Origin of the sequence: Prevotella sp. MGM1, from assembly GCF_002933775.1 — a bacterium.
In the GTDB taxonomy this organism is placed as follows: Bacteria; Bacteroidota; Bacteroidia; order Bacteroidales; family Bacteroidaceae; genus Prevotella.
This window is the reverse complement of record NZ_BEWV01000204.1, coordinates 1-57,671: the sequence shown is the minus strand read 5'-3', so window position 1 is coordinate 57,671 and position 57,671 is coordinate 1. Positions and strand designations below refer to the sequence as shown.

Annotated in this window: 52 protein-coding genes; 51 read left to right on the top strand and 1 reads right to left on the bottom strand. The window is 46.5% G+C overall.

Translation table 11 applies throughout. The annotated features are described in order from the left end of the window. Nucleotides 1–90: 90 nt before the first annotated feature. The 51 genes from MoGM_RS13370 (at nt 91) to MoGM_RS08835 (ending at nt 56,630) form a co-directional block, all read left to right on the top strand. Nucleotides 91–447: an HNH endonuclease gene (locus tag MoGM_RS13370; protein WP_104369769.1), complete on the top strand. Its 357-nt coding sequence runs from the start codon at nt 91–93 to the stop codon at nt 445–447. Between the two features lie 134 nt (nt 448–581). Continuing rightward, nucleotides 582–827 carry a hypothetical protein gene (locus MoGM_RS09095; RefSeq protein ID WP_104369768.1) on the top strand — a complete coding sequence of 82 codons (246 nt, stop codon included), beginning with the start codon at nt 582–584 and terminating at the stop codon, nt 825–827. A 384-nt stretch (nt 828–1,211) separates the two neighbouring features. Next, nucleotides 1,212–2,360: a DNA (cytosine-5-)-methyltransferase gene (dcm, locus tag MoGM_RS09090; RefSeq protein WP_104369767.1), complete on the top strand. Its 1,149-nt coding sequence runs from the start codon at nt 1,212–1,214 to the stop codon at nt 2,358–2,360. A 252-nt stretch (nt 2,361–2,612) separates the two neighbouring features. Next, nucleotides 2,613–2,822 (top strand): hypothetical protein, encoded by a 210-nt coding sequence (locus MoGM_RS13080; RefSeq protein WP_158249592.1) that lies wholly within the window; start codon nt 2,613–2,615, stop codon nt 2,820–2,822. Between the two features lie 766 nt (nt 2,823–3,588). Beyond that, nucleotides 3,589–4,626, top strand: a complete 1,038-nt coding sequence (locus tag MoGM_RS09080) for a DUF6712 family protein (RefSeq protein WP_104369765.1) — start codon at nt 3,589–3,591, stop codon at nt 4,624–4,626. Then, nucleotides 4,619–7,153: a hypothetical protein gene (locus MoGM_RS09075; RefSeq protein WP_146078708.1), complete on the top strand. Its 2,535-nt coding sequence runs from the start codon at nt 4,619–4,621 to the stop codon at nt 7,151–7,153. The genes MoGM_RS09080 and MoGM_RS09075 overlap by 8 nt, the downstream gene beginning before the upstream one ends. Before the next feature lie 123 nt (nt 7,154–7,276). Further along, nucleotides 7,277–13,060 (top strand): phage tail tape measure protein, encoded by a 5,784-nt coding sequence (locus MoGM_RS09070; protein ID WP_104369763.1) that lies wholly within the window; start codon nt 7,277–7,279, stop codon nt 13,058–13,060. A gap of 31 nt (nt 13,061–13,091) precedes the next feature. Next, on the top strand, nt 13,092–14,204 hold the full coding sequence (locus tag MoGM_RS09065; RefSeq protein WP_104369762.1) for a hypothetical protein: 1,113 nt from the start codon (nt 13,092–13,094) through the stop codon (nt 14,202–14,204). Beyond that, the gene (locus MoGM_RS09060) at nt 14,201–14,617 is read left to right on the top strand and encodes a hypothetical protein (RefSeq protein WP_104369761.1); all 417 of its coding nucleotides are present in this window, start codon (nt 14,201–14,203) and stop codon (nt 14,615–14,617) included. The genes MoGM_RS09065 and MoGM_RS09060 overlap by 4 nt, the downstream gene beginning before the upstream one ends. A 20-nt stretch (nt 14,618–14,637) precedes the next feature. Next, nucleotides 14,638–14,907 (top strand): acyl carrier protein, encoded by a 270-nt coding sequence (locus tag MoGM_RS09055; RefSeq protein WP_104369760.1) that lies wholly within the window; start codon nt 14,638–14,640, stop codon nt 14,905–14,907. Further along, nucleotides 14,892–16,121, top strand: coding sequence for a beta-ketoacyl synthase (locus MoGM_RS09050; RefSeq protein ID WP_104369759.1), 1,230 nt, complete (start codon nt 14,892–14,894; stop codon nt 16,119–16,121). Before MoGM_RS09055 ends, MoGM_RS09050 begins: the two co-directional genes overlap by 16 nt. Nucleotides 16,122–17,544: 1,423 nt before the next feature. Next, the gene (locus MoGM_RS09040; RefSeq protein WP_104369757.1) at nt 17,545–17,880 is read left to right on the top strand and encodes a hypothetical protein; all 336 of its coding nucleotides are present in this window, start codon (nt 17,545–17,547) and stop codon (nt 17,878–17,880) included. 12 nt (nt 17,881–17,892) lie between these two features. Continuing rightward, on the top strand, nt 17,893–18,903 hold the full coding sequence (locus MoGM_RS09035; protein WP_104369756.1) for a PriCT-2 domain-containing protein: 1,011 nt from the start codon (nt 17,893–17,895) through the stop codon (nt 18,901–18,903). 284 nt (nt 18,904–19,187) lie between these two features. Continuing rightward, nucleotides 19,188–20,072 (top strand): FAD-dependent thymidylate synthase, encoded by an 885-nt coding sequence (locus MoGM_RS09025; RefSeq protein ID WP_104369754.1) that lies wholly within the window; start codon nt 19,188–19,190, stop codon nt 20,070–20,072. A 12-nt stretch (nt 20,073–20,084) separates the two neighbouring features. Then, nucleotides 20,085–20,654: a hypothetical protein gene (locus tag MoGM_RS09020; RefSeq protein ID WP_104369753.1), complete on the top strand. Its 570-nt coding sequence runs from the start codon at nt 20,085–20,087 to the stop codon at nt 20,652–20,654. Continuing rightward, nucleotides 20,614–21,309: a hypothetical protein gene (locus tag MoGM_RS09015; protein ID WP_158249591.1), complete on the top strand. Its 696-nt coding sequence runs from the start codon at nt 20,614–20,616 to the stop codon at nt 21,307–21,309. The genes MoGM_RS09020 and MoGM_RS09015 overlap by 41 nt, the downstream gene beginning before the upstream one ends. Nucleotides 21,310–21,320: 11 nt before the next feature. Beyond that, complete coding sequence (locus MoGM_RS09010; protein ID WP_104369751.1) at nt 21,321–21,845, top strand: hypothetical protein; 525 nt, start codon at nt 21,321–21,323, stop codon at nt 21,843–21,845. Between the two features lie 40 nt (nt 21,846–21,885). Beyond that, complete coding sequence (locus MoGM_RS09005; RefSeq protein ID WP_146078706.1) at nt 21,886–22,155, top strand: hypothetical protein; 270 nt, start codon at nt 21,886–21,888, stop codon at nt 22,153–22,155. Next, on the top strand, nt 22,152–23,246 hold the full coding sequence (locus tag MoGM_RS09000) for a hypothetical protein (protein WP_146078705.1): 1,095 nt from the start codon (nt 22,152–22,154) through the stop codon (nt 23,244–23,246). Before MoGM_RS09005 ends, MoGM_RS09000 begins: the two co-directional genes overlap by 4 nt. Beyond that, nucleotides 23,152–23,700 carry a hypothetical protein gene (locus MoGM_RS08995; protein ID WP_146078704.1) on the top strand — a complete coding sequence of 183 codons (549 nt, stop codon included), beginning with the start codon at nt 23,152–23,154 and terminating at the stop codon, nt 23,698–23,700. Before MoGM_RS09000 ends, MoGM_RS08995 begins: the two co-directional genes overlap by 95 nt. Continuing rightward, the gene (locus tag MoGM_RS08990) at nt 23,687–24,235 is read left to right on the top strand and encodes an SAM-dependent methyltransferase (RefSeq protein ID WP_233210236.1); all 549 of its coding nucleotides are present in this window, start codon (nt 23,687–23,689) and stop codon (nt 24,233–24,235) included. The genes MoGM_RS08995 and MoGM_RS08990 overlap by 14 nt, the downstream gene beginning before the upstream one ends. A 9-nt stretch (nt 24,236–24,244) precedes the next feature. Beyond that, nucleotides 24,245–24,571, top strand: a complete 327-nt coding sequence (locus tag MoGM_RS08985) for a DUF4406 domain-containing protein (protein ID WP_104369747.1) — start codon at nt 24,245–24,247, stop codon at nt 24,569–24,571. Nucleotides 24,572–24,828: 257 nt separating this feature from the next. After that, entirely contained in the window at nt 24,829–25,569 is a 741-nt protein-coding gene (locus MoGM_RS08975) for a hypothetical protein (protein ID WP_104369745.1), read from the top strand. Between the two features lie 276 nt (nt 25,570–25,845). Then, nucleotides 25,846–26,220: a hypothetical protein gene (locus MoGM_RS08970; protein WP_146078703.1), complete on the top strand. Its 375-nt coding sequence runs from the start codon at nt 25,846–25,848 to the stop codon at nt 26,218–26,220. 305 nt (nt 26,221–26,525) lie between these two features. Continuing rightward, nucleotides 26,526–28,082, top strand: a complete 1,557-nt coding sequence (locus tag MoGM_RS08965) for a hypothetical protein (protein WP_104369743.1) — start codon at nt 26,526–26,528, stop codon at nt 28,080–28,082. Between the two features lie 33 nt (nt 28,083–28,115). Then, on the top strand, nt 28,116–29,402 hold the full coding sequence (locus MoGM_RS08960; protein WP_104369742.1) for a hypothetical protein: 1,287 nt from the start codon (nt 28,116–28,118) through the stop codon (nt 29,400–29,402). An 81-nt stretch (nt 29,403–29,483) separates the two neighbouring features. Then, entirely contained in the window at nt 29,484–30,041 is a 558-nt protein-coding gene (locus MoGM_RS08955) for a hypothetical protein (RefSeq protein WP_104369741.1), read from the top strand. Between the two features lie 188 nt (nt 30,042–30,229). Beyond that, nucleotides 30,230–31,384, top strand: a complete 1,155-nt coding sequence (locus MoGM_RS08950) for a hypothetical protein (RefSeq protein ID WP_146078702.1) — start codon at nt 30,230–30,232, stop codon at nt 31,382–31,384. A gap of 41 nt (nt 31,385–31,425) precedes the next feature. Next, nucleotides 31,426–32,148, top strand: a complete 723-nt coding sequence (locus tag MoGM_RS08945; protein ID WP_104369739.1) for a hypothetical protein — start codon at nt 31,426–31,428, stop codon at nt 32,146–32,148. Continuing rightward, the gene (locus MoGM_RS08940) at nt 32,096–34,123 is read left to right on the top strand and encodes a hypothetical protein (RefSeq protein WP_158249590.1); all 2,028 of its coding nucleotides are present in this window, start codon (nt 32,096–32,098) and stop codon (nt 34,121–34,123) included. Before MoGM_RS08945 ends, MoGM_RS08940 begins: the two co-directional genes overlap by 53 nt. A gap of 148 nt (nt 34,124–34,271) precedes the next feature. Next, nucleotides 34,272–34,727 (top strand): hypothetical protein, encoded by a 456-nt coding sequence (locus tag MoGM_RS08935; protein ID WP_104369737.1) that lies wholly within the window; start codon nt 34,272–34,274, stop codon nt 34,725–34,727. Between the two features lie 51 nt (nt 34,728–34,778). Further along, nucleotides 34,779–35,141, top strand: coding sequence for a hypothetical protein (locus MoGM_RS08930; protein ID WP_146078701.1), 363 nt, complete (start codon nt 34,779–34,781; stop codon nt 35,139–35,141). Further along, the gene (locus MoGM_RS08925) at nt 35,141–36,319 is read left to right on the top strand and encodes a hypothetical protein (RefSeq protein WP_104369735.1); all 1,179 of its coding nucleotides are present in this window, start codon (nt 35,141–35,143) and stop codon (nt 36,317–36,319) included. The genes MoGM_RS08930 and MoGM_RS08925 overlap by 1 nt, the downstream gene beginning before the upstream one ends. 36 nt (nt 36,320–36,355) lie before the next feature. Continuing rightward, nucleotides 36,356–38,239, top strand: a complete 1,884-nt coding sequence (locus tag MoGM_RS08920) for a hypothetical protein (RefSeq protein ID WP_104369734.1) — start codon at nt 36,356–36,358, stop codon at nt 38,237–38,239. A gap of 763 nt (nt 38,240–39,002) precedes the next feature. Further along, nucleotides 39,003–40,016, top strand: coding sequence for a reverse transcriptase domain-containing protein (locus MoGM_RS08915; RefSeq protein WP_104369733.1), 1,014 nt, complete (start codon nt 39,003–39,005; stop codon nt 40,014–40,016). 16 nt (nt 40,017–40,032) lie between these two features. Next, nucleotides 40,033–40,320, top strand: a complete 288-nt coding sequence (locus tag MoGM_RS08910) for a hypothetical protein (protein WP_104369732.1) — start codon at nt 40,033–40,035, stop codon at nt 40,318–40,320. A 20-nt stretch (nt 40,321–40,340) separates the two neighbouring features. Then, nucleotides 40,341–40,697 carry a hypothetical protein gene (locus MoGM_RS08905; RefSeq protein WP_104369731.1) on the top strand — a complete coding sequence of 119 codons (357 nt, stop codon included), beginning with the start codon at nt 40,341–40,343 and terminating at the stop codon, nt 40,695–40,697. Nucleotides 40,698–40,700: 3 nt separating this feature from the next. Next, nucleotides 40,701–41,789, top strand: a complete 1,089-nt coding sequence (locus MoGM_RS08900) for a hypothetical protein (RefSeq protein WP_104369730.1) — start codon at nt 40,701–40,703, stop codon at nt 41,787–41,789. A 114-nt stretch (nt 41,790–41,903) separates the two neighbouring features. Continuing rightward, nucleotides 41,904–46,217, top strand: coding sequence for a hypothetical protein (locus tag MoGM_RS08895; protein ID WP_104369729.1), 4,314 nt, complete (start codon nt 41,904–41,906; stop codon nt 46,215–46,217). A 17-nt stretch (nt 46,218–46,234) separates the two neighbouring features. Further along, nucleotides 46,235–46,939 (top strand): N-acetylmuramoyl-L-alanine amidase, encoded by a 705-nt coding sequence (locus MoGM_RS08890; protein ID WP_104369728.1) that lies wholly within the window; start codon nt 46,235–46,237, stop codon nt 46,937–46,939. A gap of 68 nt (nt 46,940–47,007) precedes the next feature. Further along, on the top strand, nt 47,008–48,861 hold the full coding sequence (locus MoGM_RS08885) for a hypothetical protein (RefSeq protein WP_104369727.1): 1,854 nt from the start codon (nt 47,008–47,010) through the stop codon (nt 48,859–48,861). A 2-nt stretch (nt 48,862–48,863) separates the two neighbouring features. Continuing rightward, on the top strand, nt 48,864–49,925 hold the full coding sequence (locus MoGM_RS08880) for a hypothetical protein (protein ID WP_104369726.1): 1,062 nt from the start codon (nt 48,864–48,866) through the stop codon (nt 49,923–49,925). 102 nt (nt 49,926–50,027) lie between these two features. Then, nucleotides 50,028–50,450 (top strand): phage holin family protein, encoded by a 423-nt coding sequence (locus MoGM_RS08875; RefSeq protein WP_158249589.1) that lies wholly within the window; start codon nt 50,028–50,030, stop codon nt 50,448–50,450. Beyond that, the gene (locus tag MoGM_RS08870) at nt 50,440–51,006 is read left to right on the top strand and encodes a hypothetical protein (RefSeq protein ID WP_104369724.1); all 567 of its coding nucleotides are present in this window, start codon (nt 50,440–50,442) and stop codon (nt 51,004–51,006) included. Before MoGM_RS08875 ends, MoGM_RS08870 begins: the two co-directional genes overlap by 11 nt. Beyond that, nucleotides 50,999–51,646, top strand: a complete 648-nt coding sequence (locus MoGM_RS08865; protein WP_104369723.1) for a hypothetical protein — start codon at nt 50,999–51,001, stop codon at nt 51,644–51,646. Before MoGM_RS08870 ends, MoGM_RS08865 begins: the two co-directional genes overlap by 8 nt. 228 nt (nt 51,647–51,874) lie before the next feature. After that, nucleotides 51,875–52,186 (top strand): hypothetical protein, encoded by a 312-nt coding sequence (locus tag MoGM_RS12805; RefSeq protein WP_146078699.1) that lies wholly within the window; start codon nt 51,875–51,877, stop codon nt 52,184–52,186. An 8-nt stretch (nt 52,187–52,194) separates the two neighbouring features. Then, complete coding sequence (locus tag MoGM_RS08855; protein WP_104369721.1) at nt 52,195–54,819, top strand: hypothetical protein; 2,625 nt, start codon at nt 52,195–52,197, stop codon at nt 54,817–54,819. Between the two features lie 215 nt (nt 54,820–55,034). Further along, nucleotides 55,035–55,460, top strand: coding sequence for a helix-turn-helix transcriptional regulator (locus tag MoGM_RS08850; protein WP_104369720.1), 426 nt, complete (start codon nt 55,035–55,037; stop codon nt 55,458–55,460). Between the two features lie 11 nt (nt 55,461–55,471). Further along, nucleotides 55,472–55,789: a hypothetical protein gene (locus MoGM_RS08845; protein ID WP_104369719.1), complete on the top strand. Its 318-nt coding sequence runs from the start codon at nt 55,472–55,474 to the stop codon at nt 55,787–55,789. Nucleotides 55,790–55,801: 12 nt separating this feature from the next. Continuing rightward, on the top strand, nt 55,802–56,179 hold the full coding sequence (locus tag MoGM_RS08840) for a hypothetical protein (protein WP_104369718.1): 378 nt from the start codon (nt 55,802–55,804) through the stop codon (nt 56,177–56,179). Nucleotides 56,180–56,264: 85 nt separating this feature from the next. Continuing rightward, nucleotides 56,265–56,630, top strand: a complete 366-nt coding sequence (locus MoGM_RS08835; RefSeq protein WP_158249588.1) for a hypothetical protein — start codon at nt 56,265–56,267, stop codon at nt 56,628–56,630. A 700-nt stretch (nt 56,631–57,330) separates the two neighbouring features. Here MoGM_RS08835 and MoGM_RS13365 read toward each other — a convergent pair. Further along, the coding region (locus tag MoGM_RS13365) for a hypothetical protein (protein ID WP_233210235.1) at nt 57,331–57,671 on the bottom strand (341 nt) is incomplete at its 5' end.

Sequence of the window (57,671 nt, the reverse complement as noted above, 5' to 3'; positions counted from 1 at the left end):
CAACACCATTACCTCATTCTCCGGGGGGGGGTATATGCAAGGACAAGAATACGGACATGTATAATACTACACCATACATATTGATAGAACATGAATTGTAGAGTGAGAAAATTCTATGAGGTTGGCCGGACCTCTTATTTCATTTCTGACAGTGGGGAGGTTTATTCCTCCCGAACGGTCAGTGCAGGCTGTTCTTCGCCGTTGTGCTATTACGACATGGATGCTGCAAGGTTTTTTCAGGACTTTCGTCCTATTGCCTCTTTCAATGGAAAGGGGTATCGGCGCGTTCGCATTCAGGGAAAGAACTTTAAGGTTCACCGTTTGGTGGCCATGTCTTTTGTCCGCAACGATGATAATCTCCCGCATGTGCTGCACAAGGATGGTAATCGCTCCAATAATCATTATAAAAACCTCGTATGGTCCGCAAGCCAGTCCAATCGCCTGTGAACATGCCGGTAATTCTTGGTTACTATTCTCCTTCGCAGAACGGCATCGTAGTTTCTCCCATCGGCATCGCACTATGCTTGGCTGGGGGGGTAAAGGACATGACATGGATAAACCGAAAATTTTAATTGAATACAATGAAACAGAAATTTTATCTTCTTGCGACACTCCTTGAAACACATGAAAATGTTTCGGATAGACATAATCTTTTCATCTCTCTGGATGATGTAATGAGGGCTTTTGAAAAAGAACTTGCTGATTGCAGGGGAACATTCAATGAGCAATGTGGCGACACGTTGATAGATTTGCCTCGGTGCAAAGAATGGCGGACGGAAGAGGGTGAAGGATATACTGTGACCATCGAAGAAATAACACCTCAATGATTTGGGCAAGATACCGTAACATTAAGAGATTATTTGTCCTTAATGCAGATGGGGGGGGGGAAAAATGTACGTACCATTAAAGCGAATTACTATAAAATGGGAGTCTATAACTTTTTGTTTGCAAAAGGAAATGGTTTTTTTGCAACCGCAGTTATGATTGAATATGATTTTTAGTATTACTTATATAGGAACTACACGCTTCTTCGGGGGGTAAAATCACACCTTGCAATACCACAGCGGATGGTTGTTCGGCTACGCTTACAACCCGTTATGAAGCCATAGGAAGTGGCAATATCATTTCAATGGCTCATTATCCTATGACTGTTGTCCTTTATGAATATGAGTTATAATTTGAATAGATTTTTGATATAAAAGAATAAAAAAATGATTGCAAAAATATACCCGGATAATCATCCTGACTTACAGGGAAAGCGTGACCCATCTCATCCTGTCCGGTATTTTGACATTCGCAAACTTACTGAACGTGAGTGCCTGCGTCTGATGGATGTACCAGAGCCTGACATCATTACTATGTGTGAGGATTCTTCTCTTTCCCGCTCGTCTATATACAAGTTGGCAGGAAACAGTATTGTGGTCTCTTGCCTTTACTATATCTTTCGCAACATTTGGCTGACGGAGGATGACCCCGATGATGCCTATAATTTGTTTCCTGACCCTACATTCCGTGCTCCGTTGCCATCCAAAATAAGGCTTGTCACGCTTTGTTCCGGTTATGACTCGCAAGCTATTGCTATGCAGCAGTTAGTGGATGCCGCGAACCAGGGTGGGCACACCGTTTCTTATGAGTTGATGGCATGGTCTGAATTTGACCCGGAAAAAGCGAATGTCCCTCTCGAACGGCAGCCGGCTGTGGTAGCGCATAATTTGCTCTTCCCGCAATGGAAAGACCGCAATCTCGGCGATATGACGAAGATTGATTGGCATTCTTTCTGTAAGCATCTCAAGGAACAGGGAGAGGATGACATTGACATGCTCACTTATTCTACACCTTGTCAGAGTATCAGTCAGGCTGGCAAGCGTGCAGGCCTTAAGAAAGGCTCTGGTACTCGTTCTTCTATTTTGTGGTACACAGAGGAAGCCATCCGTGCTTTGCACCCGAAGTTCTTGCTTCAAGAGAATGTGCGTGCATTGGTTAATGAGGTGAACATTGATGATTTCCGTGCCTGGCAGCAGGTGTGCAGTGATTGTGGATATGATAACTATTGGGCTATACTCAACGCTAAGGACTATGGAGTTCCGCAAAACCGTGAGCGAGTTTTCATGTTGTCCGTCCGTCGTGACCTCGGTCTTCCTGTTTATCGTTTCCCAAAATCTTTCAAGTTGTTGAAATGTATTGCTGATGTACTGGATGAAGAGGTGGACGAATCTTATTTCCTTAAACCGGATAGTGTCATCAAGTTTCTTCAGACAAACGAGGCAGATAAATCTGCTCACATCATCTACGTTTATACGGATCATAAGTTGTCTGATGATGAGATAGCTGCATTTCGCAAGGAGCATGGATTGTGTTAGGTGTTTTTCTGTCCTTATTCCGGTTCGCACGGAACACGCTCGTCTTTTGCGACGCATACATGGTGATAGGGGGGGCTTTTGTCGATTTTCTGACCGGCAGTTGCTTCCTTCCCTGTCTTCGTACTCCAACACGATAACTTCTGTCTTGAAGGATAATCTTATTCTTGTTGAGTATGATACTAATTAAAATCCCCAACGGCACGTATTACTTATGTCTGCATTTGTGCGTGTCGTGGCAGATGTAAAGATAATATGTATATCTATGACCGATACCCCGAAGAATCTTCTGCAGGTGTTCGTATTGCAACTTCTGTCAATCGTGATCTCGACAACCTTTCGTTTCGCGGCGCTCATGCTGATCGTCGTTTTCATCAGGTTATTGAATTGGGCTCCGAGAAGTTTACAAATACAATTACATCAGTTCAAAAAGATAACCTTTTATGGATAGAACGTTTGCTTTAATGATGGCATCTACTCCGTTACCATATCGAATGGGGGGGTATATTGTCAATGTACACCGGATTTCAACCGTGGTCCGTTGTGGAACTTGTCTCGTACCATCCGCGCCAACATGCAGGATGCCGGTATATTGATTGAATATGATGATAGTATCTGGCTATAAATGTGCTCCGCACATTTGGGGGCATTTCTTTGAATGGCGACATGGGGGGGGGGGATTGACCATCCTATGTGGAAGCCTGTTTGTCCTTGTTTACGTACATCGGACTATAGATGTCCTATGTGTTTATTGGTAGAGTATGATGATTATGGCTGCGAATAATAAGAACTTGACACAACTCATACAGAAGGGTTGGACTCCGACACATCATGCAGAGTTCCTGGATTTGTATAATATGCGTTCTATGGGGGGGTAGCATCTACACTTCTTGCTGGAGTATTTTATAGAAATATGCACTATATAGTTGTAGAACATGAAATGTAATTCGTCTTGCCTAAAACTTTTCATCACGTCCTCCGCTTCTCCGAAGTTTGTTCGGGGGGGCAAATTGTTCCTGTCAATACTGCGGACGGTGGAGTAGCTTGCACGCTGAATACTCGTTATGAGTATTTGGCAGCATCGGATATTATATCTTTGGCTCATTTTCCGAAGACGGTAGTCTTTTTTGAATACTTTTTTTGAATCCGTCTTTCTGTTTTTCGGGTTTTGTTTTGTCCCCATTTTCTTCGTTCTTCCTCTTACCTTTGTGGAAACAAAATTTCATCGCCCATGCTTATATCTACTGTTGAAGAGTTAAGGCTCTACGCTCCGGCCAACGCCATTGACCATATTGAAGTCTTTTCTGGCTTCTTCGATTCCTCTGAACATGATTTCCTGTCAGACAAGCTCGGGATGTCTCTCCATCGTTCGCTCACGGATTACTATCGCAATCTCCGCAATTCGGATTCTGGCATTGGTACTTATATTCATCAAATCACAGACGGGACTGACCTCCCTCCATACGCCCGTCTCCTCACGGTAGCACAGCGCATCCTGGTATTCGATGCTCTCTCCCGTGCCATCGACATGCAGGCCATCTCCATCAATGGATCTGGCATCAACATGTCTGTGGCAGATGATTACCAGAAGGCGGATCGCGAGGCGGTCGTCGCGTATAAGGCTACATGTACCAAAGAGGCACATGCTGCGCTTAATAGGCTTCTCGTGTTGCTTGAAGACTGGGCGCAGGACGATGATGCAGATGAAGAACAGATGGAGATTGTCCGTCTGTGGCAGGAGTCTCGCTTCTTCTATCTTGCTGGCTCTCTCGTTATCCCATCGGCGAAAGTCCTTCAGGAATATCTGAATATCTACGACTCTCGTGAGAAATTTATCTCCATGCTTCCTGATTTGCGCTTCATTCATGAGGATGTGTTGGCTCCGGTCATAGGGGAAGACTTCATGGACTTTATAGTGATGTTCTCACAAGGTTCCGTGACCGACATCACCAACTCGGAGAAATCGTTGCTTTCTCGTGTCCTCCACACCCTGCGCAAGGCTGCTTCTCGCTATCTCGAAGCACGTACAAAGGTTATTCGTGTGGAGAATGACCGGCGCACGGTTGCACACAATGAGGCGGTATCAATCACCGACAAACTGACTGAATATATTGCTCTTCACCAGTCTGCTCTCCCATCCGTGGCTCTTGATGCGCTCAAGTCTTCACCATTGTATGTTGAACCTGAATTGCCTAAGCCGGAAACGGCTCCGCTCTTCGAGAACAACGGGCCGTCATCTGTCATCTTCGTAACGCCTTCACTTGATTGATATGACTCTCGCTCGTCCTGCTGACTATTGGTTTTCCAATTATGCTATCTTCATACAGCTTAACGCTACTGGAGACCGCAACTACATCCATGCCAACTGCTCTTCCGGTTCCATGGTCATGTGCTATATGCGTGGCATATCCGGACTTGGATATGACAATGCGCACAACTACCGCAGATGGCCGTTGGTAGCATCGCCTACGTTTTTTCACGACAATCTTATCCGTTATGTGTACATTGCCATTCCGAAGTCTGAGGATGCCGATGCTAATGCGCAGGTGGTGTTTCCCTCTGAGCTGATTGACATCTATGGATGCAATGAGAGCGGAACGCAGGTAGGGCCTAATACGCATTACTATATCTTTACGCAGGGCATCATCTCTCCGTCCGAAGTGGGAGGTGTGGTACAGGACCGCACTTGGCAACAGGTCATCAACAGTGGACAACTGGCATCTGATGAGTCCATCGCCGCAGGTGGATCTGATACATGGTGGGAATATGTGGCTTCTGCTGATATGGTACGCTTTATCAAGACGATAGCGGAAGCGACATTTGAGAAACTGACGGTTACATGGGCATCCTTAAAGCAGCTTGTTCTTAATGGTAATATCATCAACGGGGTGGCGGGGGATGGTACGAAAGAGGACTCCGACGACCATCTCGTTACGCCGGCCTATGCCGAGAATCATTGGCTCTCCAAGACGCACGATGATGTGGCCAACGGCAAAATCACATTCAATAACTCTATCTTGGTTAAGGGAGAGACGGTACTGAAGAAGACGGTTACTGTGGGCGATTTTGAGAAGGATGGCCAGGTGGGGATCGGTGCTCGCGAGGGTATGCGTTTTTTGCCGGATGGAACTATCTTCGCGCGTAACCTCGAACTTTCGCAGTCGCTATCCGTTCCTACGCTGAAATATAACTCTATTGAAGTGTTGGCGGGTACACGCTGGGACTCGGCCGGTAAGGGTCGTGTTAAGGAGGTGATAGCCGTAGATGCTTCGGCACACACCTGCCAGTTTGTGCTTGACTTGAATGACGGGGAACCGGGTGAGTTCCTGGTTCACGACATTCTTCGTGGGTTCTGGCACAATATGGATGGCTCTAAAAATGCGTCAGCTAATGCAGATGACCGCCGGGGTAATATCTCCCGCGCAGGGTTCGAGTCTATCTATTGTCGGGTCATTGCAGTGGACAATGTGGTGGAGCGCACGGAGAATGACACGGTTTCCTATATTGCGCAGGATGCGGACTACATCCCGCATCCTGATGATAAAGTCCTCACTGCGGGTTTGGTAACGGTACAGGCGCGACAGTTCTCCGATGGTTCTTATTCGCCTTCTCCACAGCAGTGGGCGGTACTCTCCGTTTCTGGATTCTTCGGAACTGACCATCCTGAACGACAGAAATTCTTTGTCTATACGACTTCCTATACAGCACGTTTCGAGGGGGTCAATACTTGGGAATGGGAGGAGCATACTTTTATGGGAGGATGGGGCGACCTTACTGGATTTGTCATGCTGCGGGTCGACGACAACGGGGTTGTCTCTCGCAAAGAATTTGATGGAGAGGGGTTCGTCACGAAAAATGCGCATATATATGGTATTCTCGACCAGTTCACTCGCTTCTCCGACCGCATTGACATCCGACTTTCTCGGCCGGATGGAACCATAGCCGAAGACGAACATCTCCGTGCGGATTTTGTCTTGCAGGATGTGGAGGGCAGCATCATTTCTGGTGGCTATAAACTTACCATCACACGGCAGTCTGGCGATGATGTTGCTGATAAGGCGTGGAACGATGTCATGGCCGCAAAATATCCCGATGGCATTCCTTCTGCTTTGGAGTTTTTCTTCACGGATATTCCGGAGAATGGGGCGCTTTATATCGTGGCGGCATCGCGTGACGTGCAAACGGATTCTTCAACAGAGACATACACCACTTCCGCTTCTTTTGTCCTGACACGTGCCTATGCGCAGGAGGTGTTTTTGGGTGAATGGGACCCGGCAATGAATTATGAACGCTCTTCTCGCACTTATCCAACCGTTACCTATGGGGGCTGCAAGTGGTATCTCGTGTCACCATCTTCTGTGGCCGACGAACCGCATCCGCTGTCTTCCGTATGGCACATGGTGTATGGTCTTCAAGACCTTGAGATACGTTTTTACAATGAATCGGGCCAGCGTATCACTTCTGCATCGGCATATCCGGGTTATGTGAATATCTACCTCGATCCTCATCTTCTTTGCGGAAACTACGACATCACGGACTCTCTAAAAGACAAAGATTGGTCCTGGGAGCGATATATCGGTAATTATGGGGAAGCGGTGGACTCTCGTACACCGGCCGAACAGCAGTCTGACCTCGGATGGGTTAAGGCACATTGGCCATCATCGGTGCCCACACGAATCCTGCGCATTACCAATGCTGACCTCCCACCTACTTGGGGTTCGTCAGGTAAGGTGGCTAACTTCATCGTTACGGTAAACTATGGAGATTTGAAGATTACAAATATAGTTTCCGTATAATGTTTATCGTTTATTCTCTATGACTATTGTCCCCGGAGCCCTCTTCCGGGGCTTTCTGTTTGTCCCCTTTTCGCATACTCCGAGTTCTATCTTTGTGTCAAATTCTGATAAAACTCTGCCAATATGAGTACTCAAAAACAGGAAGTCATCATTACATGTAACACCAAGCAGCCTGTGGCCGCAGTCCGGGCTATGGAAACGGAACTAAAAAGGCTTCAAGGCACTTACAAGCAGCTCGTGGATTCCGGAAAGGCGGGTACCGAACGTGCCAAGAAAATGGCGCACGACATTAAGGAGCTCTCTGTCGCTGTCAAAGAGGGAAAGGACAATATGGATTGTATTGTGAAGGTGACGAATGACCTCTCTAACTCGTCGCTTTCACAACTTAACCGTGCGCTGCGTCAAGTGAAAAAGGAGATGGCTAAGGTGAGCACAGACAGTCCGAAGTTGGATGACCTACGTGCGAAATACAAGGCAATATCCGACCAGATAAAAGTGCTGCAGGGAGAGATGCTGAACATTGGTAAGCATATCGGAAACCTCTCTTCTACTTCAGACGCATGGCTCAATAAGGCTATTCAACAGACGAAATCCTTGCTCCAACAGACGAAGCAGGGCACTACGGAATATATCCGCCAGCAGAATGTGCTTTCTCAACTTTCGCAGGAGCAGCGTAATCGTTCTGTGGCTACCATAAATTCAGGAACGCCCAGCGCGGATTCTCTTCGTGCAGCTCGTCAGAACCTGACAAATTATCGTGACTCCATAGGTACGGGTGGAGTGCAAGTGGCAGACCCCGCGATGGAAATCAAGAACGTAAACAACGAACTGAAAAAGGCGGACGAACAGTTAGATGCTATCGCCGGCAAAAACAAGGAGGTGGCTAAAACTACACAGCAGATAGCACAGGAAGCGTCAGACATTGCCATGGATCCGAAAAGGTTTACCCCAAAGGAAATCGAGACGGCTCTTGATAATGTGAACAAGCAGCTGAAGAATATGGCTATCAACGACCCGATGCGCAGCCAGTTGGTGCAGTCTGCCAAGACACTTCGCGAGGCTTTGGATGGTGTGGATCGCGAAACGGTGGATGTGAACAAGGTTCTGAAAAATCTTCGTTCCACACCGCTTGACAAGCTCCAGCAGGCGGCAAAGCAACTGGAAACGGAAATGAAAACGCTCCAGCGGGACACGGTGGAATATAGCAGAAAGACACAACAACTGAGACAAGTCCGTGCGGAAATTGAACGTTCTACAGATTCGGTGAAAAAACATTCGTCCGCATGGCAGACAACGCTCAGAAACATGACGGCATACTTTGGTGCCTTCCAATTATTCTCCATGGTTCAACAGAAACTTACGGCCGTGTTCCGGTTGAACTTGAAATTCTCGGATCAGCTTGCTGACATTCGCAAGGTATCTGGTCTGGCCATGAAGGATGTCAATGATTTGTCGCAGTCTCTTTCTAAGCTCGACACTCGTACCACGATTGAGGAGTTGAATGAGATTGCGTATGCCGGTGCCAAATTGGGTATCGGTAAGTATGGCACAGCAGGTCTTGAACAGTTCGTCCGTGCTGCCAATCAGGTGAACGTGGCTCTCAAGGAGGACCTGGGTGCGGATGCACTTACGGCTCTCTCTAAAATAACGGAGGTGATGGGTCTTATCCCGAAGATGGGTGTGGAGAAGTCCATGCTGGCCGTGGGTTCTTCCATGTTCCAACTGTCAGCTACTTCTACGGCTACTTCCAACAACATCGTGGAGTTCGCAAAGCGTCTCACGGGTATGGCACGCACAGCGGGCATTACCACGGACCAACTCCTTGCGCTGGGTTCTGCTGCCGACTCTATGTATTTGATGCCGGAGGTGGCTTCTACGGCATTCAACAAACTGATTTCTTCTTTACAGACCAAGCACAATCTGATAGAAAATGAATTGCAGATAGCACCCGGTACCATAAACGAACTTTATTCTGCTGGTCGTGCCATTGATGCAATGGTGCTTATCTTCGAGAAGATGAGAGAGAAGGGGAACATGAACGCGCTGCAAGGTGTATTCAAAGACCTCGGTTCTGATGGTGCCCGTCTTGTCAATGTGATGGTGACAATGAGCAAGAATGTGGACATGCTAAAAGAACACTTGAATACGTCTAAGGTGGCTTTTGAAGAAGCTACGGCCGTATCAAAGGAATATGCTATTCAGCAGGAGACGGCTCAGGCATTGATGGAACGTGCCGGAAATATCTGGGAGAAAGCCTTTGTCAATCCGGAAGGGGTGGATATGGTGAAGGAAATGGCACGGGCTTGGTATGATTTTTCCAAGCATACGACATCCAACAAGTTTGCTCTTTGGGTCTTGAAATCATTGCTTGAAATGATAGCGGTTGGAATGAAATCCATCCTCTATCTTCTTCCTGCTATTCTTTCTGGTTTACTGTTCAAAGGGGTGGCAGCGGCTGTTACCGGAGTGGCTACTTCTATCGGATTGATGGGTAAGGCTTCTGTACTTGCTACCTTGCAGACAAATGGACTCGTAGCAGCATGGAAAGCGTTGAATACAGTTCAAAAAGCCAACGTGATAGGTCTTGTCATTACCGCTGTTGTTGCTTTGGGGTCGGCCATATATGATGTGGTGAAGAAAGGACAGAAGATGGATGAATGGATGAGTGGGTTTAATCCTACTCTGTCTGATTTTAACCGTGATTTTGCTGTTGCCGAAGACCGCTTGAAGCGATATACAGATGCTATCACAAATGCAAAGAAGGGTTCTAATGAACATAAGGCAGCTATACATAATTTTAACAAGGAGTTTGGTGGCTACCTTACGAACCTTCTCAATGAGAAATCCACAGCTGAAGACATTGCTAATGCGTATAAGGAGGTTGTCAAACAGTTGAAAGCGAAGATTGCACTTCAACTCCGCGAGAAGGATATAGAAAAACAAGTGACTCCTCGTATAGGATGGGCGGCTGACAGACTTTCTGAATATGATGAAAGAGCTAATCCGGGTCAGAATGGAGAATGGTTGAAGGGATATGTTGAAGATGCCTTGGAAGCCGGTAAGTCTATTGAACAGATAGGAAAAGATCTTGGTAAAAAATGGAACGTGGATGCTAAAATTATTAGTGATGCCATTAAAAATCGTTCTCGTGCAGTACCAACTAAATGGACAGACATCGAAAAATCGCAAGAAGATTATAGTGCGGTTGCTCCTTATGCTGTAGATAATGGCGAGTCTGCTGTAATGAGCATGATGAGTAGGGAATCGAATACTCGCAACTTGACAGCAAAAGAACAGCAACTTTATCGTGCAATGCGTTATGTTTCGCAAATAGTGTCAGCCAATAACGCTATGGATCGTGTCAATAAGAAATGGAAACCTTTTGAGGACACGATTACCGATGTCTCTGTTCAAAATGAAGAACCTGGCACTCTTGACAATGAAGCTCCTGACAAAGATGCGCTCAAACGTGCCAAGGAGGAAGCGGCGCGGCAAAAGCAGGAGTGGAGAAGAGACTTGAAAGATGCTCAGGACCAGGCTCGTGCCGTCATTGATAACATAAAAAACTTCTATCAGAGGCAGATTACAGAGGTGCTCCGCACGGCAAACGAACAGAATTGGGACACGGCTCTCACGGAATCTGCTGTACGGGCGGTGGAAGGCCGTATGAACCTTGCACTCTCTCAGGCTCGTAAATCCATCGCGGGTGTGGAAAATACATGGGAATCGTTCCGTGATACAATGAAAACGGACATGATAGAACAGGCTGATGAAGTAGGTTACAATGAGTCAAAGGTGTTGCTTGATAATATCAATGCGTCCAATACCGTTGCACTTCGGAATCTCATAATGAATTTGTCGGCCAATCTTGAAATCCCCGGGAATGCTTCCATTGATGCGATATGGAAGAATGCCTCACTCAATGAGAAGACGAATGAGACCGTAGAACAGAGACGACGTAGAGAGGTGCAAAGCCGTCTCTTGGATGATAACTATACAGCAAAGGTGGATGATGAATATACACAGTCTATGGAGAAACTCGGTTTCTTCGATTTGTCAGAAGCACAGGCCGACACTCTCCTCGCAGGGGGTGAAGATGCGGAGCGTTTATTGCAACGCCGTGCCAATGAAATCGAACGTGTGTTGCTGACGGCTCGAACTCACATCACGGATCTTTTTGCTGCTAAGGATAAGAACGACTTGATGACAATCCTTTTCGGTGAAGACTGGAAGAACTCCGACACGGAATTAACGCAGGTCCTTAATCTGTCTGGTGATGAACTCCGCGTTTTCTATCGCGAACTTATTAAATACTCGGACTCTTATACCGAAGCCCTTAAAAAGTCGCGCGAGAGACAGAAGAAGATTCTTGATGAGCAATGGATGAAACGGCCGGAGTTCCATGAAAACGAGACTGCGCAGAATTACACCGAGATGCTGTCGTCCGGTGTTGGCCAGTATTCTGCGGATGTGCAAGCCCGCAAAGAGAATGGGGAGAGTATTCCGCGAAAGGATACTTATGGTGCGGCATCATTCATATCCTCGATGGGGCACGACCCTGAAATTGATGCCTATCGGCTCAAGATGGAGGCTGCTGCGGCGTACTATGATTTCCTCGCTGCGCACCAGGCGGATGCAGAAACGCTCCGCGATGCGGAACAGGCTATACTAAGGTCTGAAATGGAGTATGCTCGCTCTGTGGCCGAACAGATGAAGCAGCGTATCAATGACATCTACCAGTTGGCGACTCCGGTCGAGGATTTCGGGTCTTCCATCGGAGAGGCTTTCGCGACTATGACGGAGGATGCGGATGCAGGACAAGAGGCGATGAAGGAGGCAACCCGTGAAATGATTAAAGCCTTTATGAAGCAGACCATCGAGATGACTAAAGAGTATGCTAAACGGCGCATCATGCAGAAGATGAATGACCGTCTTACTTCTGTGTCAATGAAGAAATCGACTAAGAAAATGGTCGCGCTCGAAGCGGATAAGCAGGACCAAATCACCGAAACACAAGAGGTGGGTGGCCAGGCTCAGGAGTTCTTGAATGAGGAGGTACAGGGTAATATCAAACAGGCTACGCAGGAGATAGGTCAGGAGACCTTGCAGGTGCAGCAGACGCAGACGCAACAGGAGGTGCAGACGGAATCGGCCAAGACGCAGGCGAACACGACGATGGGTATCGCCAGTGGCGCGTCTAAAATCATTGGTTCGCTCGGTTGGTGGGGTATTCCGCTCGTGGCGGTCATCACGGCCTTGTTGAATGGCTTGCTATCATTCGCTATGAGCAAGGTGTCTTCGCTCTTTGGGGGTGGCGGCGACAAGTCTTCGGATGCTGGGCCGAATGTGAAACTGGTCACGGGTATGCTGACTTATGATAGTGGTAACGTGCAGGCTTTCCGAGGTGTAGAGGATGGAAAAACTTATCCGGTCGTGGGTAACGATGGTAATGTGTATGCGGCCAAGGATGGGGGTGAACTGTCCACTGGGCTTGTCCGCGATCCTATCACGACACTCATCAATGGACAGCCGGCACTTGTGGCGGAACGTGGACCGGAAATGGTTATCGGTCGTGAGACGACAGCGGCCATGATGATGGCACGGCCTGACCTTATGGCGGAAATTGTGAAGTTCGACCGCTATCGCTCAGGTATGACATATCGTGCTTACGACAGTGGCAACGTGCAGGACTTCTCCGCGACGACTGACACGCATCCTGTTGGTCTTTCTTCCGAGGATGTGGCGTCTCTCCGTGCTTCGCTCGATGGTTTCGCGGCAATGATGACGCTTATCCAACGCAATGGTCTTCATGTGAATAAGTTTGGGCGGGGTTCCGTTACGGAAGAGGCGGCATCGGGTGCTGCCTTCATGCGGCGCAATTCGGGCGACCGTAGATGGAAGGGTTGATGTGTAACTTTTGTTGTATATAGTATAGGATATGCAGATAGATTTGAGACTTCCTGTTTCGTGGAACAGGTGTACGCTCGCACAACTTCGGGCAATAGCGGAGATTATGACGGAGCGGGCTTTCCTTTCCTCTCCTCTCCGTCCTTTTGATATGATGGAGGTGAAGATTGCGGTGTTCTTCCGACTCACGAACATAGAGGTGGTTGAACCGCTGAATCCTCGTGTGCCGGTCGAAGCACAGTATTACCTTTGCCGGATGCGCTCTTACTCTATTGAGGATGAGGGGCGTTTGTGGTTCTTCGTTTATCGGGCATGGCGGTCGTTTAGGTCGTGGTGCATCCGGCGCATCTGTGGATATGACGATACGTTTTCTCTCTATGTGTGGCAAATTCACTCGTGGCTTTCCGGCGTCCCGGCCAAAGGGAGGAATAGGGCGCAACCGGGTATGTTGGATTGGCTGGATATGACGCAGGGTAATGGCTTGCTTCTGTTTCTTCTTCGCAATATCCGTCGGCGCCGTGGTTTGTCGCTGCGCAAGGTGCCCTTTCGTGGCCCCGCACCCCTCATGGATGGCTTCTCCTGGCAGCGGTATCGCTTTGCGCAGGAGTATATGCAAAACTATATGAACGCACAGAACCATCTCGTGAAGATGCAACGGATGGGACGGAAGATTTCTCCGAATGATTTGCTGATGGCTTCTAAAAACGTGGATTTGGCAAAGGCGTTATTCCTCGCAACTATATACGAGCGGCGTATCACATATATTGACGAAGAAACGGGGCGTACCGTGACGCGCTTCCATTATCAGTCCAATCAGTCGTCGGATAATGCACCTTACTTTCGCAATTTCCCTGATCGTGACTGGCAACTTGTCCTTCTTTGGTGGTCGTCCATGATGATGTATTTAGCAAAGATGTTTCCCAAGGTATTCAAGAAACAACCTGTGGGGAAAAATGAGCGGCAACCTAACCCTCTTGAAATCTATACGCGAACAACGGCAACGATGGAGAAGTATCTGTCCATGACGGCGCGTGATGTGGACAGAGAACCTTATACGACTATCCTCCAACAACTCGAAGACATCTCACGGCACAACGAGGAGATGGAGCGTATTAACAAACAAATGAAATCCAAAAAGAAATGATACTCACAAGATTTTGTTCTCGCCAAGAATTTGACAAATTCTTGGCAGGAGAGACACTTATCAACAATACCGACCATTACAGAGGTGGAAAAGGTGGATCTGTCTCAAAGGGGTTCTGCTTTTCTCCGGATGAACCTAAGACGGCATGGAGGTACCTCAAAGGCATCGTGTCGTATGATGCTTGCATTATCGTCGATATTCCGGATGACACACCGATGCTGCGTAAGTCGTGTGGAAAGTATATGGATTACAGTAACAGTAGGCCGTTCCCACATGTGTGCGTTAAACTTGAATACTGCATCACTGAATATAATCGTAATACAGCAAAACTCGTAAGGGCGTTGCCACCTGAAGAGTTTGCGACAAAGGAGGAATTGCGTGTACTTGAAGTCTTGCGTTTCATAAAATCATAAATTCATCAATTCATTTATTCATGGAAGAAAAAATTTTCCCTCGGATTCTCGAAATCCTTTTGGCTCGTTTCGACAGCGCATTCATGCCACCAAAGGAGTCTATCACTCTTGATTCCAGCCTATCCTGCGACATAGGTATGGAGTCGCTCGACATAGTGGACTTTATCATTGGGATAGAGACGGCTTTTTCGGTCGATTTGAACAGCGTGGACGTTAAAAATGTTCGCACCATTCGTGATGTAATCAGTTTTCTTATCTCCAAAAAACCTTCTGTATGCGACAATCTTTAATCACGGGAATAGGTATCTGGTCCTGTCTCGGCCGGTCTCAGGGAGAGGTGGCGAAAAGTCTCCGCTCCGGCACTCCTGGTATCGGTATATCTCATGCGCGAAAGGTATATGGCTACCAATCTTCTCTCACGGGCTTGGTTTCCATGCCAGACTTAACAAAAGAACCGCTGCGTAACGCACAGCGCAAATGTCTTTCCGAGCCGTCAATCTATGCCTACATGGCGGTGAAACAGGCGCTTGCACAGGCGTCCATCACGGACTGCTCTCGCTATGCGCTCATCGTAAGCAATGACTCCACGGCTTGTGCCAATGCCGAGACGGAGGGCATCATGGAGACATATCACGATACACGAAGGGTAGGGGGCTTTCAGGTCTTTCGCTCGCTGAACTCTACGGTATCTATGGCACTGGCATCTATCTTTGGATTCAGCGGGCTTTCGCTGACGCTTTCTGCGGCATGTGCCGGTGGTGGCCATGCCGTCGGCATCGCTCACTCTTTGATAGCATCTGGTATCATCGACGCTGCAGTGGTGGTAGGGGCGCAGGAAGTGGGTACACTGGCTTATACGGCATTTGATGCGCTGGGGGTGTTCTCTCGCAATGAGTCTTCCCCCTCCACAGCCTCCCGGCCGTTTGACAAATCGCGTGATGGTCTTGTTCCGTCGGGTGGTGCAGCGGCACTGGTGATAGAATCGGAAGAGCATTACGCGCAAAGGTTTTCTATGTCCGGCAGATTGCACTATCCGATGGCGGAGGTACTGGGTTATGGTTTCTCTACATCACCAAACATCGTGTCTCCGTCGGCCGACAGCATTCTCGCGGCAATGCGTATGGCGCTGGGCAAGGAGACACCCGTACCGCAACTGACAACCATCTTCCCGCACGCGACTTCTACAAGGGATGGGGACTCGGCGGAAGCTCAGGCTATCTCTGAACTGACGAAGCGGATGGAACGGCCACCACTCACGGTGCCAATCAAGGCACTTACCGGACACGAGTGTTGGATGTCCGGGGTATCGACTATCGTCTATGCCATCATCCAGCAGCAAGGAGGCTTTGTCTCCCCGCACCCCCATCTTGCCGAAAAGGACAGCGCAGCTTCATCTCTCATTATTCCCACGCGACCACAGGAATACAATCACGGGCTTTGTCTGTGCAATTCTTTTGGTTTCGGTGGTACCAACGCGGCCATATTCCTCAACCTTCTTCCGTAGGACAATCGGTGTCCACTTATCGACAAGACAACGCCTCGAAGTTTGGACTTCGGGGCGCTTTTGGTCTCACCTTATTGGGATTAACCGCTATTGACCTAATGGAGAGGCTCCAATTCCTATAACAAAACAAAAAGCAAACAATATCCCAATTTAATATACAATGCAAATTTACTAAATCCCCCTGACATGTGCAAGCGGTCGCGCAAAAAAAACTCCTGTTCGTGTGTGTTTTGCCATTCCTGATTTTCAAGGATGCTTAGGGAGACTAAAAGGAGGAGGGCTAAGAGTGTCCTCCCATCTTCGGAATCCCTTGTATTTCCGCTACTTTTCCTCCTTTTATCCCTCCTTTTTCAAGTCCAAAAGGAGAAAAAGTGGTTTTTCTCCATACCCTGCTGATTATTTTGCGAATTTTGCGTCTCTCCAAGACCCTCTTTTCCCCAGACCTCAAAAGGCATAAAGCAATATACGAAAGTTCCACTTTCTCTTTTGACTATTAGATAATTAGGAAAAAATTATGGATAGCAAAATGAGGGGATTTTGGCTTGTTTCTGATAGATTTTTCTTTTTTTTTGTTTTTCTTCCTGTGTGCGGAATGTTTGTAAAAAAGAGGGTAAAATAACTTTTTACTTGTATAAGGGTAATAGTTTTCAGTGTTTTGGAGCATTTTTCAAAATTACTTTTCCCCTCTTTTAGTCTCTTTGCTCAACTTTTTATTTCATTTCTGACTTTCCCCTTTTCATTGTCTCAACCTTCAAAAAGTTATTTTGAGGATCTAAGGAAAAAGATAAGGAGAGTGGGGTGGTGAGCAAAGGCGGAGAGCTAAGTTCCGAGAATACTGGTCATCGGGTTGTCCCATTAGAAGACATCTGATAAACATACTCAGGCAGACAGATTTTCATCCTTTCCTCATCGAAATCAACCTTAAACGTTAAAAATAAGGGGCGTAATCGCAAAAACAAGAGATTTTATTTTGTAAATCCGATTAAAACCTTTATTTTTGTAGCACAATAACAGATTATAACCACGATGAACAGGTATTTTTTCATTCTCAACTGGTCACTGCTTGCCTTCGTGTTAGGCATTGGATGCTGGATTATGCCGTTGCTGAACGCTCCCTGGCTGCTTGTAGGCTCCATACTGGCTGCTATGTTTACGGGGGGATTCGCATCCTGGAGATACTACAAAATTAAGGATCCAGACAAGCCACGGCGATGGCGTAATGCTTATTTCAAAAAAAATTATATACAGGAAATCTGTGTTCAACTGATTATAGCCTTGATCTTCGCTTGGCTGGCATGGTGGCTCACATCTGTACTATATGTCGTGACGGGATTCGCTGTCACCCTCGCATTCAACTATATTGTGGAATGTTTGTATGCGCGTTTCATACGTAAAAATCCACCTTTATAATACAAATGTGTATATGATTAAGAAATTGAAAATTGACAAGGACCGGTGTCTGACATCCAAAAACGAGCAGAAGCGCATAGAGGAGTCGCTGAAGGTTCAGCAAGAAATGACACCGAAGGTACTGACTCTTATGAAAGAGGCAGGTATCAATCCGTTCACCTCAATAGAGGTCCTGGGTTCTTCCATGTTGATGCTGATGTGCTTCATGCAGGAACTGAATAGTCAGGTGGACATGATGGACTCGTTCTGTGGCTTCTTTGACAAAATGAAGGAGCGACTTCATGCGGAAATGCCCAAAGCCTGTCATAACGGGCAACTTAAAAAGAATAATGACAGAAATAAGAATTGAATAGCCTTTTCTATGTTTGATAAACTTTGCTCTATATATACGGATGCGCACGATAATGTGGGACGGTTCTACGACCGTACTACGAATAGTGTCATCCGGCAGATGACCATCCGCGACTTCTGCCTCACTGACCGCTGGAAATCGGTGGTCATGCAGTTGCGTGGCTTGGTGGATCAGTATGGGGCAAAGGAGGCGAAGAAACGGGAGGACTACAAGAAGATGAAAACGATTCTGCCTGGGGCTACGCTTTCGGGACTTTTTGAACTGCGCGAAGTGACCTCGGAGAAAGTGAACCGGAAGACAGGAGAACTGTTTTCAGTGACGGAACATGTGAGTCGGCGCACGGCACATCTGCTTCAACATACGGGTTTTCTTTGCATCGACATCGACCTGCAGGATAATCAGTCGCTTTCGGATATGAAATCTGTCCTTCGTACATTGCGTCATCGTCCCGAAGTGGCACTCCTGATGCTGTCCTGCTCTGGAACGGGGTATTTTGCGCTTATCCCGCTGGATTATCCGCAGTACCACAAGGAACAGTTCCGTGCCTTGCTCCGCGAATATGCGGCACTGGGAATCGTCATTGACAAGCAGTGTGGCGATGTGACGCGCATCCGTTTCGCTTCCTACGATGAACATCCGTATATTAACCCGAATGTAATCCCGTATTCGGGTATCGACCTCGGTTCTCAGATGCTGGCGCCAAAGGCGGCCGTATATCAACCGCATACGGAGCCCTCGGATGACCTTGTGAACAAGGTGGGTATTCTGGTGGAGAAACTGGAGCGGCACCATATTGACATCACTAATGACTATGCAGACTGGTTTCGTGTCGGATTTGCCCTGGCTAATTTACCCGATCCGTGGGGGCGCAACTTCTTCCATCGTGTGTCTGCCATCTGTCAGAAGTATAATGCTTCTCTCTGCGATCAGAAGTTCAATGCGCTCAGCCGGCCGGACCGCATAGGTATCGGCACATTCTTTAACATCTGTGCGCAATATGGTATCACATTAAAGTCTTAAAGAATATATGAAAGCTCCTCCGAAACATTCGTTTGTCGATGGCACCGGGCAACGGTTTATATTCCTTGACATCGACATCATGCTCCGTAATGGAGAACGCTTTTTTACAACATTTCGATACAAGGCTCCGGTTCATTACGATTTTTACCTTGGTCAGTGGTGTGTGGAAGCGGATGGATTGTCGGATGAGTTGAACATCAAATACTCTTTCTTGCGCAACCGGACGGATGTGCACATTTGTCTCAATGAGGCGAAATTTGTAAAACGGTATAATCTATGTAATAATGAAAAAAATACTTCCATCCGCAGAACTGTGGGTAAACAATTCTAATCCGGCGCACGTGGCTCGTGCAGCACGCGTATGCTATGCGTCCGAAGGGGGAAAGAAATCTCCGGAGGAACTGTGTGATGAATTGGCTTCACGTGGACATCTTTCGATGTTCCGACATGCGTCTTACTATTATGTGTTCCAATCTGGCAATACTTCTGATGTTCCGGCATGTCTGTGCGTGGCACTGACGAATACGCCTTTTGTGACCTGTGTATATTACAAGAAAAAAGGGATGGACGGCCGTATATATTTCCTGTCCACAAACGGACAGTACTTGAATGATAATCTGAAGATTGCCAAAATTCTTACCCCCTATGAGGTGTCGGTAGATAGGTTCGTGTCTCGGGCACTTGAGCTGCACTTCCCTACAGCATTCATGTGTCTTCGCTATACGGTGTGTCTGACGACGCAGATAAGCACATCTCGTGAACTGAACCGTACCAGTCCGAACAGCATAGCGGAACAATCTACACGCTACGTGAACTTCGGCCGTCCGGGGCGTGGTATCACCATCTGTTTGCCTCACTGGTATGATTGTGCGCACTGGACGAAGCGACTCTTGGCTAACGTGGCATGGAAGTGTGGGGAATGGGCTTATCGCATGGCGCTGCGTCTCGGTCTTCCTCCACAGGATGCACGGGGATTTCTGCCGCTTGATACGGCAACGCGCGTGGTATATACCTACTCGGCGTTTGAATGGAGACATATCTTTCGGCTTCGTCTGCTCGGTAATACGGGAAAACCGCATCCGAATGCGAAGCAGGCGGCATCTCTGATACACGAGGAAATCCTTTCCCAGCATCGTTTGTTTGCCGGTCCTGATGCTTCTCTGACTTAATCATATACGGATATGAAATGGCTGAAAAAATGGCGGGAACACCGTCAGGAGGAAAAGAGACTGAAATGGCTCTCCGCTTTGTCCAAGGTGTTTGCCATCTTTGACAAGATGATTCGCGTGGGATTGGTTTCTTGGAATGACAAGGAACGTCGGGTGTTTATATCCGAACCTGTCGCGCTGTTTTTCATTGCACAGGGTGCGGGCCGTTGGAAGACTTTTCTCAGTAATCTTTATTGTTGTCAGATGTATAGATTGCAACAGAAGCAGTGGAATGATTATATCATCGACTGTCAGACGAAGGCGGTAGGCCGACGGAGGTCTGAGGTGGCTATGCTTACCAAGGCTGAGGTGGAGCGTATCAGAAGAACTACGGCCGATGGCATATCTATGCAGGACGTGGATTTTCCGACTATCCAACCGTTCGAGTTTTTTGTTGTTCAGGATGTGGTGGGAGACAAGGCAACCGTCCTTTGGGTTGGGACGTATGACCCTGATACGGATGTGCTGGATATGGCGGAATGGGATTCGGTGAGACGGGCTATTGATAAGAACAGAAAGGAGGGTAATCGTGGAGAAGAATGAGTATTTCACCCGTTTTCAGGAGATGTGCATAGGCATCCTGGCGCAGTCGGGTAACTGTGAGGAATCGCAGGCTTTTTTCCACAATGCGCATACTGTACCGGAACTGGTGTCGGCATGGAAACGCTATTGGGATGGTTTTCTGCATGAGGTGCCATCCCTGGTGATGGAGGCTTTCCGAAAGAACTATGACATCTATCGTGAGGACATCAATCTCGCGGGTGTGTTCTACAATGAAGTGCCTCCGTTGTCCGCACCTCCTTCTATCATTCTCGTAGGAGATGATGATGCGGATGGAGAAACCCCGTCTCCGGCACTCGTTGTCGATGGTCGTCACCGTGTCTATGTGTTTGGTGCCCGTAAGGTGTGGACAAAGGGTGCCTGCAATGTTTTTGTCAATGCAGAAAAAGCCTGTGTGCGTCTCTCCGATGCGTGCCGGGCTAACGTGGAGAAGGGTAAAGTCGTTGCTATGGATCGAACAGTGGTGTCTGGGAAAGGGAATATCGTATGCTATGGTTCTGTAACGGTTAAACTTTTTGGTGGAAGCGTAGAGGACTATGGACACCTGCTGATTGACGCCTACAACGATTCCCGTGTGATTTCATTCACTGAAAGAAAAATAAATCTTCACGACAATGCGAAGATATTTCCAATCTAAATGTTACGGCAATGATTACAATGGTTCTTGATTGGCACGATTTCCTTTTCGCCATCGAAGGATTCGCTCGAGGTTCTCATCTCCGGCAGCATATATGGCATGAGATTGTCACGAAGTACATCTCGCAAATGTCTGACAGAGAAAGGGATAACATTTGGTTTTTTCTCCGGCGTGATATATGGCCTATTTTCTTTGATGGTAAGTCTCATTTCTGTGGAGATGATGACTTCCTTCATTGCATGGCGGCTATGCAGCGCAATAATTATGCTACGGTCGTTTTCCGTGAGAATGGACGGACTAATGGCCGTAGGCATCGTGCGTATTGCTATCGTTTCCAGAATACGTGGTACGTGGAGAATAGATTTAACACATTTGTACCGGAGGAATGGGTGGATTCCGTAAGTCGTCCTGAAAAAGAAAAAGCCTTGCAACCTCTTTATATTGAAAAAGGTAAGGAATCGTGGTGGACGAATCTTGATGTGTACAATCTTCCTGTTTCTGAGGTCAGAAAAATGACTGTGGAGAAAATGATATAATACTAATTATGTTTAATAGAGTATGGCGGAGCAAAAATTTATGGCACAAAATTCAGATATATATATGATGTATGCAGCAGAGTTAGGATTATGTCTGAAGGAACTCGATATGACAAAATCATTCGTGGAGGATGTCCTTAGAAAAATGGCATTGCAACTCCGTGAAGAAAAAGACAAAGGTATGTCTGAGAATAAAAGACTGTCATATTACGCACAGCTTACTCACTCGGTCATACTTAATCTCCAGGCTGTAGAAAACTCCGTATCGGCGTTGTCCCTGTTGATGGCTCAAAACAATGATAATATATGAAAGAAACATCTCGTATAAAGGGTAAGGCTATCTACCAACCAGCAGGCGCGGCTGAGGAGTATTCCCTATGGGCATGTAACCTTTACAAGGGTTGTGACCATAATTGCTCGTATTGCTATTGCAAACGTGGACCGATGGCTCATACTTTGGGTGGACCGCACGCGGTACTGAAATCTACGTTGGGTGATGAGTGGTCGGCCGTCCGTATCTTCCGCAAGGAACTGGATAAGTATCGCACGCGGATTATTGAGGATGGCGGTTTGTTCTTCTCTTTCTCTTCTGACCCGTTTCTTCCGCAGACAACGGATCTGTCAATGACGTGCATAGATTATGCACTATCTCAGGGTGTTCCGGTATATATACTTACCAAGGCTGTGAATTGGCTGTATAAAGATGTGTATATTGGCTCTCTATATGCCTATCGCCATTTGCTTCACATTGGTTTCACACTGACCGGACATGATGAAATGGAACCTGGTGCCCCTTCTACTCAGGAGCGCATAAAGGCTATTTCTCGGCTGCATGAGATGCAGTTCTCCGTTTTCGCTTCCATCGAACCGGTCATTGACTTCAATGATTCTCTAAGTTGTATTATTGACATAATGCTTTTTGTGCGTGAACTGCGTATCGGATTGCTCTCTCCTTACTCGCCTCGTCGATACGACTGGACACAGTGCGACCGTTTCATAGATAAGGTGACGGAACTTTCACTAAAACATGGTGTAATAGTTCGATGGAAGAAATCTATCAACCGTTTCTATAAGGAGAACAGGCCGGATGATATGCACAGTACTATTCCTGATGACCGTACTACCACACAAACGGCCAAACCTATCTGTCAGTCTGTCCTATCCGTATCTGACAAGAATCCATCGGTTCCGTTACAGTCGGCATTGATGCGCCCCCCCCCCCTGCTCGGAGGAGGTCTTTCGCCAGCAGGTACGGCAAAGCGTGGAACAACGCTTGAAGGTTTTTACCAAACAGGAGAATTACTTTATGGCATTGGGACCATTGGTAATAGCGGACATAGCATGGCAGTATGCGGTTCGTACCACGGAACTGGCAGCAAAATACCGTATAGAGGTGCTTAAAAAACTTTCACGCACCGTAGGTGTCCTGTATAAAAGGTATGATGAACTACTCAGAAAGAATTTGGATGACATGGGTATTAAGCGCATTTCTACCCTATCGCAGAAATTTCTGAAGGTAGCGGCAAATGACTTTACCGTGCTGTGGTGCTCAATGAATAACGACATACGTCGTCTTCTTCCGAATGCACCTTATCAGGATATGCGTACCGAAGCCTTGTGCGGATATATGATGCTGGAATTACTCAAGGAGCATAATCGGAAAATGGATGAGCTGATAATGGAGCGATGCGGACACCATGATTGTGCGCCTAACCCTACTCTCGATTCGCTCCGTGACGCATTAGATGCTTATATCTCTCCTGACAAACTGGTGCTTTCGGACAATGCGCGTCTTTCGGTAAAGATTCTATATAATAAATTGTCTCAAATGGATTTTGTCAATGAGAAACCATAAAGAAATAAACAAAACAGATACTTCGCCAATTCTTGATGCTTGTTGTGGTGGAAAAATGTTCTACTTCGACAAGAACGACGATAGGGTGCTATTTCAAGACATTCGCAGTTTTGAAACGACGTTGTGTGATGGACGAACATTTGAAGTAGATCCTGATATTCAGGCAGACTTCACAAATATGCCGTATGAAGACGAACACTTTTCAATGGTTGTTTTTGACCCCCCCCATCTGTTGCGAAACGTCGGCAATTCAAAATTTGCTGACATATATGGCAGTCTTAATGAGAAAGCAACACCAAAAGGGTATCAGCATATCAAATATGGTGCATTGTATTCAGATTGGCGCGATATGTTGTCCAAGGGTTTCAATGAATGTTTCAGAGTTCTGATGCACGGTGGATTTCTCATATTCAAATGGAATGAAACAGACATCAAAGTTTCCGAAGTTCTGAAACTGACATCAGAAAAGCCTGTATTTGGACATATTTCTGGTAAAAGGAGTAATACCCATTGGATATGTTTTATGAAAAAATGAATTTAATCAATGAGAAATAAAAAAACGAGAAAGGCTCGGGTCTATATATCAGGTCCTATGTCTGGACGTACAAAAAAGGATTACATGCTCCACTTCCATCGAATCGAGCAACTGATACGTGAGTCTGATGAGCAGCCTGTTAATCCCACTCGTATGTGGGGTATCTTGCAACCGTTGTTTGAACGAATACCATATAAATATCAGGTCATACTCGACTGTCTCTTTCTCGCCTCGTGCGATGAGATTTGTTTGCTCAAAGGTCACGAAAGTTCTCGTGGCTGCGCTCTTGAAAAGGAGGTGGCAAGATGGTTGAACTTACGTTTCTGTTATGAATGAACAATCAATAACTTTATTCAAATATGACTCTGAAAGAATATCAACAGTATAAACGGGTTAAACTGGCTAAGGAAGTCAGTGTGGCTTTTTTGTCTTGTTCCACACTGTTGAATGATGCTGGATCCCAATTTAAGAATATCGCTATGAACATCAAAAAACTGAAGTCTTGTATGGAACGACATAAGATAAGTGGCTCTGGCGATAACAGATGAATTGTCTCTTATATAAGTCTATTTACTATATATTTACATTTGATTATGGCGAACATTTATATCCGTACTTCCAGATATGTTGCTGCTTTCATGCGGGCGACTGGTGATGGCATGTCAATGCCTGCTCACCAGCCTGTTGTGTTTTCTCCATACACGCAGGAGTACGTGGTGCTGGCTAATGGATTGCGCATCGTTCCGGAAGCCAAGCAGCATCGTGCATCATGCTACTCGCAGTCGGCCTGGCAGAATATGTTGCGTGGACGATTGCCGCAGGGTGGTAAGCCTATCATCTTACGTAACCCGGAGGACTATCTGTCTTATGCGGAGATTTGTACGTTGGAACAACTTAACAACCGGACTAAAACGGATGCCTACGAGTTCCTTTGTGTACAGATTCCAAGGGAGATTTATGTTAATGGACATGTGGAGCGCACCACAAAGTCTTACACGCTGGACTCATCGGCGGCAAACCAACTGCGTAAACTCCTTCGTGAGTCGTTTATCCGGGTATTCCTCGATTTCGAGACGCGCAACCGCATCTTTGCTCAGGCAAACAATATCCATCGTTCTGACGTGGAAATCATGGAACGGTTCTTTATGGAATACGACATTCCAGTGTCTCACGATCTTAACGAAAGGGAAACATTGAGACGCCTCAAACAGAGATGGCACAATGAAGCGACATACTTGGCAAGCAGTCCTGCCATCATCAAGGATGGTCTTGTATCTCGCATTGATGAACACGAACTGACGGGTGGACGACCAAAATATGATGGTGAAGATTGAAAAAATGATATGTAAACAAAATTAAAATTGATACATAAAAATAGTTAAATAATGATATGTTTTCGATGTTTTTATGGCGGCAGTCTGTCCGCTCATACTTCTCTCCCAGTTATGGATGTTGGGTGTTCTCGTTTATTTGCTTGTTTTTCTGATAATCTTTAATAGTATTATATTATGTCTTGTCTCGAAAACCATATATCAGATATTGTCCGTATGGAGATTTATTTGGATAGCCAATGTACGTTCCCTATCCCGTTCAATGTCTCCTCGAAGTCTATGGCACTTGCAGAGGGGGCTTTGTCTGGTACTCCGGTGGCAGCTTTCTCACTCTCTCCTGACGATGGTGAATTTGTGATGGCGGACTATCCTATGGTCAAAGTCTCTGATACTCGTCAGTCTGCAGGTGTTGTCTATGAGCATGACATCCAATTGTCAGTGACCTTACGGCGTGCAGAGGTGGTAAATGCCTTGGAGCCTTTGTACTTACAGGACTTCCATGTGGTTTTTACGCGTGATGACAATACAAAATGGTTGTCTCGCTCGCTCGCTAACACTTCGGTATGCAATACGGAAAATACGGAATCATCAAGCTCTTCTCTCACAATCAAAATAAAGTTGTCTTCTCTGAGTGCTCTTATCGCGCTTTCATAATATATATATATAGGTATAGTGGTACAAGGTAAAAAGATTGGATAATGGTCGTCTGCGTGACGGCGTTGGGTTTAACTTTTGTTTTGGGCCGGCAGTTTTCTGTCGGCCTTTTTGTTTTTCTCTGTAATTATATCTTGTATTTTTCCATCTTGTGAGTCGTTCTTTCATCATTTGGAATGTTCTGTAAGTAGTGAAATTTACTTGCTTCTACTCCCTAAAACGTTCTTTTTTGTCTCTTTCCCATTCCATTCTCCCCTATCCCGCTTTCTTATTTTTGCAATATGAAAATTCAATAATTCAAATATATGAATGGATTGCTTGAAATACTGACTACCAAATTGTGGATGATTTCTCCGGATTTTGTTCACGCTTCTCGTTCGGTGATTGAACACAACTTGAATACGCATTCGCCCATCTCTTTTAAGGAGAAGAAGCATCCTTTTGTGGCTGTACAGCACACACAAGGTGCTGTTCCTGATATTCTCGAATATCAGGTTACGGATGATGGTAAGGTGAAGTATTCTTGGAAACTCGGTTCAATGGAGACTCCTTTCGTCAATGTGCTGCCTGTTCAGGGACCTATCACTCGCAATGGGGGTGCTTGTTCCTATGGTTCTGCAGAACTTCGTGACTGGCTCGTCCGGGCGGCCAACGATAAGATGTGCCGGGGACATATCTTCTATATCGACACGCCGGGTGGATCGGCATGGGCGAAAAATGATTTCCAGCAGGCCATCGAATATGCGCACTCGCTCAACCAACCTGTCCTTGCTTTCATCGACGGCATGTGCGCGTCGGCCGGTATGTACCTCGCTTCATTGTGTGATGAGGTGTATTTCATGCACCAGAAAAACCGTATAGGTTGTATTGGTGTGATGGCGGCCTTTTATACGGAGAAGGACGGAGAAATGAACAAATATACCAACGAGACGTATCACGAGATTTACGACCCTGAGTCGTTCGATAAGAACCGTTGCATCCGTGACATAGCGAATGAGGGCAACGACAAACTTCTGGTCAAAGAACTTTCTGACCTCGGTGTGGAGTTTCGCTCGGATGTGCTTGCTGCTTTCCCCGCAGCGACCGACGACCATATTCATGGCAAGATATTCAATGCCGAGGATGTGGCGGGTGTGCTCTGTGACGCTCAGGCTTCTTTCGGCGACACCATTCTTCGTGCTTTCGCGCTCTACGATGGGGCGGCACGTATAACGCGCACCAAACAAGCACCCGGAAAAACAAAATCTAACGCCACCGATGGTGGCGCTTCACAAGAAACTTCTAATTCTCAAACTAAATCCAAAATGAAGGAATACACTCACATCGCTTCGGCGTGTGGCGTACAGGAACTGGTGGTCAATGAGGAGGGGGCACACTTCGTGCCGGCCATGCTCGACCAAATGGAAACGTCGCTCGCTGATTCGGCTGCTGCAAGGCAGAAGGCCGAAAACCGTGTTGCAGAACTGGAACAGCAGGTGGCCGATAATGCCGCTGACCGTCAGAATGCAATCGCAAATCGTGAACAGGAATTGAACGCTGCACATGAGCAGGCGCTCTCCGAACTTCGTAACGAGCACGCTCAGGCTATCCAGGCTGAACAGGAGGCTCGTCAGACGGCGGAGCAGCAGCTGCATGACGTGCAGGAACAACTGGCTACGGCACAGCAGGCCATCGCCGACCGTGATGCACAGATTACTGCGCTTACCCACACTGCTGCCGAAACAACAGATGAAAGTCCATCTACCAACGGCAGAGGTGTTAATCTGACCAAGGAAGGCGGTATGCCGGCCTACAATGACAATCTCTCTCCGATGGAGAATAAGCGTATTCTTGACGAATACAAGGCAAAACTCCACAAGTAATTATCATAGTATAAAACTAAAATTCTTAGAACAATGGCTGAAAATAATGCTCCTGTGTTCATTGGCCGTGAGGCGCTCACTCAAGTGGCCAACCAAGTAGGAAAGCAGATCGTCATGGGTCCTGCTTACTACGACCCTGAATTGCTCACCCGTTTGGGCATTAAGGTGATTTCCGGTGTAAAGTTCAAGAGGACTGACCACCTCCTCGTCCGCAAGGGTGGCACCACTCGTCGTAAGAAGGTGGGTACGCCTGTACAAAACAAGATTGGCTTCCTCAAGGAACGCGAGTTGGTGGCTAAACTGACCTGGAACCGTTACAAAGACAACATCGACAACTATGTCGAGACGGTCTTTGGCACTGATGGTAAACCTGGTGGGCTGTACCCTCTCGCTACAGAGGCTTGCGAGGCTATTCTGATGTCTTATGCCGAGGATCTGACTTCTAACCTTTTCTTCGGTAATATGGAGAACGAGACAGCAGAGGACGAAGACCTCCAGAAACTCTCACTCTACGATGGTTTCCACACGGTTATCGCTCATGATGTGGCTGATGGAATTATCAGTTCTCAGAACGGGAATCTTGTCGCTTGCGAGGCCATTACCGCACCTACTGATGCGCACGACTCTACTCCTTACGATGTCGTAGCGGAGTGGTGGACAAAGTGGGATGCTCGTCTGCGTAAGCAGAAGAAGGTCATCCTCCACTGCGACATCCTGCGTGGTATCTATATCGCTCAGGGGTATTCCAACAAGTTCCACGGCAATGACAAGGTAGAATACCTCAAGGGCGCTGACGGAAAGCCTAACGGAAACTTCATCATCCCTGAAATGCCGAAGGTAGAATTTGCTCCTTCTGACAACTTTGGTGTCGGCGACCGCCTTATGGCTACAATCCCTGACAACCTGCAGTATGGTGTGGATTCGCTCAGCAACCAGACTTTTGTCAAGACGCATTTCGGTTCCGACGAGGATGTACAGGATGTAATCTTCCAGGTTCAGTCCATTCAGGGTACTCGCCTGCTCTCTCCGCTGTCCAGCACGTTTGTCATGTCCGACGGCTCCATCGCTCCTGACGTGGTAAACGGTGACTACACGAACTCTAAACTGGTGGTGTCTGTAGATGGTGCCGGTTCTGTAAAGGTTAATGGTGAGACATACACTGAGCCGGCTGATTTTGCTGCAAATGATGTGATTGAACTGGAGGCTGTACCTAACACTGGCAAGACATTCAAGTCTTGGAGTAACGGCAAGACGGATGCCAAGATTTCCATCACAGCTTCTGGGATGCCTATGGCCCTCACAGCTTTCTTCAGTGAGTAAATCTGTCGGGTGACGGAATCACTGCCGTCACCCGACACTCATCAATTTTACCAATGTATAACTCAAATTTCATTCATAATTATGGCTGAACAGAATTGCCCGAATCTTGAGGACTTCTTGACCTCTGATTTCTGCGAGGAAAACATAGCCGGCACCGCTGCGGTAGCGTATGTCTTCTTGAAGAGTGACCTTGCAGCACCGCTTACTCGCACAAAGAATGTGTATTCTACTCCTACTTTTAAGTCAGGAAAAGGTCTCTACAAAATTGAACTGAAGGACGACTCGCAGCATGTACAGGGCGAAAGTCAGGGTCCAAATGGTGGCTACAACCAGACGTGGAATGCTATCCTCGATAAGGTAAACCGCAAGACTTCTGAGCTTGCTCGTTCTTTCAACAACCTGAACATCGGTGTCATCGTACCCGATGGTGAAGACAACCAAATCCTCTATGACCCCAACCGTCGTCTCAAAGCGGAGTCTGGTGGTATCAAGACGGACACGGGTGCCGCACCTGGCGATGATCGTCAGACAACTCTTGAGTTCAAACTTAGTGGTGTCACTTTCCCGAACTTCTATGTGGAAGCACCGGAAGATGGTTGGGATTCCCTGCTTGCTTCCGCTGCTACTACCGGAGGATAAAACCGTTGTCTTTTAGATATTCCTAATGCGTTCCTCGTTTACTATAGCGAGGGACGTTTTTTATATTCCCGTCCCTGCATGGTTTCCCCTCCTCCCCTGTTTTGTCCCGCATTCTTCTTCCCCTGTTCCTATTTTTGCGTATAAATTCATAAATCAATCGTTTCATTCATTCATAAATTCATTAAATCATGGCAAATAAATTATTCTCTCAGATGTCGGAAGAGGAGCGGCAGTCGTGGACAAAGGATTACTGTAATTGGCAGTCCCGTGTGTTGCCGGAACTGATGAAAGCGCGTACCATGACGACTTCATTCCGCAATGATTTCGAGTTGGGTCTGTCTCTTCTGTCTGCTTTCCCTTATTGTCGATCTTTTGTGGCAGAGTCGCTTCGATTCAAAAACTATATTTCACGCATAAAACCGCTGGCTCGCTATGCGGACAAGGTAACGGCAGATGCGGAGAAGATGTTGAATACCAAGGTGGATCTCTCCGACCCGGCGCTTCTTGTTCGGCATGTGGGACGACCCACCAAACAGGAGGCTGCTGCCCGTGCGTTGAAGGAGGAACAGGAACGTAAAGCGGAGGAAGATAAAGAAACGCTATTCGGAAAGAAAGCGGACATTCCCATCGAAACTCCACCGGCTCCTGCCACGGTCTCTGGCTCGCTAACCGGTGGTGCGCTTCTTCATCTTGACCAACTGAAATGGCTGCTTCCCCTCAAACTTCAAGAGGCTGTGGATGCCGTCCGTGATCTGCGCAACCGCGCTTCGGAGGAAGCAACTATTGCAAAACAGATGGCACTTGATGGGAAACATCCGAAGGACATAGAACCGCACGCCCAAGCTGCTGCAAAACTGGTGGAGGAATACGAAGGCATATACGAACGGGTGGATGATGAATTGGCCGCTGTGTATGTGCGCCTTAAAGAGGACACGACTTTCATCAAAAAGATGGAGGAAAAACAGGTAAATCCTTCCGAACTGCGTACCATGCTACGTCCTTATTGGGACAAGATTGAGGATAAGGAAGCATTCAAGGCGGCGGTGATTGACTTCATCAAGGCGAACGACCCTGCTCAGGCTGCTGTCCGTGAACAGGAGGAGATAAAGAAGAAGCAGGTGGCTGACATCGTGAAATACCTTACTCGCAAGGACAAACCGAATACTCCGAAGCGTATATCTACTATGAAGGCTCGTTACGAGGAATTGAAATCCTTGATGGGTGAACAGGAGGCTGCTGTCTATCAACCTGTTCTACAGGCAGCCATTGACGATTGCAACAACAACGTTATTCCGGCTATTGAAGCAAAAAAATCATCAAAAGATGATGAACAAGAAGCGTAATGTGCCGGACTTACCGGAAATTTAACCAATCGCTAATCAAAATGTCTCTTCCTTCAAAAAAATACTTTGAACTTGTTGAACGCTGGATTCTCGGCGGACTCTCCATCGACAAGATGGCGATGTCCGCTGACAGGCGTTTCCGTGCCATGCTGGTGTATGAAGCCTATCAGGTGTGGCTACAGGATAAGCAAATCCGGCCGTCAGACATCATCCGGCGTATCGCTGCCCGTGAATATCCGTTTTTTCTTCATAAGGCTGAGGAGGGTAACGAGAAGGCTATGGAATATGTGCGTGTTCTGAACATCCGGCCGGGTGTTCCGCGCTCGGTAACGGAGATCTCCAATGATGTCGCTTTGCTGAATTATCTTATCGGCCGTTTCGACACACCGATTGATAATATCGAACGCGCAAAGGTACTGGATGCGTCCGACTGGCTGATGCGGGAAGGTATGAAGATGGGGGACTCGCGCTCGGTAAAGGCAGGGGCCGATCTCAAGATGCAGTTGTACGACAACTTTAAGGACAAGGAGAATCCGGCGGATCAGATGCCAAACATGGAAATAAATATCACGGGGGATGTGACGGTTATCAAACGCGATCGCGTGAACTATACGGATGAGGAGAAGGCACGCATGGGCCGCAAATACGGACTCACACGCAAACAGTCTGTCGAACTGTTCCAGCAACCGGATGGATCATGGCAGATGCCGGATGAACAACCTGATTCTGAACCTGAAAATGACATCTTCAATGAAACGACGTGATGTGTATCTTAACCCGATGCAACAGCGCATCTATTATACGAATGCGCGTGATGTGCGTCTGCTGGCTTCTCGACGATTCGGTAAGACGGATGGCTCTATTGGGCCTCGTATCTATCGGGTTTCTCTCTCTATGCCACGGGCTACTAACATCTGGCTGGGAAACTCTCGTAAACAGCTTTATACACGTACCGTGCCGGGTACCATTGCGGCAATAGAACGTTTCTATGGCCTTCGTGAGGGTACGCACTTCGGATGGGGTAAACCGCCTCGATGGGTGCCGGAGCCTATCATCAAACCGAAATCATGGGAGAATGTTATCTGGTTTGCTAATGGTACGATATGGCAGCTGATTTCTTTGGCCGTAACGGGTTCGGCCAACTCTATCACGGCCAACTCTATCGTTGCGGATGAGTGCAAGTTTATGTCGAAGTCGAAGATTGACGGGGAGGTAATGGCGGCTCTGTCTGGTATCGTGCATCCGCTCGGCAATCCGGCTTTCTCTGAGGAAAACCCGCTTTACAAATCTACATTTTTCGCTTCGGATGCCTCACTTACAGTGAAGGGCAACTGGCTGGAGAAGGAGGAGGAAAAACTGGATCAGCATCCTTCTTCGGGGCCTTTTTCAAATAGGTCATACCGGGAAATTCAGGCGGAATTGACCAATTATGCGGAACGGATTATGTTCTATAATGAACTGCTCCGTAATGCGCAGAAGGATGGGTGTGTGCCCATCGTGCTTCCTGCTGAACAGATTGCTGCGGTCAAGGTGAAGGCAGAAGCTATGATGAACCATGAGGGACCATTCCGCATTCTTCCGAATTATGGCCACCGCATTAACAAGGCTATGCTGACGCAGTGCATCAATTATAATCTGATTTCTCCTGATGAAGCGGAACTGCTCTTTTGCCATAAGTATCTTATTACACCGGAGCAGGATTTCGATATGCAGATGATTAACGAGTCAAAGTCGTATAAGAAGCATATTGCGGAACTGCAACGTTATGCGTTTTGCTTTTGGCGGGCGACGACTTTGGACAATGTGGACTTGCTTGGCAAGGAGTATATCGAGAGGATGAAGCGTGACCTTCCACCCATCGTGTTTGCCATCTCTATTCTCAATCTCAAGCAGGCGAAATCAAACGATGGTTTTTACTCCAATCTGGACATAGAGAATATACACGGATATATTCCTGACGACTGTCCGGCCATTGACTCTTCCATCGTCAAACGGACGGCTTCTACTGTTCATGGTGGACAACAGATTGATACAGAATATGAGACGCCTGATTTTGGTGAATTACAGAAACTGAAGGATTGCACACTCGATGGGGATGTGGTGGACAATCTGCCGCTCTACATCGCCATGGATTACAATGCGAATATCAACTGGATTGTAACTGGGCAGTTATATCAACGCGACAAACAGGAATGTCTCAATGTCATTTCTTCCATGTTTGTGAAGAATGAGCGTAAGCTCCGCGAACTATGTGGCGACTGGCATCATTACTACAAACCGAAGATGGCGAAATGTCGTGATGTGGTGTATTTCTATAATGCTACTGCCAAGTTCCGTGGATATGCTGTCGAGGGTATGGAAGACTTCAAGGATGTAGTCATTAACACGCTTACCTTGTTCGGGTGGAATGTTATTGCTATCGACATGAGGGCTCCCATGGCACACGAGATTAAGTACAAGGACATCAACGAATCGCTGGCCGGCTGTGCCTACCCTGCCATACGTTTTAATAGGGAAAACAATGAGGCACTTATTGTTGCCATGCAGTCGGCAGAGGTTTCCATTGGCTACAAGGGATTTCGCAAGAACAAGGCTGGTGAAAAACTTTCCGAAGATGCCGATGATGCGGTACGACTGGAATACCGTACCGATGGCACGGATGCTTTCGATGACCTTTATATTGGGGTCAGGTATCATCTAAACAATTTATCCGGGATGTGTATGCCTATACCGGAGTGACCCCCTGCATTTATGGAGTATTGACCATGCGCAGCAAGACAGCGGCTTCTGGGTTTCCGGCAGTTCTTGTCTCGCTGCGCGTTTTAGTTTGTCCCATTCTCCATTTCTTCTCTTTGTATCTTTGCCATAAAATAAAACTATCTCGTATATGACGGACATCGCTTTTTCTTATGACAAGTCGTTTTTCTACTCTCCCATTCTGAATGGGGGCATCAAGGTACAAGTGGGCTTTGCAACGAAATGCCCTGTACGTGTGGTACTCGAAACGAGGTTGTCTCCTTCTAATCCGTGGGTCGTCCATCGTAATTTCACGGCAAGCGGTTCTTTGATTGTCTCTATTGTCCGTTTCGCTGAGGGACAACAGTTTCGTCTTCGCTCGTCTCGTCGGCCCTCCTCTGCTTATTCTTCTGTCTTAGATGCAGGTTCTTTTCCATCGGATGCTGATTTCAATGAATTGTCTAAAAGAGTGACAGACTTGGAAGAGGGCAACGAACCTCTCGTGCTTTCTATCAACCCGGAAACGGGAAATCTTGAGCAGGAAGGTATCAGTTCCGGCACTTTCGGCATTGATGAAGAAGCGGGTACGCTTTATTTTGAATCATAAAAATTAACAACTGTTTCGTGAATTTCATTGTACGGCAATAATATAGAATTTATGGTAACAAAAAAGATAATCGGACGTATCATCCCTTTCTCGCGTGGCGAGTATGATCCTTCTTTTAATTACGATGTGCTGGACCAGGTGCAGTTGGCTACGGCCATCTATCAGTCACGAAAACCGAATAACTGTGGTCATCCGGTGACAGACACCGAATGGTGGTCTAAGTATTTTGATGTTGGTGCCGCTATCGAGGCTGCTACATCGAAAGATACTCCTGAGATTGATGCAGCATCGAATGTAGTGCGCATCATGGGTATTGACTCCGATGGGCAACCTTGCTCTATCAAGCCGAAGGACTTGGTGGATTACGTGCTTTCGTCTCTCTTGGATTATGACATCATCGCTCGCTCACACTGATGAAAAGGCTGAATAATTCTCAACCATTGGCAGTGGCTGTTCAATATGCACCACTCAACACGTCTATGAAGATAGTGCCGCAAGGTGGTATGTCCACCATGCAGTTCTATCGACAGACTACACAGCAATGGATTCCTGATCATACGCACGCTTACGCCTACGACGAGAACGGTGCTTTGGTGGATGGACCATTGATGCTCATGCCGGAATGGTCGATAATTGACACGGACAATGTACTCGATACTTCTGCGCTTTATCCTACTGTATTCTGGTATGTGGACGATATGCAGATTACCGACACGAATGCTACCAAGGACTTTTATCTATCCGGGAATGCACTCGTTGTACGTAAGAATTTTACGCACCTCAAGGGGGGTGTCGTGTACTGTGAACTGCATTTTACAGATACACGAACGGGCTCTCCTTTTGTCCTCTCAGACTCTATTCCGCTTTCGGCAATTCTTCATGCCGATGAACAGTGGAGTATTCAAATTCTTAACGACCGCACACGCAAGCATTTTCCGCTTGCTTATGGAGATACGCAATACGCTTTCGAGGCGGCAGCATATATCGGTTCTAACGAAAAGACTGACATCGTAACTTGGTTTTGGGATTTCTCCGAGGATAATGGGGTTTCTTGGAATGAAATTGATGGTGATTGCCTATGGTATGTAAGTGGGAAAAACTCTAATATCCTTACCATTGACATGGATTTCACGGAGAACATCTTACTGCGGTGCCGTATCAACACTTCTCCTACGGGGACAAAACCGGACATTCCGAATGAGGCTACGGCATCTATCGCCTGGCGTTTCCCGGCCCTGCGGCCTGTAGTCTATTCTTATGGCGGTGATAGAGTGATTGCAGAAACGTCTGAGATGACTTTCGGATTGATTGTGCATAATCCGAAGCATAGTGACCTTTCCTTGGCTCAACAGCGTGAATGGCTACTTTGCGACTGGACCCTTCGCAAGCAGGGCAGCAAAGACACTCCGATGTCTCTCGCTGAAAGTGATGTGATGGTGTCTGTTTCAGATAAACTCTTGCGCAATTCTTCGGACATCAAGTATATCGCTGATCCGCAATGCTCTCTGCGTGGTCCGTTTGCAAAATTACAAACATCATCCGGTGATGACATTCTGTCTTCTTCCGGACTTACCATAACTGCAAGAAGTTGAACTGTGAATAATGTATAATTTCAAAATCTTATCAATATGGGTGTATTAAAAGCAAAAACATCTTTGTCCTCTGGCGAATCAATCGCTAAGGTATATTGTCTTACTTCCAAGGGGCAAATCCTCGAAGCCACGGGCGAACAACTGATGGGGATATTGTCTTCCGGTGGTGTAAATCTCACAGAACAGTTGGATGTATTGAAGGAGTCTGTCGGAAAACTATCTGAACTGTTTGGATATGGAGTCGAGGGGTATGTTCGCATAGCAGGTACTTCTGATCCGAATCTGGGTTTCCGCACGTATAAGCACGATGTAGGTATGGAGTCTGTCTTTGACTGCATTCGTCCTTGCTTGATTGAACAGGGAACCGGCCGGTTGCTCTATGTCTTGAACAACTTGAACTGGTATGTGGATGACTACGGTCATGCTCGTGCATTGGATGGTAGCGAGGGTGAGGTGCATATCACGAATATCTATGACCTTTATCAAATCAATGGACATGTTACAGTGAATGGTGTCACCTATGATGTGTTCCTCCGGTCTCGTGGTATGTTTGAGTGGCAGGGACATGCTGCTGAACATATCAAACCGCTTGGTCTTTCTCCTGACAATTGTGTGGCTCATGCAGATTCCGATGGTGTAACTCGTATGCACAGTGCATATAATCCCGAGTGGAACGGATCTTATCAGGTGATGAATGGTCTTGTAGGTAAGTTTGTTTATAATGGAGTCGGTGATGCTATCACGGAAACTTACGATGCGAATGGGGCCATATTCGGAGGAGCCGGTGGATTACACACAACGAATCTCTCATTACCAGTAGGTGAGCAGTATGCCATGAACTTGAATGCCGATCGTTCTAAGACAATTCCGTTCTTCAACGAACATGCAAAGGCTGTGGCCACCATGGTAGGCCATATCATTGCAGAGGGTGGTACGTTCGATGCGCATAAGTCCTCTCTAATGGGCTCAGGCTTCTGCTCGAACGATGCTGCAACAACATCCGCGCGGTGGGAGGCTAATGACAATCTCGCTGTCAATGGTGTGCGCTACTTGGGTGGCGATAGTGTTACCACACGCTATGCTTCATTGGGAAAAAATGGGTTCATCTCCAGTTCAACAGGTATATATGTTGCGCAAATGCTCAACGATTGGCGGTCGCCGTGGCGCATCATGGAACGGCAGCGCGTAATGTTCTATGCTATCCAAAACAACATACCCGAGCTGACATGGTTTTCCTTTGAAGGGAACAAGTATAAGTGGAGACATATAGATGGATTTTCCGGACCATCTGAAGGTGTACTCACTTGTGTTGTATGGAAGATGTTTAGTACGAAGTTCGCTGCAGGTACAGTGGATCCTACGGGTGGGGCTTCACTCGAAGGTCATCGGGTGGATTTCCTATTCTGTGGTGCCATGTATCGTGGTTGGAGCACGGATGTTTCTCCTTCCAGATGGACGAGTGGCCTAATTTTTACAGAGGATAGCACTGGACTTTACAAGGCTTACTATCAGCCTACACAAAGCAAGATGCTTATCAGTAATGCTTCGGAGAACACCGCAGTTGCCACCATTCTACCTTTTGAGACAACTTACGATTTCATTGGTCAGATACAGGGAACAAAGGAAGGTTATCGTAAAGATTACAATGATAAATGCCTTTTCCTTGCAAAAAGTACAGAACTGGCATCAGGTGCTAATTTGCATACTTATGTAGGTGCGTACAATTGGTTTACAGGTGGAAAACCGAGTACCAATACCCGTTCTGTCCGTGGTTTTCGGCGTGGCAACCTCGCTAGCTACACGAATTTGTCTCCGTTTTCGATGTACGCTTACAGTTCGCCCTCGTACTCGTACTCGAGCATCGGTTTCGGCACCTGTGTTGAGGTCGATACGTCTGAGATGTCGGTAGCGCAATCGTAAACGTGCGTGGGAATTACCCACGCACATCGCGATAGCGAAAACGGAAACGGCGGGCTTGCCCGCCCCACTCCTGCAGTAGTGGGATCTTTGAAAGGTATTATGCGCGGCGTTAATGCCGCCGCGCATCTGAATAGCTGAAGAGCGGACGAAGAATAGGGTGAAAAACTCCGCTCTTGGGCCGAATGGCAAAAAATCCTATGCACAGCGCAACAACCCCGTGAAGCGATAGTAACGGCGCTGTGTGAGGGTTGAAGCGAGATTTCCTCGCTAATATGGCGGCTGCAATGTCCCGTTCTGTCCGTGGTTTTCGGCGTGGCAACAACGCTAACAACACGAATTTGTCTCCGTTTACGATGAACGCTAACAATTCGCCCTCGAACTCGAACTCGAACATCGGTTTCGTAACCCAGCGCCAATAGCAACTGTTTCGTGTAGCTTTACTACATGTTTCAGCCTATCATATAAGCCCTTTCTCACTGTGTCTCTGTGTTTATACACCGGTTCACTCGGAGCAAGGCAGTTGCAGAGCCAGCTCATACAAAGGAGCAAACAATTCTTACAGTGGGAGCAAGAATCCTGTCAGACAGCGCAGTAAAAGCGGCTGTAGGACGCGGGGATAGTCAAGAACTCCGCAATCGGCGCACACAGGTGATTTTATCATCAATATATAAATAATAATGCCCAAAAGGAGAACCCGGAAAGTCCGAAACAGCATAATGTTTTCAGACAATCCGGGAATCCTGGGGGAAATAACAAGAAAACAATGCGAAAAAGTACTCGTGCATATATCTACAACGCCAGCAATCTTTACGATGCTTGTTATACTTCCTATGAGGGAAAGTCGGCGAAACAACGGCAGAAACCGGAGGTAGCGGATGTAATGCAGGATGTCGATGGATTTTCTAAGCAGGTAATGGCAGACATCATTTCTGGGAAATATCGCGTAGGGGAGTATCGGCATTTCAAACTTCACGACAAGAAAAAGGAACGGGATATTTCCGTTCTTCCTTATAAAGACCGTTGTGTCCAGAACTTATACAAAGGTGCCGTTGAACCGCTTATCATCAATCAGGCAACGGATGACATGTGTGCTGGATTGCCCTATCGGGGTGTGACGGCTTCTGATTCTCGATGGTCGGTCGTCCGCAAGGTGCAGCGCATTATGCGTTCGTCTCAGGCAATGTATATGTGGCAGGGAGACATACGCAAATTTTATGATAACATACACAATGTGCTTGTGATGAAACGGCTGGAACATATCATCTCTGACAAAGTGGTATTATCCCTCTTGAGAAATCATATTATGAAACAGAGTAAACTGGCAATCGGAGACCCAATCTCGCATCTTATCGCTTCGCTGATGATAGCTCCGTTGGTTCGTTTCCTCAAGGAACGAGGAGCTATTGTTGTAAACTATGCGGATGACATTTGGGCCGTGGCACCAACAGAGTGGGAGGCTGCACGAATTGCAAAGGAAGGGAGTCGTTTTGCTGCTACAAAACTCCGGCTGCATTTCAAACCGTATCAGATAAGACGTATTGATAAGGCTCCGTTTCGATTCTGTGGATTGGTGTTTCATCCCAACGGAAAAGTGTTCATGCTATCCAATACGAAGAAGAAATATGTTCGCACACGCCACAAGGCACGTTCTCTCGCCAGTTACAACGGCATATTACAGGTTTGTAATGCAAGAAATCTGAGAAAGAAAGTTGAAAAATTCGATAACTACAAAAAACATCATCAATATGCAAAAACAACCTACGCGGTTTGCGGGTAAAAAGTTTAAGGCGGATATGCTTATAGGAAAACTCCAGACAATTGTGGACAAGGAGGAAAGGCCGTCTAAAAGGACAGATACTAAACAACCGTACTTCGACGTCCAAGCAGTAGTGGAAGGAGAAGGTCTGGTTCGTTACTCTACAAGTGCACAATTACTCGTGCAGGAACTGCGCACGGCGGCGCTGCCTATGCGTGACAAGATAATCCAGAAGGACTGGCGTGGACTTTATTTCGAGGGTACGGTATATACGCTCGAAGAGGAAGAGGAACGCATCCGCCGTGAGTTTGCTATAAATTATTAACAACTTATATTTTTACGCTTATGTATCAGATTACAGATTTTCATCCTCATGCCCTCGGACTCGAAAAACTGACGGGCTCCAACCGTGGACTTTTTTACACGAACGAACAAGTTGAACAGGTGCCTACCCTCAATGCTGATGAGGATGGTGAGGAGATGGTAAATCAATACACTTACGATGTGTATGAGGTGTCGGATGCTCGTTTTCCTGACGGAGTGAAAGATGAGATCGTCACGCAACGCTATCCGCGCGATGAGGAGCACAAAATGCTCCGTAAGACTTTGGCAGAGGTTATAAAGGAGTTAAAACTTTCCGATTCTCCGCAGTTTAAGGAATTTATGAACTACAACGACTTCGTGGAATCGCTAAATGTGTAAGTCATGGCTAATACGATTTCTAACCATTTCTGTCTGACGGCCCTACAAGAGGGCATCACGGTGCAGGGGTCGTTGCGTGTGCAGGGGTCACTGTCGCAAAACTACAATGCGAATACGCAGAAGTGCATACCTGACTGGAAGAATGATGCGTCCTTGCGACCTGTTATTTATCCGGTTATCCGCCGTGGGATTTCTTATCTCACGGCCGCACAAATCAACAATGCGGAATGGATCTATAACGACATTACTATTCAATTCGATGCAAACAACCTTTCCACGAACTTTTTGGATGCAAGTGGCGATCCGCTTTTTGAGACGGGGACAATTACTGTGTCTCTTAACGGGTCTTCTTATCTTGTTCCGAAACTGACCATCATCTCCAACCTTGCTTCTGCATCGAATATCGACCTCGACACCATCGGATTCCAAGGAGCTGTGGAGGTTGCAGGGAAACAGGCTCCGTTTGCTACGCAAGTGGATGTGAAGATTGCTCAGATGACAACGCAGGGTTATCTCGGATTGCTCTCTCCTGAATCAGCGATTATATCTTCCAAGGGACAAACTGTAACCATTAACGCTTCTCTCTTTGGAGAAGACGGTTCTGCTGTTACATCGCTGTTCACACAATGGTATAATGCGGGAACTGGTCAGGAGATAACGGCAGCTAAGGATGCCAAGTCGCTCACGGTATCGGAAGCGGATGTAACGGATAATATCATCATACGCTGTGATTTCTTCCTCGATGCGAACCATACAAACCGGGTTGCTACGGCGTTTGCTTCCATTGATGATACGCAGGATCCGGAATATCTCTACGTTTCTCTTAACAACGGAAATGCGGATTTCTCCGGACAACTTTATCAAGGAGAGTCCTGTGAGGTAACGGCATGGGTGGCGACCATGGCGGACTCTACGGCCATCAATAGCAACTATACGAATTTCTCTGTACAGTTTTTCGATGGCCAGCAAAAGGAAATAACCGGGTCTGTGCCAATTATGACCACTTCTTCAAATAAGGGGACTGTTACTATTAGCTATGATTTCATAGCCAATCACGGCTACAAAATCTTTGGCATCGTGACAGCTTCCTGAATTGATGTCATAGACCTGACAACCTTTATCCCCGAAGTCTTACTTCGGGGATTTTTGTCCCTTGTTCCTTACTTCATATCCTTATCTTTGCTCAAAAATAAATGAGTTCCCTCCATGCAAACTGTCATATCTCAAACTTTCGCAATCTCTGCAGAGAAACCCGTTGTCTCCGTTTCTCATACGGATAACTATTATCTTATCGAGGCTACTGGAAAGACACCCTCTGCCAATGATTCGCGCTGGCAGTATGTGCCTGTCGGGGGCACAGCCGTAATGCCGACATCCGCCCTACCCTATCTTTGGCACAAATCTATCACATTTCTTACGGATGGAACTTCGTTGGCTCCTGTCATCGAGTTCGGCGGTTCTCTCGGAAAGAATGGCATTGACTACGACCTTGTGCCATCAGCTTCGTCTATCCTGAAAGCAGAAGATGGATCGCTCTCTCCTGCTTCTGTATCTTGTTCGCTAATCAAGCGTGAAGCGGATGGAACGGCCACAAATCAGTCCACGATTCCTGCCGGTTATTCTATAACGGTTATCAAAGATAGCACATCTTCTTCCTATGCACTCGGCTCTTTGGTTTCTACTGCCAACTGTTCCGTAATTTCTTTTATACTGAAATATGGTTCGGTGAACATTGAGCGCCATGATATTCGTGTCATAGCCGAAGGCGCAGAAGGCCTTGCCGGTCGGGGTATTCAGTCTCAGGATGTTCGTTTCAAGGCGAATGCGGATGGCATTGCGCCAGCTGCTCCTGTATCGGATAGCGAGTGGAATACATGGAACGCATTGACTTCTGCGGGTTACTCTTCGGAAAAAAAATATCTATGGCGTTGTACGCGCACTGTCTATGTGGATGGTAACGGAGTGACGGACACTACCTATGTGGTGGATGGTCCTACCGTATGGGGCACAGATGGCCAGTCTGCCATCTCTATTGACCTCGACAACGAAAAAGATGCCATACCTACAGATAGTACTGGCAAACTACTTTCGGCACTCGTCCTCGAAACGAATGTACGGATCTACAAAGGTGGCTCACTTATTACATCTGGCATTACGGCACCGGCTGCATCTTCCATAAGACTGGCATCTCAGATTCCTACAATAATCGTATCGTCTGGGGTGATAAACATAAAGTGGCTGCTTCCTGCTAATACGGTATTTTCAGCAAACAAATATGCCGTTTCTATACCTGTGATTTACGAGGGGAATACATACAATGCTACTTACACGGCATCTGTAGTACGCTCAGGACAACCGGGTGTGTCTCCGGTGGTGTATGCGCTGATTCCTTCTCTTTCTGCAATTAACGTACAGCGTAATCCTGATACGGGGGATATAACTCCTTCGTCTATCTCCATACTATGTGGATATAAAAAGATGGATGGTGCAAACATTTCTGTTGTGGAAGATTTTACATCACCAATAGATGGGTATCGTATTTATTTCAGGAGACATTCTCGTTCTTCTAATAATTGGCAGTCCCTTTATTATTCATATACTTCATACAAATCTCTGCTAACTTCATTTAACGTAAAGACTTATGATAAACTTCAATTTATTTTATGTAAAAATACTTCTTCCTATATCAACAACACGAATAGCGATGATGCTAACATAACGGGACTTATAGACCGTGAGACTGTTCCTGTCATTGCGGATGGGTCAAAAGGAGATTCCGGTTCATCCGCATTTGTGCTTGACCTCGATAATGAGATGGATGCCGTATCGGTGTTGGCTTCGGGTATTGCTTCTGCGTCGCAATCATGGACAATCAATGCTAAGGCTTTCTATGGTTCTACGCAGGTCACGGAGGCTGCTGGAGCCGTGTTTACCATAACGGAGATTACGGGGAATGCAGCCGGACTTATTTCTACCAATGTGAATACCGAAAACAAAATTGTCGGTGGTACGCTCATAGTATCATCTTCATCTGGAACTTGGACGAAAAGCGGAGTGGTGCGTATTACCATCCAGGTGTCCCACGCTACTTATGGCTCTCGGACTGCTGTCTTTACGCTTAAACCTGTCTTCCCTGGAGAAAATGGCAAACCAGTTCCCGTATATCAACTTCTACTTTCGCAGACAGAGGCGGCATTTTCACGCTCGAACACCAATGCGCTCACACCTGCTTCGGTGAAAATAAATTGTGGATATACTAAAAAAGATGGTGCAGGTTTCACATCTTACCCGGGTACGAATGTAAATAATCTGTGGTATCAGGGTGGAGCGCCTTACAACATATTTTTTCGTCCTGTTAGTAAAACTGGTACTTATGGATCGTGGGCATGGATGAAGGATCTTCTTGCTGCAAATAACTATGCGCTGGTTATACCGAACACTACACCTTATGCGGCATACGAGTTCATCCTTTCTTCCGCTACTACTATGGCTTCCATAGCAGATGAGAATATAATTGACCGTGAGACGTTGCCCATTCGTATAGCAGCAGCTACGGGCAACGGAATCAAGGTGGATGATTTCTATTGCAAACTGACTCCTACCATTGAACCGCCTTCTACCACGTCATTGACAACGGCAAACGGATGGTATAAGCGTGGGACAACGGGATGCCCGACGGCTGCTACACAGTCTAATCCATATTTGTGGGAGTGTGAACATATAGAGTATTCTGATACGACATCACTTAATAAGAATGTACTGCGTCTTCTTGATACATACAATCTTTCCATGCAACCGAACCTTCTTGAACAATCGGCTTTCGATTCTGAAAATGTAATGGATAAATGGGAGGTCAAGGCTGATGAGGTGATTCCACAGGCACGTGGTTCGTACAATGCGTTCGGATGTTGGCCAAATAGCTCCACTTACAAGGAGATGCTGAGACAGCGACTTTATGTCCCTGGTGTTTTCGCCAAAATCCAACCGAATGAATGGTACACGCTGTCTTTTTTCTCGCGGACAAGGCGCATGGTAAATCAAACGTCAAAGCAGTACGGATTCGCCATTCACGAGATTTATCTCAAAGCGGGGAAATATAAACTGCAAATCAATGGTCACTGCTCGTCAGCTGCTATGGAATCAACATCTCCTGTAGCCTTACGTGGTTATCTGCATGGATATTTCCCATCACCGGGCACTGGATGGAACGCAAGTGTAGCGGCAATAGTGTCTTCTAAAGAGGACACTACTGCAATTTCCGGTACACTGAATGTCACGGTGGCAGGAATTTATCATATCTCTTTCTATGCGTATAAAAGTTCTGGTGTAGGTGGCAACGATGGAGAAACTGTTACCATCAATTGGTTTCGTGTCATTTCTATAGATAATGGTTCTCAGTTTTCTACTTATCTGTTTCCATCTGCTTTGATTGGCGGCTCTACTTACTTTGTGGACGGATTGGTGAAGAATGGACTTGGTTCGGATGGTAATGTATCTTGGACTTCTCCGGAAGATGAGCCCAACGCGGACTCGGGGGGATGGACTTTTCACTATGTTACATTCAAAACGAAGTCGGCTATCACAGAGGTCACACAAATGCTTCTATTCCGCATCTTCAACACTTATGTTGAAATCTGCCAGCCGAAACTGGAAAAAGCTCCTATGCCTACAGCGTGGTGCGAGCACGAATATGATGCTGATACGGAATGTAGCAACAATCCACGAGGGGAATGGAAGGCAAACACACCTTATTACTTCTGCGAGGGGGTACGTGACGTGGTGATTGCTACAGCATCTACTACTGGTGGAACAGCATTTTTTCGCCTGAAAAGGCGTACTGCTGCTGCAGGATATATATCTTCTACGCAGCCTTATCTTGATACGGAACATTGGGAGAAATCGAATAGGTTGTCATTCACAGCAACGGACTTGCTGCTTGCCAAAGAGGGATTCATTAAGAACCTCTTGCTGAACTACGCAAAAGCGCGTGATGCGAATGGAAATATCACAATAAGTATTGATGGTACTACTGGAGAAATTGATGCAAAAGGCATTATTCGTACAAAGGCTATCTATACGGTTGAAGGTGGATATGTAACGGTCAATGGCAAAAAGATGGTAGATCTTGTCACGAATATCGGTAATTCGTATGTTGTTCCTTCTGGGGCAACTGTATATCTTCCTGAACCATCGGCATACGAGGGAATTACGCTTACCTTCGTTTTCATGTCTAATGGTGTGCTTGCGTATGAGGCCTCTGATGGTATTTTCATGGCATATTATACGGGATCTACCAATGAAAATGTGATGGCTTCTGGTATGTCTGTAGGTGCATTTCATTCTTTGGATGGTCTTGAAACGATTACCATTCAAGCTATTAAGGCATACGGTTCTTCTGATAATGTCAGATGGACCTTAATCGGACAAAGAGGGGTGCTTGGTATTCGCTCACATGTAAGTAGCACCGATGTCTATAAAATTCTTCCTGATGGCAAATTGCTTATTCCTGGTAATTTATAATTCAATACTTATATCTTATGACGAAACAAAACTTCCTTATCATCCTTGGCACGGCACACCTCGCCACTACTCCAGGCAAGTGCTCGCCCGACAAGTCACTGTGCGAATATCAGTATTCTCGCTCTCGAATCAATGGCATCGCGGGCAAACTAAAAAAACTTGGCTACAATGTAGTAATAGACATGGTAGATTCACATCCAAATGCGTCTATCAAGTCCTCATCACCAAAAACGGAGCAGTCACGGGAGTTGCAATACCGCTGCAAGGTGGTAAATGACCTCTGCAAACGCTACGGAAACTCTAACTGTATCTATGTCTCTTTACATGTTGATGCTGCAGGTAGTGGGTCTCAATGGATGAATGCTGGTGGTTGGACGGCTTACACATCAAAAGGTAAGACGAAAGCCGATACACTCGCTGAATGTCTCTACGATGCTGCCGAAGTCCATCTCAAAAGTTATGCTGCCTATATGGAAGAACGGAAGAAGTTGGGCATGTATTCCAAGGCGCAAAAGCCTTTCCGTACAGATACAACGGATGGAGACCGCGACAAGGAGGTTGATTTCTATGTCCTTGCACACACGGCTTGCCCTGCCGTTTTGACGGAAAATCTCTTTCAGGATAGCAAGGCGGATGTAGATTTTCTTCTTTCAAATGAGGGGAAGGAGGCTATTGAGAATTTGCATGTCGATGGCATACGAAAGTATATAGACGCACTATAGTAATGGGGTTGTCCCGTTCACGTATGACAGAGATTGTATCTTTGTAACATCAATAATTGAAGTGAATAATGGCAAAAAAAAATCTGAATAACATTTCTCGAATCAAGCCCTCGCAGATGATTGACAAGGCGCGTGAACTTCACGAACAAGGTTATTCTATCCTGATGCCTAACGACCAAACGTATGTCAATGAGTTTCAAGGTATCTCTTGGGCGGATTTTATCGGTTCGCAACTGCGTTCCGGATCTGCCGCATCTGGCTCGTCCCAACGTAAGTCTATTCCTACGCTTTATTTTTCATCCGGCAACGAAAACTTGCAGGGTTCTGACGACATCGGTACTAAGGGCCTTGGCTGGATGGAGTGGGGATTCGGTAATTCCTTGCCTAATCTCGTGGCTTTCCTTACGTACTTGCAGCCATATACGGCGTCTGGACATAAGTTTAATGCGGATCTCTGTGCAGGTCTCGGGCCACAACCAATGTACGATACAGCACAATATGTGGGTGGAAATATCACCACACGATTCATTCGTTATAAGGATGCGGGTACATTCCTTCGTGGACAGATTATCGACAAGCAGCGAGAACTGTTGAAACTCCTCTCGGATAGGAAGGCATCGTTTTCTACTCATCCTGACAGTGGCGGTAGCGACGATGCCAACCTGTCCGAATCTAAGGAAAATCCAATACTTTCTTGTATCTCCTCAGAGGCAGATATGGTTTTCAATGGCCTTAAGGAGTCACTCGGAGCACAAATTAAATCCCTGCAGGATGCGCTGAAAGAATGGGAAAATACGGAGCCAGAGGTTCACTACTTTATTGAACGCAACAACCTTGCTTTGACTTGGCTTTCCCTTGCTCTCGACCAGGAACTTTTTGGTATCTCATTCCCTGAGCTGCAACTGAATCAGCTGGCACTTGACAAAGAAGGAAAACCGGTTGCTACAGAGAATTGGTACCCCAAGGTTGTCGGCCTGTCTCACCGTACCTGCCATACAACACGATTAGAGCGAATGGACAAGCACAATCGTATCAATTATGTATATTGCTCTAACCGCTGGCTGGATGCTCCTTTCATTGATTTGGGGGAGTCTCAACCGCTCATATATGCGTTGCCATGCCTTAACATGAACTCTCCTCTTGACTCTTTGGAGGAACATGTACGTAATGCACGGAAAAATCATGTAGGTGTGAGCAAACGGCCTACTCGCTTCGTCATGCCGTCGGTATATCCCACGGCAGGGAGACCGTACTACCCTACTCCAGCATGGCACTCTATCTTTGGAGGTGACATTTACGAGTATCTTTCTACTATCATTTCCGACCGCCTTTCCCGCAAGAGAAATGCCAGTATTATTGGGCGTGTCATCTATCTGCACAACGACTACCTGCAGCAACTCTTTACGCAGATGGGGGCAAATGCAGATGCCGACAAGAAAAAAGAACTGCGCGACAAACTATTTGCGCAAATCAATGGATGGCTGTCTAATCGCAGCAACGCGGGACAGTCGCTCTTGGCGTTTACATTCATGGGTGCAGATGGAAAGGAGCACAAGTCGTTCGAGATTGTAGAAATCGTGGCGAACAGCAAGTCTGCAGCGGAAGCCAACGAAAAGGAAACGGCAGAAATATCTTCCGTGGTGTTCATGGCGATGGGGCTTGATGCAAGATTGTTGGGATCTTCTCCTCTTTCTCTTGTAGGTTCTAATGGTGGAACGGACATACGCGAACGTTACTTGCTCCGCCTTTTGATGAAATCTCCAACGCAGAACATCATGCTGAAAACGCTTAACGTGGTGTCTTCGTTCAACAAGTGGGATAAGCATCTGGTATGGCAAATTCAACGGGAGGTGATGACAACACTTGATAACTCCAAATCTGGTATTACTTCTCAGAACTCTGATAACACTTCCAATACGTAACTATGGCAAAAGGATTACTCATTCAAGGGGCTTCTCCGCTTTGTGGATCTCCCATCACGTACAAGGTCCAGGCTGACTCTATCAATGGAGCATGTGCATTCCACAGGGTTAATCTGGCTGTTCATGCGGCACTGTATGGTGGCAACTACATGGATCTTATTTTGTCTTCTCCTGCCGAGAGTGGGGAAATCCTTTCTTTTGATATTTCCTCGGCACTGCGGGCGGTGGCGGATAGTTACGAATATACGGTTGAACCGCCTTCCGCTTATCCGTATATTGTCTATGACCTCTATGCACACGATGAATGGATGCTGAATGGTGAAGCGCATGATGTACCGGATGACTTCAATAAATGGAGTACAAATTCCAAAGGTCATAAGGCGGTCTTCGGGGCATATTCTGACCTCGAACGCTTGCTGGCTTCTGGTTCTGAAACTATAAAGAGTAAACTGGCGCAACATTTCTCTCGTAAACCGTTCTCATCACCGGAGGTGGTGGCTGTTGGTGAGACAATGGTGCTGCCGCTGTCTTTCGATGCTCCGGTGAGTGAGGCGGGTATTTCTTCCGGACCTACATCCTCCGTAGTAAACATCACAAAGGAAGGTCTGCAGGTGCTTAATGGTCGTGAGGTATTTGCGCTTCCTGCATCTCAACGTACCGATCGGTACGAGTTTCGGTTTGTAAATGGTTTGGGATGTCTCGAAAGTGTTTCGGTATGTTCTCTGCGCACAACGGAGATGAACGTGACATCGGAATCTTACATCCGCTCTATACAGGAGACTTTCGGGCAGTTCTCACGCGGTGTCGTGATTAAGAGTAACGACTACGAGACTTGGAAACTTTCATCCGGTCCGCTCGACATCTATTGGCAGTCGTGGTTCATGCACGAGTTTCTGATGACGAAAAAAGCATGGATTAAGATTGGTGCTAACTGGATTCCATGCCACATCCTTGCAGATGAAACGATTTCCGGTCTGAATAGGCAGGAGAATAGCATTTGCGAGGTACAGTTCTCCATGCAGCTCGACATCAATGGTTCACCACTTGCATCTTTGGCAATTTAATCCTAATATATAATGAATACTATAGTCTCTTTCATACAAAACTTCTTTCCACGTTGTTGTGCCGCAGTATTGGGATTTCTCTGGGCCTACCTTGAACCCACAGTGCCGTATGCACTGCTCTGCGTGTTTGCTGTAATGCTTGACTGTCTGACGGCCTACAGATTGAACAGGCGTATTAAACGCCTTTTGCCTAATGCGAAAACTGATGGGAAACTAAAGTCGGCAAGAATGTCAAAGATGATTTCTGACCTCACCGTGGTATGGCTCTGCATCCTCCTCGCTGTCGGTGTGGACGATAAATTGCTCGGACATCTCGGGAATCTACACTTGGGGCAGTACGTAGCCGCTATTTTTGTGCTCTGCACATCCGTTAGCATCCTTGAAAATGAGTCTTCATGCAATGGTGCTGTATGGGCACGTGCGGTTCAGAAAGTAGTGACATCAAAGGTTTCCAGACATCTCGATATTGACGAGGAGGAATTGGAAAAGTTACTTAACGAAAAACGTCATCAACATGATCTGTAAGTTCTCTGTCATACTCGAATCGTGGGCTGCTATGTATGCACCTATCTCACACGACCCTGAAAAGGGATCCAAAAACAAGGCTTTTTACAAAATACGTACCATCAATGAAAATTCAGAGTTTGTCCGTAATCAGAATATGGCAAAGTCTCCTTGCATGGCTTACTCGGTTCTGATTGATGCACAGGCTTCGGCTAACAAGTCGGTGAACTATGCGCATTCAATCTACTTTTTGGCGAGGGCAAAGGCTAATTCATTGGCAAAGAATGCTCGACAGGATGATGACATGGGAGAAAGCATCCAGATGGAACTGGATGAATATGCGCAGGACTTGCTCGCATATCTTGGGGAATTGAAACGTACTGGCCGTTGTCCTATATCCGGCCGTGTATTCAATGCTTCAGAGATGGCCGCGCTTCGAGGCATCAACCTCGACAAGGCAGAATGGGGATCTATACCCGTAAAATACGCGGAGTGGAACATCCTTGGCATCCAACTGGAGCAGATTGCTCCGCGCGTTATTTGTATCAATCAAGAAAAATATAACAAACATGGATAAGTTCAATTTTCAGGAACCGTGCTGCGTAGAGCGGACGCTTCCTCTCTTGCTTCGTGAATATCCGCTCTATACTTGGCAGTCTAATGGAGATGTCACTTTTGAGAAAATCATCAAGGCGGTAAGCCATCTTGCTGGCTCTGCTCTTGAAATAACTTTGCTGCTTCCAAAGTCGGAACTGCTTATTCTTCGTGTGTTGGAATGGTATCGTCGTCGGGGATGGCTTAAGTCATTGACAATCGTCACCACAACCGATGAGTCTTCTTCCGTAAGAAGAGAGTTCCCGGTGGATTTCCACGTGGAGATTTACTTCCATAAGTCCATCACGGACTCTCTGCTCATCATCAATGGATCCGAGGGATATGCCATTGTGCAGGGGCCTCTTCATGCTTTTCCTGCAACAACTCCCACCGTGGAGCGTTTCGTCACCTATGTGGGTAATGACAAAGACCAGATAGCCATGCTCACGGCAACGACCACTTCTCGGCTCTCCTATCTGCGTCGGAAGGCTAAGAAGAAAGAGGTCGTAGAAGCATACTCTGAGGAAATAGCCAAACAACAAATTTCGGAGCAAGATGAAATAGAAGAGTCTTCTGACCCGTCAGAAAAATCCGATAATTCCGATTCTCCTGATACTATTTAGTTCCTACGCATCATGGCCACACGAATAGAAACTCCACGTCGCCCTGTCAATGTAGTACTGCGCACGTTCGCTCGCCAGTCTGTACAGGCGCTCGAAAGGAACTTTCGCACTCAGCACATTTGGCCGACCGAGATTTATCCCGGTTTTGCCAAAGTGAATGAGGAGCGTAAGAAGCGTGGAGACTGGTTTGCTACAGGTAGTGGAGTTCGCTCTTTTACCTACGAAGTGATGTCATCTGGAGTAGGTAACGAGACCATTCGCATTGAGTTCAATCAGTACCTGCGCTTTGTGGATATGGGTGTGGGGGCAGGTCGTCCATGGGAAAAAGTGGAACACGACCGCAAGGCTCGCTACCAACGTCGCTATGTGTCTATCTGGGATTCTCGAGATGGCGATACGCATCGCCCTGCCATAATGATGGAAATGCGGCATCTACAAGGCCGTATGCAAAGATACCTTGAAGATTACTATGGCCGTGAAGTGTCCGTGCAACTCTATCGAACATTCTCCGGTCTAAGTGCCATTGATATATCAATATAGTATGAAGAATGAATAGTCATATCGCCATAACCGCTCAAAAGAACGGAAAGCAGATTCCGCTTGTCCTGCCCGATGATTTCTCCATTGATATAGACGATCAGAACCCGCTTTTCAACGAGAACGAGATGTTCAGTTATCCGGTTCGTATGCCAATGGAGGGAAACCGCTTCCTGCTTGGCAACATCGATGACCCTGCAAACATTGACCGACCTGTTTCGCTCGAACACACGAAGATGCGTATCGTTGTAGATAATCAGCCGTTCCGTTCGGGCACGCTTGTGACTTCGGAAGACGAGGAACTGGATGGTGCACTGACCATGAACATCACGGCGTCCGAACATTCTATTGACGACTTGATAGGTACCCTATCATGCCGCGACGTTCCACTGAAAGATAAAATCCTTATTGGTGAAAAAATCGGTGACGTGACAGCTTCACTGAAATACAAGTATCACGTGCAAGTGAAGTTTGAGGGGAAAAAGGGGGACATAAACGAATATCCGTCCACGGCAGAATCTGCTGTAGCGGTATTTACTCCGCAGGCACTCGGTTTCTCTTACCCTGGGGAGTGCTATACCACAGGGACAAAAGAACAGGCTATTGTGAACTCAGTGGAACCTTATGCCGACAATAATGCTGTGAACCGCCCGAAGGTGAAGAGGTCTTATATCAATGTGTCTGAATCATATCCATCGGCAAAATACTGCAATGCGCGTGTGGCTTATTATCATCATGGCATTGACGAGGATGGGAAAAAGACGGCAGATTCTATTGACCCTATCACTAAGAAGACTGGACATAATAAGCACTGGCCGTATTGGGTACTTGATGCCGATCGGCAGCAGTCGGGCATCTGCTTCTATGTGCTTTACTTCCTTGACTGCCTCTTTTCCTATCTTGGTGTCTCGTTCGACAACTCGGAGCTGATGAAGGTGGATGACATGCGGCGCCTGTGTTTCTTCACTACACACTGTAAGTATGACGAAGAACATAAGTACCCCAATCGTTCTACTCCATTTTTTACCGACATAAATGACATCAACAACTGGCTGTCTTCTCGTGGTTGTGGCGGTTCTTTTGAGTTCCATGATGGACAGAACATGCAGGTGAATAGTGTAGATTATGTGGCTTCAGACGGACAGAGATATATCGCAAACGTGGGAACGGATGGCGTGTCGTCAATTACGGTGTTTCCTTCTGTCATAGAACGCAAGATTCAGGCGAACATCATGCTGATGTATGCCAACAGCGACAATTTCCCAGATGAGAGTGTGACTACCATCATCGACTCTCTCTTTGCATCATTTGGCATTAAGTTTGAGTATAACTACGAGAAAAAGCATGTGCGTGCCTACTTTGTCCGGGAGGTATTCCGCTCTCAGGAAGAACCTATCGACTTTCCCGGCAAGGTGATTTCCATGCACAAGGTGGCGGAGAAAATTACTGGGGTTCGCATGTGCTACAGTGAGGAAAGTACCAGCAAGGAACAAAAGGCGAATGTGCGCCAAGGCGTTAAAGACTATAATACGGACTATGACTACATCGACTATCCAAAGAAATCTACGATAACGGATAAAACCTATAATGAGATTTTCCGCGCACCACAGCAGAATAATGCCAGCGGCAACATGAATGTATATATCGACAAGAAGACGGGAAATGCTTACCGCATTAAGGTAAACTCGGATGCGGAGAAGGCACAGGATCTTAAACCGGTCCTCTTCGAGGTAGGACAGTATAAAGGAGTGGAACTGGGTGACTGTTCGGAACTCAATGAGGACTTCGTGGAGGAGATAAGCAGTGACTTTCAGCCGATGGTGTTCAATGATGTAAATTACCAGCAAGAGATAGCGACGGCATCTGGCTCTTACAAGAGCGATGGACAATCGGTAATCCTGAATCCACAAGGTTGTGAACCAATCCTCGCGGCTTTCATAGATGAGGATATGGAACATGAGTTTATTGAGCAACGAATCCGGCAGAACCTTGCATCCAACATCTGTGAATACTCCATTGACATGGTGATAAAGTTGGAAGAGAATTATGACCCCTCCGGAACTGAGGATGGAAACTCTCCCTTGCAGTCAATCGACTGGGGGCTGGCAATAGCCATAATGCGTGGTGGTGGTACGAATGCTACTTATCAGATTTATGATTATAATTATGATGGTTTCGGTAACTCAAAATGGCGAAGCGTGGCAGGTCTCTATGCGCTCACTTCCGATTCTATTGATATGTGGGGCAACGAGTATGACTATAACGGTACACAGGAGGGTATCGGAAATGGTGAACGATTTTCTCTCAAAATCCGGGCATGGAAACAGCCTGAATGGGCCGATGCCCCACTTATTGATGCGGATGTTATCAATTCTTCAACAGGTGAGGTAGAGAAGAAAATTAAGTCGCGCGGACTTTTTGACACCTTCCTATCTGAATACGCCCATTTTATTCTCAAGCGACGCAAATATACTATCCGTATAGAATGCTCGGCAGCACAAGTGGCCGACGTACCTAATCACTGGGAACGCCGTTTTCGCATCAACGGCCTGGTAGGATTCATCAACAAGCTCTCCTACTCTGTCTCTGCAAAAGATGGTTTACAAGACCTTATCGTTGAATTTTTTGTGGTTTGAAATTTTCTTTTTATACGATTATGTTTGTCGCCGTGCTGTCGTGATGACACCATGGCGATTTTTTGAGATACCATGTCTTCAGAAACTTTTGACCACTTTCCCATACTTTTTTCCGCTTAAAATTTATTTATTAGGCAACAATATAAAAAATTATTTCCGTTTTACTTTCATAAATCATCATATTACACTACCTTTGCATAAAAATAAAGAACACAATGGAAAGAAGAACATCCAAATTTTCGACACGCACGGAAACACCGTCTTGGTATGTAGCAAAGCGCATAATCCGTGCGCATGGCATATCTTATAAGGAGTTGGGAGAACGTATGAACCTGTCTGTCACAACTATTCATTCCTTGGTCAATTATGCACCATCCATCATGCACGTCAAGATGATGGCGGATGCTATAGGATGCTCGTTTTTCGATTTTTTCGATTTTTCCGCAGACCCCAATGCTTCACAGGCTGTTCTTTCCTCTATTTCCAGTATTCATGAGAATGCCCCTGCCGACAACATTTTCACGTGCCCATCCTGCAATCAAAAGTTTGCCATTGTACCCATCAATGCAGAGGATGACATGGAAAAAGATGAGTCGGAAGGGAAAGAACAGGAAGAAGGTGTGGAAACAGGAAATGTTTAACTGTACTGACTATGCCCAAAATACAACCTACCCAATCATGGCAGAACCTCCGCAACTACATGGAGAAGTTTTCCTGGCGTGACCTGCGCACAAACCTCGTCACCACAGGTTACAACCCTCCACAGTCAGCTAAGGAAATACAGCGTGTACCTTTTTTTGTCCGCTTCATCACCGGCAAAGGCATACTCGAACAGGGTAATGCCATCTGTCTCAAGGTGAACCGTCGCACACACCAGCGCATGATCCAATTCATCGACTCCGGCGAAATCCGTTGGCTACGAGACTACCTCGTGATAGAAGTGGATGGAACAAAAATTATCACCAACTGACATTTTTATACAATGGATAAGGACGAAACTGTAAAAAAAGAAAAACAGACGGAGCAAGAAGAGCAAGTGGAACTCTACATCATTCCCAACATGGTGCCACCTGAAGCATCCTACGTCAGTTCAATCGCAACTCCCAAGGAATCGTTGTCCACGGGAGTACTGCTTCCGGATAACATACATGAACAGAATACATCTGATGCAGATACGGAATCGCAGAATACAACGAAAGACAATGAAAAAAACTCTCCATGGCTGATTATTCTCTTTGTTCTTGCAGCGATAGGTGATGTCTTTTTCTTCATTCCACTTTGCGTCCTTGCCCTTTTCGGCATCTCCAAACATCCATTCATGGGTTACATCATCTTTCGAGACCTAATGCGAAAACGTTAATTCTCATTTCATCAATTCATAAATTCATTCATACATAAACTCATTAAATCAAGAAATTATGAAAGCAAAAATTTTTTCCCTCCTTTTGATGGCTATTGTCTCATTATTTTCCCTCTCTTTCCAGTCATGCAGCGACGATGATGACGAATCAGTAATCGGCACATCCTACTGGAACGCTAATGATCTAAAAGGGCATTGGGTTGCTATTGACAACAACCAAGATTATGTTTTTGATTTCGAGGATAACGGTACGTTCTCTATTGACTACGGAATGGTCGGCAGTTATCAATATGGAAAATACCAAACCGTCAATTCTGTTTATCCGCAAGAAATAGGCGTAAAATTCCCTAATACAGGAGAAACGCTATTGGCTGTCTGGACTATCGAATGGCTCACACCCGACAAATCCGAAATGCAACTCTCCACATACAGACTGAAGAAAGTAAAATAAGCACAACAAAATCATCAAAACTCTCTTTATAAAATACGTTATATCAAATCAACTTTCTTGTAATAAATGTGCGCTGAGTTTGGCGACTTTATCTGATTGTGTAATATCAATATCATCCGATTTTGCACTCATAACTTTTCCGCATTCATCCCTAAAGAACCCATCATACGGTGAAGTGACCTACTCCCTTCACCGTATGAACCGAACCAAAGGAAAAGTGTCTAAACCAAAGCAATCTGACCGGACCAAAGGAAAGTAGATGAACCAAAGGAAAAAACTAATCTTTCAGCGAAAAAATGCCACAAAAGCATCCTTTTGTTGAAATTCATTATTTTTTCTCTCCTCTTTACGTGCTGATAATCAACGCAAAAAGTCAAATTGTTGTGTTGGTGGGTTTGTAACAACCTTCCCAAAAATATATCACAAATTTTCGTAACTTAATGTAAATGAGAGGTTTTACCTCTCATTTTTTTATTCCCTCTAAAATCAAAAGCCCTAAAACTCACCGCTGACCAGCCGCCACACTGGTGCCTTCACCCCCCGCCCCTGCTCCTGGATGGGTGGCAAATATGCCCCCGGCCGCCCTGGATGGTTACGGCCGGATTAAGCGGCGCCAGTGTCGTGGGTGCTGCATGTCCGGCAGGGTGTGCCCCGGTGGTGATCCATTTCTTATATAATAATGAGTCAAAAAAATAATTTTTCAAGAAAAACGAAAAATAATTCCGTTTTTATTTTGTAATATGAAATAAAAGCCATAACTTTGCACCAACAAAAAAAATAACCGCCTCCAGTGAGGCATAAAACAAAAAACAAAATGAAAAATAAAAAACTTTTCGCGGCTTTGCTTTCCGTTGCCGCCCTCAATCCTGAAGGGTTTACCGTTTCTGCTCACACTTTGCAACCAATGGTAAGGGGGTATGCCGTGGCTATGTCTGAAACTCAAAACAGTTTCGGTAATGCCGGCCTTTTTTCGTGTTCCGGGTGGATCCATGTCCGGCAGGGTGTGCCCGGTGGTGCTGCATGTCTGGCAGGGTGTGCCCG

What these genes read in the sequence shown, in the direction of transcription:
- MoGM_RS09080 (WP_104369765.1), top strand. Translation starts at nt 3,589, where the DNA reads ATGCTTATATCTACTGTTGAAGAGTTAAGGCTCTACGCTCCGGCCAAC.
- MoGM_RS08880 (WP_104369726.1), top strand. Translation starts at nt 48,864, where the DNA reads ATGGCAAAAGGATTACTCATTCAAGGGGCTTCTCCGCTTTGTGGATCT.
- MoGM_RS08910 (WP_104369732.1), top strand. Translation starts at nt 40,033, where the DNA reads ATGCTTATAGGAAAACTCCAGACAATTGTGGACAAGGAGGAAAGGCCG.
- MoGM_RS08920 (WP_104369734.1), top strand. Translation starts at nt 36,356, where the DNA reads ATGGGTGTATTAAAAGCAAAAACATCTTTGTCCTCTGGCGAATCAATC.
- MoGM_RS08855 (WP_104369721.1), top strand. Translation starts at nt 52,195, where the DNA reads ATGAATAGTCATATCGCCATAACCGCTCAAAAGAACGGAAAGCAGATT.
- MoGM_RS09095 (WP_104369768.1), top strand. Translation starts at nt 582, where the DNA reads ATGAAACAGAAATTTTATCTTCTTGCGACACTCCTTGAAACACATGAA.
- MoGM_RS08905 (WP_104369731.1), top strand. Translation starts at nt 40,341, where the DNA reads ATGTATCAGATTACAGATTTTCATCCTCATGCCCTCGGACTCGAAAAA.
- MoGM_RS09065 (WP_104369762.1), top strand. Translation starts at nt 13,092, where the DNA reads ATGCAGATAGATTTGAGACTTCCTGTTTCGTGGAACAGGTGTACGCTC.
- MoGM_RS08935 (WP_104369737.1), top strand. Translation starts at nt 34,272, where the DNA reads ATGACGGACATCGCTTTTTCTTATGACAAGTCGTTTTTCTACTCTCCC.
- dcm (WP_104369767.1), top strand. Translation starts at nt 1,212, where the DNA reads ATGATTGCAAAAATATACCCGGATAATCATCCTGACTTACAGGGAAAG.
- MoGM_RS08945 (WP_104369739.1), top strand. Translation starts at nt 31,426, where the DNA reads ATGTCTCTTCCTTCAAAAAAATACTTTGAACTTGTTGAACGCTGGATT.
- MoGM_RS13080 (WP_158249592.1), top strand. Translation starts at nt 2,613, where the DNA reads ATGTATATCTATGACCGATACCCCGAAGAATCTTCTGCAGGTGTTCGT.
- MoGM_RS09000 (WP_146078705.1), top strand. Translation starts at nt 22,152, where the DNA reads ATGAAAGAAACATCTCGTATAAAGGGTAAGGCTATCTACCAACCAGCA.
- MoGM_RS09060 (WP_104369761.1), top strand. Translation starts at nt 14,201, where the DNA reads ATGATACTCACAAGATTTTGTTCTCGCCAAGAATTTGACAAATTCTTG.
- MoGM_RS12805 (WP_146078699.1), top strand. Translation starts at nt 51,875, where the DNA reads ATGTCATCTGGAGTAGGTAACGAGACCATTCGCATTGAGTTCAATCAG.
- MoGM_RS09020 (WP_104369753.1), top strand. Translation starts at nt 20,085, where the DNA reads ATGAAATGGCTGAAAAAATGGCGGGAACACCGTCAGGAGGAAAAGAGA.
- MoGM_RS08950 (WP_146078702.1), top strand. Translation starts at nt 30,230, where the DNA reads ATGGCAAATAAATTATTCTCTCAGATGTCGGAAGAGGAGCGGCAGTCG.
- MoGM_RS08995 (WP_146078704.1), top strand. Translation starts at nt 23,152, where the DNA reads ATGGCATTGGGACCATTGGTAATAGCGGACATAGCATGGCAGTATGCG.
- MoGM_RS08865 (WP_104369723.1), top strand. Translation starts at nt 50,999, where the DNA reads ATGGATAAGTTCAATTTTCAGGAACCGTGCTGCGTAGAGCGGACGCTT.
- MoGM_RS09005 (WP_146078706.1), top strand. Translation starts at nt 21,886, where the DNA reads ATGGCACAAAATTCAGATATATATATGATGTATGCAGCAGAGTTAGGA.
- MoGM_RS08850 (WP_104369720.1), top strand. Translation starts at nt 55,035, where the DNA reads ATGGAAAGAAGAACATCCAAATTTTCGACACGCACGGAAACACCGTCT.
- MoGM_RS09070 (WP_104369763.1), top strand. Translation starts at nt 7,277, where the DNA reads ATGAGTACTCAAAAACAGGAAGTCATCATTACATGTAACACCAAGCAG.
- MoGM_RS08975 (WP_104369745.1), top strand. Translation starts at nt 24,829, where the DNA reads ATGGCGAACATTTATATCCGTACTTCCAGATATGTTGCTGCTTTCATG.
- MoGM_RS13370 (WP_104369769.1), top strand. Translation starts at nt 91, where the DNA reads ATGAATTGTAGAGTGAGAAAATTCTATGAGGTTGGCCGGACCTCTTAT.
- MoGM_RS08895 (WP_104369729.1), top strand. Translation starts at nt 41,904, where the DNA reads ATGCAAACTGTCATATCTCAAACTTTCGCAATCTCTGCAGAGAAACCC.
- MoGM_RS08930 (WP_146078701.1), top strand. Translation starts at nt 34,779, where the DNA reads ATGGTAACAAAAAAGATAATCGGACGTATCATCCCTTTCTCGCGTGGC.
- MoGM_RS09040 (WP_104369757.1), top strand. Translation starts at nt 17,545, where the DNA reads ATGATTAAGAAATTGAAAATTGACAAGGACCGGTGTCTGACATCCAAA.
- MoGM_RS09010 (WP_104369751.1), top strand. Translation starts at nt 21,321, where the DNA reads ATGATTACAATGGTTCTTGATTGGCACGATTTCCTTTTCGCCATCGAA.
- MoGM_RS08845 (WP_104369719.1), top strand. Translation starts at nt 55,472, where the DNA reads ATGCCCAAAATACAACCTACCCAATCATGGCAGAACCTCCGCAACTAC.
- MoGM_RS09050 (WP_104369759.1), top strand. Translation starts at nt 14,892, where the DNA reads ATGCGACAATCTTTAATCACGGGAATAGGTATCTGGTCCTGTCTCGGC.
- MoGM_RS08960 (WP_104369742.1), top strand. Translation starts at nt 28,116, where the DNA reads ATGGCTGAAAATAATGCTCCTGTGTTCATTGGCCGTGAGGCGCTCACT.
- MoGM_RS08885 (WP_104369727.1), top strand. Translation starts at nt 47,008, where the DNA reads ATGGCAAAAAAAAATCTGAATAACATTTCTCGAATCAAGCCCTCGCAG.
- MoGM_RS08890 (WP_104369728.1), top strand. Translation starts at nt 46,235, where the DNA reads ATGACGAAACAAAACTTCCTTATCATCCTTGGCACGGCACACCTCGCC.
- MoGM_RS08970 (WP_146078703.1), top strand. Translation starts at nt 25,846, where the DNA reads ATGGCACTTGCAGAGGGGGCTTTGTCTGGTACTCCGGTGGCAGCTTTC.
- MoGM_RS08955 (WP_104369741.1), top strand. Translation starts at nt 29,484, where the DNA reads ATGGCTGAACAGAATTGCCCGAATCTTGAGGACTTCTTGACCTCTGAT.
- MoGM_RS08840 (WP_104369718.1), top strand. Translation starts at nt 55,802, where the DNA reads ATGGATAAGGACGAAACTGTAAAAAAAGAAAAACAGACGGAGCAAGAA.
- MoGM_RS08985 (WP_104369747.1), top strand. Translation starts at nt 24,245, where the DNA reads ATGAGAAATAAAAAAACGAGAAAGGCTCGGGTCTATATATCAGGTCCT.
- MoGM_RS08915 (WP_104369733.1), top strand. Translation starts at nt 39,003, where the DNA reads ATGCGAAAAAGTACTCGTGCATATATCTACAACGCCAGCAATCTTTAC.
- MoGM_RS08965 (WP_104369743.1), top strand. Translation starts at nt 26,526, where the DNA reads ATGAATGGATTGCTTGAAATACTGACTACCAAATTGTGGATGATTTCT.
- MoGM_RS09055 (WP_104369760.1), top strand. Translation starts at nt 14,638, where the DNA reads ATGGAAGAAAAAATTTTCCCTCGGATTCTCGAAATCCTTTTGGCTCGT.
- MoGM_RS09025 (WP_104369754.1), top strand. Translation starts at nt 19,188, where the DNA reads ATGAAAAAAATACTTCCATCCGCAGAACTGTGGGTAAACAATTCTAAT.
- MoGM_RS09035 (WP_104369756.1), top strand. Translation starts at nt 17,893, where the DNA reads ATGTTTGATAAACTTTGCTCTATATATACGGATGCGCACGATAATGTG.
- MoGM_RS08990 (WP_233210236.1), top strand. Translation starts at nt 23,687, where the DNA reads ATGAGAAACCATAAAGAAATAAACAAAACAGATACTTCGCCAATTCTT.
- MoGM_RS08870 (WP_104369724.1), top strand. Translation starts at nt 50,440, where the DNA reads ATGATCTGTAAGTTCTCTGTCATACTCGAATCGTGGGCTGCTATGTAT.
- MoGM_RS08940 (WP_158249590.1), top strand. Translation starts at nt 32,096, where the DNA reads ATGAACAACCTGATTCTGAACCTGAAAATGACATCTTCAATGAAACGA.
- MoGM_RS08925 (WP_104369735.1), top strand. Translation starts at nt 35,141, where the DNA reads ATGAAAAGGCTGAATAATTCTCAACCATTGGCAGTGGCTGTTCAATAT.
- MoGM_RS08900 (WP_104369730.1), top strand. Translation starts at nt 40,701, where the DNA reads ATGGCTAATACGATTTCTAACCATTTCTGTCTGACGGCCCTACAAGAG.